This is a genomic window from Pseudomonas sp. 382, assembly GCF_002759075.1.
GTDB lineage: Bacteria > Pseudomonadota > Gammaproteobacteria > Pseudomonadales > Pseudomonadaceae > Aquipseudomonas > Aquipseudomonas vlassakiae.
Map to the genome: position 1 here is coordinate 1 of NZ_PEMX01000013.1, position 54,741 is coordinate 54,741.

Sequence of the window (54,741 nt, forward strand, 5' to 3'; positions counted from 1 at the left end):
CTTCGGTGGAAGACGGCATGTTGCTGCACTCCTACTGGTTCTCTGGCTGCCAAAGTTGCGCCATGCATAAGCAGTGTACGACGGGTAAGGAACGCCGGTTGAAGCGCTGGGAGCATGAAACGGTAGTTGAAGCCGTTCAGATCCGATTGGAGCATGACCCAGGAAAGATGAAGGTACGCCGGCAAACGGTGGAGCACCCCTTCGGAACGCTCAAATACGGGATGGGAAGCACTCACTTCCTGACCAAAACCCTACCGAGGGTAAGCACCGAGATGAGCCTTCACGTGCTTGCTTACAATCTCAAACGAATGATGAGCATCTTCGGCATCGCTGGGCTGATTGAAGCGATCAGGACATGAGTCCACGCGTTCTATGCGTCCGTATACGGCTATCTGGGCCGCTGCCGCGGCCTAGATAGCACAGGTCGCGCCTGGTGCCCGACTGAGGTAGATCTGCATTTAGATCTGCTGAATTTACAGGAGGCCCCAGCTTCTTTCGCTACTCGACGTACTTACTGGCGTTTTCACACAGCCTGGACCCATAGCGGCCATTCGCAACCGTCCGCATACCACTTTCAGCAACGTTGCGAGCTATCAAATAGGTTGTTGGTAACACCGTAGCGCAGGCAAGTCAGACGCTACAGTAACTTCCATCGCCCAGTAAACGGAAGTATGAGCGTGCTTGATTTACTAAAATGAACTTATTTTCTCGCTATTTTCCTCCCTGTCGATGGCCCCATAGTAGGGCTATTCACACTAGGTAGACAACCCAAAAGGGGCTTCTGGTTTGCTTATTCACGGGGAAACTGCATAAGTATCGCGGCTTGATCACTGTAATCTTCCTGCAGACAGTATTTTTTCACGAGCGTAGCAGCACAACTACTTCCAATGTTGTTTTGGTTACGCTGTGCCCGCAGGCTTTCAAACGTTGCCTGAACAGCTACAAAGTAGGCCGTGTGTCCGTCTACTATGATGCGAGTGCCAAGGTCTGCTAGGCCAGGTGCATCTCGGATCTCGCTGTTACCATAGGTTATGAGCATGATCGGAGTGCTTAGGCCGTCTGCAATAGCTGCAAGACTTTCAAAGTCCGTTACTCCTACGAGGCAAATCGCATCGGCGCCGGAGCATTTCAAATGCCCTGGTTCGTTTAATAACATCTGATAAAGGCTGGGCACCTGCATGTGTGCGGGCGATTATCGCTAGCGACGCATCCACTCTTGATTCTTTAGCTGCGCGTATTTTACCTATCGCTTCATCAATACCTATGAGCTCAACCGGTCGCCCCCCGAAGCGCGCAGGCAGTAATGTATCTTCAATCGTAAGCGCTGCAACGCCAGACCGCTCAAGCTCCGTAACTGTGCGCATCACGTTCAGGGCATTACCATAACCGTGGTCAGCATCGGCAATAATCGGTAATCGGGCTACTCTCCCGATGCGTGCAGCCTGTTCTGCAAATTCGCTCAGCGTAATCAAGGTGACGTCTGGGGCACCTAATACCTGCAGAGATGCCACGGATCCACCTAAGATTCCGGCTTCAAAACCAAGGTCCGCAGCTATGCGCGCCGACAATGGATCAAACACTGAAGCCGTGCTAATACATGCTTGACCTTGAAGTATTCTGCGGAAGTCATTGCGTAATTCATGGTGGGAACGGTTTCGCATGGCGATCTCTTGAAATTATCTAGTGAGGCGTAAATTGAGGCCGTGCTAGGATTGGTGTTGGGTGTTCTGACTTATAGATAAGTGCCTTAACAAGGTTAAAAGATGGGCAGTTTAAGTGTATTCGCTAAACTGCCCCTGCTCGTCACTTGATGAAACGGACTTGGCTATTGATCTTCTCGATGACCGCACCTTTGCGTTCGTTGAAGCGGGCCTTGTTCTGCTCGAACAGGTTGTTGCCCTTGGTGTCGATGGAGATGATCAGAGGCCCGAACTCACGCACCCGGTTGACCCACAGCGTCTCCGGCATGCCCAAATCCTGCCATTCGGCACGCTCGATTTCCTCGACCTGGGTGGCGGCCAGTACTGCGCAGCCCCCGGGGAACACTGCATGTACGGCTTTGTTCTGCAGGCACCCGGTGGTGGTCTCCGGCCCCATCCCGCCCTTGCCCACGATCAGCTTGACACCGGTCTGCTCGATGAACTGCTTCTCGAATTTTTCCATGCGCATGCTGGTGGTCGGGCCGATGGACACCATCTCGAAGCTGCCGTCTTCTTTCTTCTTGACGATTGGGCCAGCGTGGAAAATAGCGCCGCCACGCAGGTCAACAGGCAGCTCGCGGCCCAGCTCGATGAGGCGGCGGTGGGCGACGTCACGGCAGGTCACCAGTTGGCCGGTAAGGTAAACCACATCGCCGACGTTGAGGTTGGCCAGATCTTCGTCGCTGATCGGGGTATTGATGATCTTCTTCACAGTACTACCCCTTCGTGGGAGAGGATGTCATAGGTCAGGTCGGCGTTGATGCGAATTTTGCCGCGGCGGTGTGCCCAGCAACCGGTGGACACTGCCACGCCAATGGTCGAGGGGTGACGCGCCGAAGACTCGATATTCACGCCCATCACGCTGCTGTTGCCGGTCAGGCCCTGCGGGCCGATGCCGATTTCGTTGAGGCCTTCTTCCAGCAGCTTTTCCATCATCGCTGCGCTTTCGTTCGGGTGGCTGGAGTCCACTTTGCGCAGAATGGCCTTCTTCGACAGGCGTGCTGCGGTCTCCACTGAGGTGGAGACACCCACACCTACCAGCAAGGGTGGACAGGCGTTTACCCCACGGGAGGTGATTACATCGAAGACAAACTCAGTCACCCCCTCATAACCTTGGCCTGGCATCAGTACCTTGGCCGAACCCGGCAACGTGCAACCGCCACCGGCCATGTACACGTCGACAATGGCGTAGTCGGCATCGGGGATGATTTCCCAGTCCAGCCAGGGGATCTTCGAGCCGGTGTTGGTGCCCGTGTTCTTCTCGATGAAGGTTTCCACCGCGTTATGGCGCAGTGGCCCATGGATAGTGGCTTCCTTGGTCGCATTTTCGAGGATGCCTTCCATTTCACCGAGCAGCGGGAAGCGCGCGCCGGCCGAGATGAAGTACTGGATCACGCCGGTGTCTTGGCAACTGGGGCGGTTGAGCTTGTCGGCGTATTCCTGGTTGTCGGCCATCGAGTCGTACACCGCAATGGCCAGTGGGTTGGTTTCGGCTGCACGCAGCTTGGCCGTTTTTTCCTTCACGTCTTTGGGCAGCCGTTTGCCAATATAGGCAGTGAACTTGGCCAGCGTGTCGGTCAGCGATGAGACGGCTGCTTCTTTATCTAGGGTATCCACGGTTACTTCCTCAGTGCATCACAAGGTGTTTTTTTTCAGGGCTGACGGCAGTGAGTGGAGCCGTCCCCTGTAACGCTTCTTTCTCTGGTTCAGCGCAGGCCTTGCCATCAAGAACCTGGTTCATCCGGTCGCTATCAAGTGCACCCACCCACTTCGCGATGGCCATCGTTCCGACCGCGTTGCCGATGGTGTTGGTGATAGCGCGAGCCTCGGACATGAAACGATCGACGCCGAGCAGCAGCACCATGCCGGCTACCGGAATGTTGTCCATGGTTGCCAAGGTCGCAGCGAGCGTGATGAAGCCTGAGCCAGTTACCCCTGCCGAACCCTTGGAGGTGAGCAGCAGCACGCCGAGTACGATCAGTTGATCCATCAGCGACAAGGGGGTGTTGGTGGCTTGGGCAATGAAGATCGCGGCCATGGTGTAGTAGATGCATTGGCCGTCAGGGTTGAAGGTGAGGCCGGAGGGGATAACCAGGCCGACGACAGGCTTGGACACCCCGACCTTCTCCAGCTTGTTCATCATTTGCGGCACCACCGACTCAGATGAGCTGGTGCCGAGCACGGTGAACAGTTCTTCGCGCAGGTACTTGAGGAACTTCCACAAGCTGAAGCCCGACGTCCGCGCGATGCTGCCCAGGATAATCACCACGAACAGGAAGCAAGTCAGGTACATGGTGGCCATCAATTTGCCTAGCGACGCGATTGAGCCCAAACCGTACTTGCCTACGGTGAACGCCATTGCTCCACAGGCTGCCAACGGCGCGACGCGCATGATCAAGCCAACGATGTGGAACATGCCGTGGGAGAACGCCTCCAGCACGTCAACTACCGGCTTGCCGCGTTCGCCGAGATTGGCCAGGGCGATGCCCAGCAAAGCAGAGAAAAGCAGGATCTGCAGGATTTCATTCTTGGCAAAGGCGTCGACTACGCTGCCCGGAATCAGATGCAGCAGGAAGTCGGTGACACCGCCCGTGCCAGTGGCTGCGGCTGAGGTGTAAGTGGAAATTGCCTGGGTGTCGAGGGTGGCCGGGTCGACGTTCATCCCTTGTCCCGGTTGCACCAGATTGACAACAATCAGGCCCAGGACGAGAGCGAAAGTTGACAGTATCTCGAAGTAGATCAGAGCGCGCACACCGACCCGACCCAACTCTTTCATGTTTTCCATCTTGGCGATGCCCAGCACCACCGTCGCGAAGATGATGGGCGCGAACACCATCTTGATCAGCTTGATAAACGCATCACCCAGCGGCTTCATGTCCACGCCGACCTGCGGCCAGAACACGCCTAACAGGATGCCGATCGAGACCCCGATCAGCACCTGCACGTACAACTTACCTACCCATCGCTTGACCATTGCCGTCTCCGAATTATTGTTGTGAGTCGGATTTATGTGGCGACTGGACTACGCAGCGAGAGGAAAATCTCCTCACAGGCTGGCAGCTAATAGCCCAGATTTTTTGTGGTTAATCACGCAGGGCCTAAGGTAATGGTTTTTTCAAAACGGTGTAATATAATGAAATTAAACTCATTGTTTACCTAGAGTTAATTATGAACCCAGTGTCTGAGCTTGCTTTCTTTAGTCAGCTGGTCGGGGCGGGCAGTCTGGCGGCCACCGCTCGCGAGCTGAACCTCACGCCACCTGCAGTGACGAAGCGTCTTGCGCAATTGGAAAAGCGTCTTGGGGTGCGCTTGCTTAATCGGACGACACGCAGCATCAGCCTCACGGCGGAAGGCGAGACCTACCTGGTCAATGCCAAGCGGATCCTTGAGGAAATTGAGGAGATGGAGCGGCAGGTTTCAAGCAGCCGCGCCGAACCGAAGGGGTTGCTGCGGGTGAATGCGCCTCTTGGCTTTGGGCGTACGCATGTAGGGCCGGCAATTTCATCCTTTGCCAAGCGTTACCCTGAAGTGGAGGTCCAGCTGCACCTAAGCGACCGTCCTATCCATCTTCCTGATGACGCGATCGATGTGGCTATTCGTTTCGGTGAGCTACCGGACTCCAGACTGATTGCTCGAAAGATCGCCACCAACCGCCGACGTCTCTGTGCCACACCGGGCTATCTCGACGCCTTCGGCAGACCGGAGTCTGCCCGTGATCTGATGAAACACAAATGCATCGTGTTGCGGCAAAACGATGCGGCATTTGCCACCTGGCGATTGAGTCGAGGTAAGCAAATCGAGTCCATAAAGGTTCATGGTGGCTTGAGTACCAATGACGGCGAGGTCGCTTTGAACTGGGCCTTGGAGGGGCATGGGATACTGATGCGTGCGGAGTGGAACCTGGCTGATCATTTGCGATCCGGACGGCTTGAAGAGGTGCTAGGGGACTATGAAACGCCTCCGGCAGACATCTATGCCGTTTACTTGGAACGCCTGAATTTATCGGCGAAAGTGTCATTTTTCATTGAACACCTCAGAAATTTTTTCAAGAGCAAAGCAGATCAGCAGGCAAATAGTCTTGCTGCCTGGGCGCGTTAATACTGTATCGCACCTGTTGTTGTAGAGCCTCGACTGCTTCAGGCCAGAACTCGCCCTTGGCGAACGTCTGCTTTGGGTCGAAAGCCGTCAGTCGCGACCGGCTGCTCCCGACCCATTGCGGACACTGAGACTCTACGCTGAGGTCTAGACAGCTTGTCATCCTCTAAACGCTCAACCTAGTTATCAGCGTCCACTGTCGAACCTAGGAGTTTGCCGGCAAATCAGCTATCTGTCGTCGCGCTCACTTGCCCCCAAGGTTCGCCCGAGCCCATTGCTCAGCGGTGGTTACTGGAATCGACTGCTGTTCGTTGAAGGTTCCCGATTTAGGCCATGCCACACCTCTGCCCTGTGCGAACACAGCACGGTACTTTTTGATGTGATGGGTAGGGTCTTTCCTCAGCTCATCCATCAGGAACGGAACAGTCCACACGTTAGTTTTGAACGGACGGCCCAGCGCATTTTTGAGGATGTTCGCGACTTGTCCATACGACACCGTGTCGCCTGAGAGATAGACAATCTCGTTGCGGAAGCGAGGTTCGAAGAAGACGATTTCCGCCGTGAGTGCGCCGATGTCGTCTGGTGTGGTGAGCGTCACGCCGTTCTCAAGACTGCCGAGAGCGTTAACGGTGTCATTGTCGAAGTCGACGACCTCAAATACGGGCTCGAAGAGGAAGCTGGTGAACATGCCCGTCGAGATGATTACCCATTCGGTTTCGTCTTGCGCGCGGAGCGCCTCGCGTACATCGAGTTGAGAATCGAAAAGATCTTGGGGGCTGCCCCGACCGATCACTTCGAAATCCACGCCAAACTGCCACGGGAAGTAGCGCTTCACACCCGACCTTAGCGCTGCTGTCGCCAGTTTCATGGGGGTTTCTCGACCCGCGACCATGCCGGCACAGCCTATGACAGTATCGAACCGGGCGAACACTTCAGCTAGCTGTTCAATTGAATCGTTCACCAGATCCGCAGCGACCATTTGAATGCCCAGCCCACGAAGCTCATCGATTTCGGCCTTTTTCTCCGGTATCTGGGTGTTGATGGTCGACTCCCGGAGAAGAACGCTGATTTGGGAACCGGGTGCGCGTTTTGCCACTCGCACGAGATTGCGCAGAACTGGGAGACCAAGTTCCCCGGCGCCGAGAACAAGAATGGATTGAGGGGAAAGCGGGGTTGCTTCGGTCATGATTCCTCCTGAGGCGTGATGCCTATAACATGAGCAAATGCTGGCATGATCAGGCAGTACTCGTAAGAAGGCACACACGTGATACCTAGGAGGAATAGATGACCAATCAGGACGCTCTGAGCCAGGCAGAAGCCATCTGTCAAACGCTCCGAGAAGATGATGATGGCGTCAGGCGGGAAGTCCTCGCTCACGCAGGTAGCCGATGGTCATTGGGCATCCTGCATGCCTTGGGCGTGTATGGCACGATGCGCCACGCCGAGATAAAAAGGCAGATGACTGGAGTGACCCAGCGAATGCTCACCAAGACGCTACGCGCCATGGAGCGGGATGGATTACTGCTTCGACGGGAGTTCGGGGAAATTCCACCGCGCGTTGAATACGAGCTGACGCCGCTCGGTATGGAGCTGTTGGTTCGGATGTCACCCGTTTGGATGTGGGTGGTCGAAAACGCTGAGGAATTCCGCGAGGCGCGTCGCGCTTTCGACAGTCAAGGTGAAAACAAGCCCGCCTGGCAAATCCCCACCCCGGCACTCTTTGATCCAGAGTAATCGATAGCGTTCACCCTCATTTAGATAAGTAGCACTCGATTTGACCTGGCAAAAATCGAACGCATGCCTTTGGTCTACAGCCGCCCTTCGGCGTAGTCGGCAACTGCCGGCCAAAAGCGACCAGTCTATCGGCCGGTATTTTTTGAGCATCCGAGGCGAATGTGGCCGATGCCAGACCGTTATGCCGACGCGACCTCTTTTGGCGTAAATGTATCTCGCGCTACGTTACCGATGGCATTGGTCGTGTAAGCATCGAAACTTCCTCCAATCAAGCCACCGAGCAGGGGCACGGCTTTACCGAGATTGATCACCCCTTTTTCACCAAATTTGGTGAACAGCTTGAAGCCTACCTTTTTGTTTATCTCTATCAGCGTCTTGCCGGAAATCGACTTCACCGCATTCATTGCCAGCTTGTTGCCGACGACAATGCCGATGTCTTTCAGCAGTTCTTTAGCCGAGTTGGCTGTGAGACAGGCGAAAACCAAGGCCTTTACCTTGTCATCCTTGACATCGTAGCCACCCAGGTGAGCGATGGCGGCGATCATGCGAATTTGTACGAAAAGCACACTCGTGATGTTGGCGGGCAACGCGACGGGGAGTGTAATCAAACCGCCCAGGCCGGTAATGAAGCCTGAAGTGGCCGATTTGGTGTTTTGCCAGCGAATCAGGGAGTTAGCTTGATCGTAGGCAGAGCCTTCCTCCTTGGCGTAGCTGGCTGCGAGCTCCTCGGCGGAATCAAGACCGGAGAATCCATTTACGGATCGCTCGTATGCCCAGTCGAGCACTTGCATTATCTTTTCTTGACTTACCAGTTCCATCATCAGTCTCGTCATATGAATGATGGCCACATGATGCCATAGCCATACGGCTATCTGCTTACCTGGCATTGAACAAATTGCCTTTCCTCCGCGATGGCCGGCTTTCGACCCGTTGCTGCCGGTGAGCCGAACAGCAATCTTTGTGGGAGCGGGCGCGCCCGCGAAGAATCAAACGCGGAGACTGGCACCGGCTGCGCCGGTGTTCGCGGGCACGCCCGCTCCCACAGAGTGCGCGTCGCGCTCACGAAACCCGTTATTTAGCGACTGCTATGGGTCGGAAGCGGCCGTAACCGGCAGTCCTCTTTCCGGTCAGTCGCTCTGAGTCTGAATGCCAGCTGGTGCATACCAGGGCGCAGCGGAATCGACATGTAAGTGTTTATGCTTCTTCGGCAGGAACGGCGTATCAAGGGTGCCCAGCGCTATGGAAATCCAATCGGTATATTCACCTTTAGAACGTGACCAGAATAAGGTTGAGCCGCACTCCATACAAAATTCGCGCGCTACCGTCGGCGAAGAAGCATAGGTCTTGATGTAATTGGCGCCGCGGAGCACGCGCAGCTTGCTGCGCTGAATGCTTCCGTAGGATCCGAATGCGGCTCCATGACCTTTGCGGCACTGGCTGCAATGGCAATGACTCACTGCCTGGGGCGGGTCGACTAGCTCGAAACTGACTGCTGAGCACAAGCAGCTTCCTCGGTATGGCTTTGTCATTGTTGCTTCCGTGCAAATGACGCCAGCGTAACTGCTCCCGATGAGCTGGTCGAGCGGTTCTAAGACAACCGTCATAACGACCGCTTCGGGTCGATGGCTGCCGTTGGCGAGTGGCAGCTTTCGACCCAGACGACGTTGCGTCTGACAGCTGACTTTGTGGAAGCGGGTTCACCCGCGAACACCAGCAAAGCCGGTGCCATCCACCGCGTCGCCTGCTTCACCACGACACCATTGAGCACAAGATCGAGGACATCGTCGAGCAGATCGCCGAGCTCGGGCCAAGCGCAAGGTGCTGGTGCAACAGCATCCATCGAATGAGCCAGGAAACGGTGATGGCAAAGTGATGCAGGCCCCTCGGGAGTGAACCAACTTTCCGGCTCCACTATGGACAGTGAGTCGGAACCATGGAACCAACCTTCACCCCGCAATTCCTCCTTGCAGCGGCGCAGGACACTGCGTCGCTACCCACCTTCAGCAGTTCTGCCACGCACACGGCGGCCCAGGACCTGGCCCACTGGCAGTTGATCGCCAGCCTGCTGTTCGATGTCGGTGCCCGCACACCCACGCCTTTTTGCACTTCCCTGACGGTCTACCACTTCAGTCGTTTTCTGCTTAGCAGCGGCCATCTGGACGCTGCCCGTTATCGGCGCGATAGCACGCGCCTGGGGTGGTGCGACCTTGATCACTACCTGTTGCACCTGCCACTGCAGCGTGGCCTGGCCTGCGCCAACGGCCTGAGGGTACGTCCTTCGGATGTGGTGTTGCTCGACCTGGCGCAACCAGCCAGGTTCAGCATGGCGGCCGGCGAAGGAATCAGCCTGCTTATGCCGCGTACGGCACTGTCGTTGCTGTTGTTCGACGCTGGTCAGTTGCATGGCGTGGTGCTGCGTCGGGAGACGGCCGCGGGGATGTTGCTGGCCCGTCTGCTGTCGTCGTTGGCGGCCACCGCACCGCACCTGGGCATGGATGAAGCACTGCGTCTGGCCTTGCCGCTGCTGGGGATGGTCGCGGCTTGCCTGGCCAAGGCCATGGCTGGCCAGGCGCAGGTTCAGGTCGCAGGCCAGGCTGACCTCGGGCGCCGTGTGCGCCTGCACATCGAGCGCAATCTGCACCGTGAAGACCTCACCCCGGCGGTACTGGCCAAGGAGGTCGGCACGTCGCGTAGCCAGCTGTACCGCTCTTTCGAGCGCTTCGGCGGCGTGCGCCACTACCTGTTGCAACGCCGCCTGCGCCGCTGCCTGTTCGCCTTGTGCGACAGCACCAACGCCGATCGGCGCATCGGCGACCTGGCCTACGACCACGGCTTTGTCGACGAAACCCATTTCAGTCGCCTGTTCCGCAAGGCGTTCGGTCTCTCGCCGCGGGCTGTCCGTGCGGCGCTGAACAATGGCGGGGTCTCTGGATTCTGTTGCCTGGTGCCGGCCAAGGGCGAGCGGCCTGTGCTCGATCACTGGGTCAGGGAACTGATCCATAGCTGAGTTCGCGGCCGGATGAACCTGGGACGCCCATCCAGGTTTTCGGGACGCCGATACCGGGACGGCGCGTGTCCCTGGCCATAACCTGAGCTCACCAACCACAACAGGTGTCAGCCGCTGATGGCCCGTTCCCGTGACGGCCCGCGTCCGGCACCGACAATCGACAAGGAGCGTCTGTCGTGGCGAACCATTCCCTTCATCACCTGATCCAGAGCATTGCCGGTGCCGTGGCCGAGGCCCAGGACAAGATCCAGCGCTTCCAGATGGCGACCGTGCGCCAGTACTTCGATGACGACAACCGTCCGGTCAGCGTCGATGTGCGCCTGCCGCTGCAGTCACCCGACGCCAAGGACGGCGAGGAACGCCTGGTACGGGTGCCCCTGCTATCGCTGGTCGGCTCGCGCTTGCTGACCGTCAAGGACATGCAGATCGATTTCGAGGTCGGCCTGCATGCCGATTACCGTGAACCGAGTGCGGCACAGGCCGGTGAAGTCGACCCCGACTCGCCGTGGCCGACCGACACACACACGCCTTTGAACGTCGATATGGGCGTTCGCCGAAATGGTGAAAGCGGGCCAGTGGCGCGCGTCACCCTCAGAGTCGAAACCCAGCCCTCGTCCGAGGGCATGGCGCGACTGATCCACAACCTCGATAAATTGATCTAGGAGAGACATCATGTCTGACTTTGTAATGGGTAACCAATTCCGCGGCCTGCCGATGGCAGACCTGATCGGTGCCCCCCTCAGCGCCGCCTGCGACGCTCAGGTCCGCCTGGCCAATGCCACCGCGAACTTCATCAAGGTGATTGGCTTCCTGCCCCCGGCCGACCCGGCCAACGCCGGCCCCAACGATGTCGGCGACATCCGCAACGTGTCGTTCCGCTACGACCGTTCGGCACCGACCGAAGACGATCCGGCCGCCATCGAGAAAGTCGAGCTGCAGCTGCCGCTGCTCGCGGTGGTGAAGGTGCCCAATCTTGCAATCAATAAGGTGGACATCACCTTCGACATGGAGGTACGCAACTCCGAGCAGTCACGCGACACCGAAGACCGCTCCGGCAGCTTCTCCGCCGAAGCCAAGCTGGGCTGGGGACCTTTCAGCGCTAAGGTCAACGTGTCCGGTTCGGTGGCCTCGCACAAGGAGAACACCCGTTCCACCGACCAGTCGGCGAAGTACCACGTCGAGGTTCATGCCGTCGACGATGGCATGCCTGAAGGCCTGGCACGGGTGATGGACATCATCGCCCAGTCGGTCACGCCCAAGATCGCCGCGTGACGCGCGGATGTCCTGAGCGACAAGCTGGCGAGGGAGAGGCCTGATCCGCAGGCCGACGCTGAGAATCCGTTTTTCCGGAGAGGGAATGCCGTGATGTTTGATTTGACGGATGTTGGATATGTAAAGCGCATCGTGGTCGGCAGCCTCGATCCGGAAAAACTGACCCCGGAGGAGGCCGTCGAGGCCCAGGCCACATTGCTCAACCGCTGCCTTAGCGGCACGCCGCGCGGACGGGTGCTGGGCATCGAGAAGAGTTTCAAGCTGCTCAACATCGGCGAGCACCAGGTCGTGCTGCAGGCGTTGACCTACCACGTCGGTTTCGCCCGCAGGCCGTATTGGCTGACGGACGAAGCGGAGCAATCGTGATGGACAGCCTGGAACAGTTCGTGATGGCGCTGGGGGCCGAGATGCAGCGTGCGCAGCAAGCCTGCGACCGTCTATGGCCAGGCACCCAGGTGGCTTCGTTGAACGTGGTGCTGGACGCCACGGTGGAGCCGGTCGGGGAAGGTCTGGCATTGCGTGTCGGCGGTACGCCTGCACGCGGACAGGGCAGGCATGCGTTGAGCATCGAGGTGCCGGGCTATGGGAACGAGGCCATCGTCGTGCGCGTGGATGGCGAGCTGCTGGGGATCTACAGGAGGCCAGGCGATGAGCAGGCGCAATGACCGTTCGATGCTGTTGGTTCTATCCCAGGAGGAGGGCAGTGCCTTGAAATCGATCATTGATCTGCAGTCGGTTCGCAACCGCAGGATGTCCGGCCCCAGGCGACTGGTGATCGGTATCGGTGCCGGCTTGCTGGTTGCGCTAATGGCGCTGGGCCTGGTGCGTCCGGAGCTGGCGATCGCCATCGCCGAATGGGTGGGCTTGCTGTTGGCGTTCTGAACATGTGCATTCATTCAACAAGGAGAGTCGAGATGAAATCCACCCTTGCAACACTGGCCGGTGCACTGGCACTGGCGACACTTCTGCCGGCGTTCGCTGAGCAGAAATATGTAGGGCAGTTCGAAACCGAGGACGAGTTCCTCGACCTGATCCTGGTCATTCCCGACGAGGGACGCGAAGGGGCAGGCCGACTGCGCATCGATACCTGGTCGTGCAACCTGACGCTGGGCTCGCCATCCCCAGCAGCGGTCGCCGATGCCACTCGCTATCCCATCGTCAAGGCCGATGCCGGCAATTGCGCCGACCTGGATAAGGGCTACGTACTCGGCTGGCAAGTCGGCAAGAACCTTCAGATCCAGGTGTTCAGTCGTTACAAGAAGGACAGGTTCGGCACTCGCCTGACTCTCGTTCGCAAGTAGCGGCCAGACCCGCTCGACCCACCGCAATCCCTATCGAAACCAGCGCAAGGCAGGCATTGGCCGTCGCCGACGGGAAAGTCGTGCCTGCTGCAAGGAGGCAAGCATGTGCATCAAACAATCGGTTGGTGAAGGTGGCAACAACGACAAGGGCGATGTCCGCACCGTGCAGTTGTTGCTCAACATGAACAGCGGGCGCGGCGAATTCGTCTGTGCCCTGGTCACCGACGGACTCTGGGGGCCGGGCTCGCGCACGGCACTGAAGCGCTACCAGGAACTCCAGGGCATTGCCCAGAGCAAGACGGTCAGCGCCAACGACGACACCATCAAGGCCCTGCGGGCAGGCCTGCCATCGACGATCGGCACGGCGACCTTGTGGGCGGTGCTGATCCATGCCACCGGCGCGAAGGTCGAGGCGTTTCGACAGCCCATCCTCGATGTGTTCGCCCGTTACAAGATCGACACGCCACTGCGCCAGGCGCACTTCCTGGCGCAGATCGCCCATGAAAGCGGGTGCCTGCTGTACACCGAGGAAATCGCCAGCGGCAGCGCATATGAAGGGCGCAAGGACCTGGGCAACACCCAGTCGGGCGACGGCAAGCGCTTCAAGGGGCGTGGTCTGATCCAGCTGACCGGGCGGGCCAATTATCGCCAGTACGGCCAGGCCTGCGGGCGCGACTTCGAACTCAAGGATGCGCCCACCCTTGTCAGTACCGACCCGTTCCTGGCGGTGGATGTCGCCGGCTGGTTCTGGGACAGCCGCAAGCTCAACACCTACGCCGACAAGGACGACGTGAAGGAGGTCACCCGCCGCATCAACGGCGGCCTCAACGGCCTCGACGACCGCATCACCTACCTGACCCGCGCCAAGTGGCTGCTGGGGCTGTGACCGCTTTGCCGGGCACTCGCCCGAGCAACGCATGAATGATTCAACCCAACGAAAAGGAGCTTCACGATGAACAAGCGTATTGTCAGAAACTGCACACGCCTGGCCCTGGTCAGCCTGGTGACCCTGACCGGCATCGGTGCCGCCCAGGCCGACCCGACCTGCAGCAAGGGAATCCTGGCAGGCACCCCGCGGATCAATGCCCAGCACATCTTCTGCGGTGAGGTCAGCGCACCTGACGTTGCCAAGGGTTTCCACAGCCGTCCGGGCGGGATCAACCCCGACAGCGTCAGCAATGCACCGGCGGGGACGCATGGCGCGGGTGATGTCTACACCTTGAAGAACTTCACCATCGCCGAAGGTGCGAGAAGCGGGACGAAGAGCATCTCCACGATGTTCCCCGATCGCTGCACCGAGACCCAGGTGATCGCTGCGGTGCGCAATGCCTACGCGACCAAGGTTCAGGATGCCTCGAACAAGAGCAAGTATGTCGGCTCCTCGGGAACCGAGTGCCAGAAGGGCACACCTGCCGCTGCGTTCGATATCGTGTTCTATCTGAACGGCGATCTGATCAATACCGCCTATCCTAAACCCTGATTGCATCCACTCGTCGCCACGGGGCAGGTACCCGTGGCGACTGTTTTTCACTTTGCGACAGGAGTACGCCCCATGACCTTTTCCGATGGCTTGCAGGCATTCATCGCCGAAGAGGTGACTCGCGAAAGTATCGATACCCTGCTGGAAAAGGCAGAAGCCGTTCGCTACGGATCGGCCGACGTTACCTACAGTGGCAACGCCTTCCTGGTGACCTTCGTGGCGGACACCGCCGTGCTGCGCCACCACCACGTGGCGGACTGGCCGGAAGTACGGGTGCCGCTGGCCGAGTTCATCCAGCGCTTGCGCGCCTGGGCCGAGTGAGGTGATGCAAAAGCGTTTTATGCGATGATGGCCAGCCGCCTTTAGCCAGGACGCGCCAGGCGCCTACTTATGTGGCGGGAAAGAGGGTCTACAGCCGAGAAGGGGTACCCGGACATTCGCCTATCCGAGATAGAAGCCTGTTATAGACGCAGACAGACCTAGTGCGGACATGTCATCGTCCACACTGGGTCTTCTCTTCATAGGGGTACTGAGACGAAATCATTAAACTCGCTTTCACGAGTTTCGGCCGCCAGCAGATGTGCGTAAATGTCCCCTTTGGGTCGTAAGCGGACAGTTAACGAAGGCTACTGGGTGATACCAATTTTGAATGGGTCCGTAGCTGCGACGAAGCCACGTAAGCTCCTGAACGAGCGCTGCATGGAAATACTTGAGTCATAGCTTCGCCTCGCTGCCATTCGGCGAAACGGTTAGCATTGATGGAAACAAGGCAGGCCATGAAGGTCTACCAGGCAGAAGCCTCGGACAGGCTCAAACCTTGCTGTGCATTGTGGGGGGCAGGAACATGCCGGAACGTGAAAGAAGGTACCGCGCATACACGTTGCTTCGCGAACTCGATTCGCTTGTTTCATCAACGATGAACCAGGTGGCATATGGCCGTCTCGGTGGGCCGGACTGGCAAGCCATGTGCGAGGCGCACCGGTCTGCATTTAAACAGTGGATTGAATTTGCCGAGTCGCTACCGAGCGCAAGCGAAGCTGGCGAGGGCCGCGAACTCCCACAAATGCCCTTGATAACTTATACAAAATTATAGTTTTGTATAAGTTATCGAAGCCGCCTGTCGTTCAAGTGTTGTTTCCGGTAAAGGGCACTTGAAAGTTATTTGATGCGCGTTACTTTGATCTCCCTATGGATCTTAAATACAAGATTAATGGAGGATTACATGCGAGTTCGTGGAAATGTGTTCTGGGATTGGGCAGACCCGACGCTGCACCACCGGACCCATGACGAAACGCTCGACGACGGCACACACATTGATGTTCAGGTAAGGCTTTCAAGGACCGGTCAAACGCAGATGTTCATAGGCGTTTACGCACCTCAAGGCATGGCGGTTCACGAGGAGTCGTTCGCTGCCCGTCCAGGCGAATCGATGACGCGTGCGATGGCATGGGGTGTAGGAAGGGCACGAAAAATCGCAGTCGAGGGCGTGCATGCAGTGATACCGACGGTGGCTGCGGGCTAAATAGCCTCAAGGGTTGGTCCGGGCCACGGACCAATCCACCTCGTCCTCCAGCGCTTTCAATATAAGTACCGCCGCTGCGCTTCCTTCGGGTAGCTCATCCATGTGGGCGGGAAAGGGAACGCTTCTGAAAAGGCACCTGTCGTATCTCCATCAGAGGCGCATTCGAGGCGCCCAGTTGGAGAACGTGATGAGCCTTCAGTCCACCAGTCATGACCTTTACGTCCATTCCTACCTGGGTTACCAGGCATCCATATACGTACTGTGGGAGTCCAGTATTGAATTCCCCACCGGAATGTTGGTTGAAGTAGGGAAACCAGGTGCAACGGCACGAACGCTACGGGTGAGTCGGCCTTTTTCCTCTTCGACTGAAGCCATTCTGGAGGGGAAGGTCATGGCTGAACAGTACGTTCAAAGCCAAAACGGCTGAACTCCCTCTGGCGCGCCTTCTTGGCTGAAGCAGGTCCAAGCATTGCAGCTGCGTGCCGGTGGTGATATCTGCGGTAGCCGCCGGCGAGATCAGGGGTTTATATTTCGAGTCTCGCCGCGCCAAGGCTGGCAAATGAGTGAGTGCTCAATGACTAATAATTCAACAAACATGAGACCCTCCCTTCCGCCTGTAGAGGACATCCTCGGCGCCCCCGGGAAATGGGTGGAGCCCCCCAATATCCGCAGAGGCGGGGAGAGTGGTGTACTTCGCGTCGAGCTGGAGGGCCTGACTTTCTACAAGAAACAGCAAGTCGGGCATGTCTATCGAAGTTTGTTGCACCCGTTGGGGTACCCGACAGTTGCGCGTGAAGCTAAAGCCCTGCGTGCGGCTGCATCCTTAGGTGTTTCAACCCCATCGCTTGTCTACGCCCATGTCCGTAAACAGGACGGAGAGTGGCATGCAGTGATGGTGACGGCAGCGCTGGACGGTTACCTGTCGCTGGAGGACTTCTACGCCAACCAGCTCGACCAATCACTCGGGTCCAGGCGCCACCACGAAATCCTGGAGGCATATGGCCGAGTACTCGCCAGGTTGAACGTTGGCCGTTGGCAGCACGGTTGCCTGTATCTGAAGCATGTCTTTGTCGATTTCAGCGAGCCGAGCATCAAGGTGGCCTTGCTGGATCTCGAGAAGGCCAGGCAACGTCTTACCGCGAAGCGGGCCGCCCGGCACGACTTGAGGCAGGTCAAGCGCAGGTCCGGTTGGTCGGGCGATGAATGGGATGCGTTCTGTAGAGGCTATCGGTATTCGTTCGGCCATAACGTTGAGCGGCTTCTTTGACGGTTGAAAGTCAGCCGTCTCCCGTCCGAGCGTTAGCCGTGGGCATGATGTAACTGTCACCCTTCAGGCGGGTTTATACCGCAGACGAATTCATCCGAACCGAGCCGGTGCGAGCCAAATTCGACGACATAGCCATCGCCGCGGCGCTGCGCCTCGGCCCTGGCGGTTTTCTGGTCGGCATAGACGTCGACGAAGTGCCAGGGGTGCAAGGCTCGCAGCACGCCCCAGCCAAGCACCCAGCCTTCTTTATCAGGGTCTGCAGGAAGATGTTTGGCAAGGCTGCGAATGCTCATGTTTATCTCCTCGACACGGGTCAGCAGGATATAGTCGCGACTGAAACAAGATAGCCTGCATGCCAGTCACGCTTCGTCCAACAACCGTCCCGGGTTGAAGAAGAACGACGCAATGATAACGGCACTGATCACGCCCATCGCGTCCGCCACCAGCAACAGGAAATCGCTGCCATCCCCCAGCAGCGTTTGCTGGTTTACAGCGAAGCTCGCACCATGCGGAAAGGCTGCAATGCTCAGCAATGCCACCGCCAGCAGGGCTGACATCAGTTTGCTGTAAGTTCGGCCAGACAGCAGCGTACAGGCCCAGAAAACAAAAATGCTGAATACGGCAAGGCCTGCGGAAGCCATGAACTGAGCGAGTATCTCCAGCCACCACAGCATGGGTTTCTCCTGAACGATGCGCCGGGTCGATACGTATGAGAATCAGGGCTTTTTGAATCGTTCCGTTGGCCTAAAGAAATAACTCGAAAGTCGAAAATCCTAAGGGTAATTGGCCATTACCTCTATAGCCAACAAGCATATCGTGCTGGCTGTGTTGCGCAGTACCATTGGGCAATGAAAACCAAAAAAGGGCGGTGTGCTTGGCCACTTTTCAAGTTCTAGAAGGGGCAGCAGGAGCGTGTCGCGTGAAGAGTTCCAGATCGGTTGCAGGCGCAGTACTGTTATCCACATCCGCTACGCTGTTCATGGCCGGGTGCGCACAGAACCCGGATGTGCGAAGTGGCCATGATTATACGTCTGGCACCACCGAGAGAAGCACGCCAGCCTATCTGGGGTGCGTCAAAGGCGAACTTCCGGTAAATGTCAAAACGTACGAAGTCGACACCGACAACTCGGTCAAGCTGTACGTTGAAAGTACCGACCCCAACAAGGCCGATGGCCTGGTGGAGCTGCACGGTACGGGAACCGACCGCCAGTTCACTGCTTACCAGCGCGACGCCTGGTACGACCATGGCAGGCTGCTCGATGCGGCGTTGATGTGCAAAAAAGCTTGAAGTGATGATTTGCAGCAGAACAAAGCCCGCACACAAGCGGGCTTTTTGCATTGGGTCGATCCCGGATAGAATGGCGCACGTTTCCGCCTGGTTAATTGCAAATGCCAACCCTTCGTATTCTGTTCAGTTTCGCAGTCATTGTCAGCCTTGCCGCTTGCGCAAACCCGGGGAAGCCTACCGCCAGTAAGCTGACCTCGAAATCCCCGGAAGATTATGCCGCCTGCGTCCTGCCAAAGTGGCAGGCGCTGTCCCCTCATACCACGCAAAAGTCGATCAATCACGGTTATCGGCTGACCGCGCCCAGCGCCGTGACGTCAGACGAAGTGCTGGAAGTCGTTGAGTACCGGGAAGGTAGCCGTGCAACGTTCTACAAAGGCAGTTTCCTGTCGAGTGACAAGTTGCGCCTGGCCGCACGAGAATGTCTGGATTGACCGGCTGCCATTGGCCTCAATAGTCTGAATGGCCCACCCGGCCATTATCGAACAGCATCAATCCAGCCGGTTGGCCATCATACGCTTGTATTGCTTCACCCGGCGCAGGGTGCACCATTGTTCCAGCAGCAGGGCTCCCAGGGGAGAAGCCTTGGCCTTGGGTCTGCTGCCCTTGGCCAGCCGGCGCATCTGCAGCTTGACCAGCGCCATGTAGGCCAGGGCGGCGAATGCCTTGCGCTTCCAGCGGATCGGCGGCAGTTCGGCCGAGGCCTTGGTCTCGCCGGCTTGCCAGCGTCGGGGCAGGTTGGGGTCGACCGCCAGTGCGGTGGCGATACCGGCCATGGCCACGCCACTGGCGAGCACCTGTTCGACCACGGGCAGGCGGCGGATGCCACCGGTAACCATCACCGGCATCCGGGCGATCGCGGCGATTTCGCGGGCGAACTCGAGGAAGTAGGCCTCCCGTGCCAGGGTACGCCCGTCGCGGGCGTCGCCTTGCATGGCCGGTGCTTCGTAGCTGCCACCGGACAGCTCTACCAGGTCCACCGGCAGCTCGTTCAGCCACAGCACGACTTGGCGCGCATCGGCAGGCTCGAAGCCGCCGCGCTGGAAATCGGCGGAGTTGAGTTTGACCGCCACGCTGAAGCCGGGAGACACCACCTCGCGCACCGCCTTGACCACCTCCAGCAGCAGCCGCGCGCGGTTTTCCAGGCTGCCGCCCCAGCGGTCCTGGCGGCGGTTGGTCAGTGGCGAAAGAAACTGGCTGAGCAGGTAGCCGTGGGCGGCGTGGATCTGCACCCCGCTGAAGCCGGCTTGTTCGGCCAGTGCCGCAGTGCGGGCGAAGCGCTGAATCAACGCGGCAATTTCGCCTTCGTCCAGGGCCTTGGGCTGCGGGAACAGCTTTGACAAACCGCCCATGTCCAGCGCCACCGCCGAGGGTGCCACGGTGGGTTGGCCGAGGTTGGCCTGCATCTGCCGCCCGGGGTGGTTGATCTGCATCCAGAACTGCGCGCCCTTGGCGCGACCGGCCTCGGCCCATTGGCGAAAACGTTGCAACGGTTGGCTGTCATCGAGCATCACGCCGCCCGGGCCGGTCATGGCGCTGGGGTCAACCATGACGTTACCGGTCAGCAGCAAGCCCGCGCCGCCTTCAGCCCAGGCCTGATACAGGCGCAGCAAGCGATCGGAAGGGGTCTGGTCGTGATTGGCGAGGTTTTCTTCCATGGCCGCCTTGGCCAAGCGGTTGGGGATGACACTGCCATTGGGCAGTTGCAGGGGCTGGAAGGGGGACATGCGGTGTTCTCCAAGGTAGCGCCGGGCGTCGGGCGGGTTGGGTTTTGGAGAAGGCTAAGGTTAAAGTAAACCTTAAGGTCAACAGAGAATTTCACACCCTCATGAAAATTGGCGAACTGGCCCGACGCACGGGCCTCAGCGCATCACGCATCCGGTTCTATGAGGCCAGCGGCCTGATCGAGGCTCGACGCCTGGGCAACGGTTATCGGGACTACCCGGAGCAGGCGGTGAGGTCGCTGGAGATCATCACCTGCGGGCAGCAGGCAGGCTTCAGCCTGGAAGAAATGCGCAAACTGACCAGCGCAGCGGGTGACGGCACAGCCCGGCATGATCTGCTGCTGGCAAGCCTCAAGCGCAAGGTGGCTGAAATCGAAGCCATGCAGTTACGCCTGGCGCAGAATCGCGCGCAATTGCTGGCGGTGATTGCCGGCATGCAGAGCAAGCCACAGGGCATGGATTGCGATGCCAATGCCCAGCGCCTGATTGCCGGGTGGCAGGACGGCAAGGCTGATGATGGTGCAGTTCGCTGAGAGCCGGCTTGCCGGCTCTCACCTATGACGGTCAGGGTAACTGACTACCTGGTTTGTTTGGCCATGTTCAGGTTCCGGCACTGTACCTCGGCATCAGTCCTGCTCGGGTAACTGGGTTTGAGCCGCTCCTTTTCCTGATTGTCATAGATATCGAAACCGCCGCATTCGGTCGCCGCGTAGTAACGGGTGCCGATGCGGAACGACTGCTTTTCGATGGGCACCGCCGGAACGATAACGAATCTTGATTGCATGTTTCGTGCCTCCCCAGGCAGAGATTTAAGTATTAGTCGGGCCTTTGCTAGCCATCAAGGTGGCTCATGAAGAAAAGATCGCAGCCCCAGTCCCGGCGCTGGTGAGCAGGACCTGACCGAGAACATCATTCATCTGGTGCTGGCCTGCCTGCCTGATGCACCGCAGGTGCGAAAGGTATTTCCCTGTTCCTGGTGCCGAAAATGCGGGTCGGGGACAATGGCACGCCGGGTGAGGCCAACGCGGTCAGCTGTGCTTCGATCGAGCACAAGATGGGCATCAGAGCTTCGGCCACCTGCGTGATGAACTTCGACGGCGCCATCGGTTACCTGGTTGGCGAGCCGAACAAGGGCCTCAGTGCCATGTTCACCATGATGAACTACGAGCGTCTGGGCGTGGCAATTCAGGGCCTGGCCCTGGGCGAGCGCTCCTACCAGAACGCCATGGCCTATGCCCGCGACCGCCAGCAGGGCCGTGCACCGACCTGCGCCGAGGCGCCCGGGCAGGCCACCGACCCGATCATCGTGCACCCGGATGTGCGGCGCATGCTGCTGACCATGAAAGCACTGAACGAAGACGGGCCCGCGTTTTCCACCTATGTGGCGCTGCAGCTGGAGCTGGCCAGGTACAGCGAGGATGCCGGCGTGCGTCGCCTGGCCGAGGCCAAGGTGGCCTTGCTGACGCCGGTGGCCAAGGCTTTCCTCACCGACATGGGCCTGGAAACTACCGTGCATGGCCAGCAGGTGTTCGGTGGCCACGGGTATGTCCGTGAATGGGGCCAGGAACAGCTGGTCCGCGATTGCCGCATTACCCAGATCTACGAGGGCGCCAATGGTATCCAGGCCCTCGACTTAGGCGCTGCGCTGTGGCGCGGTGGCTGGCTGCACACCGGTGACCTGGCCTGCGTCGATGCAGGTGGCGTGTTGCGCATCCGTGATCGCATCAAGGATGTGATCAAGACCGGTGGTGAGTGGGTAGCTCGGTCGAACTGGAAAGCCTGATCAGCCAGCACCCGGCCGTTGAGGCGGTGGCGGTGGTCGGCGTGCCGGACCCGCAGTGGGGCGAGCAGCCGCTGGCCTTGCTGGTGTGCATTGAAGGCCGGCAACTGGATGCGGCGGCACTGGCTGAACACCTGCAACCCTTTGTCGCCAGCGGCCAGCTGAACAAGTGGGCGATTCCACGGCAGATACGCTGTGTCGGGCAAATTCCGAAAACCAGCGTAGGCAAGGTCCGACAAGAAGCTGATCCGGCAGTCGCTGCTTACCGAATAACCCGCGCAAGAAAGCGAGTGCGGGAGGCGGCGCGCGACGTTAAAGTGCGCTGAAACTGGTTTGCCGTAGGGAACTCAGATGTCCAGCGCCTTTACTTTATTGCCGTCTCCGGTTGGCACCCTGACCTTGGTGGCACGCGGCGAGCGACTCGCCGCCGTGCTGTGGGAGGAAGAGCGCGAGAACCGCGTGCGGCTTGGCGAGCTGCACCGCGATGATCGCCACCCGACGCTGCGCGAAACGGCCCGTCAGTTGGGCGAGTACTTCGCCGGCACGCGCCAGCGCTTCGAACTGGCGCTGGACTTTGCCGGTACCGAGTTCCAGCGCCAGGTGTGGGCGGCCTTGCTGACCATTCCCTTTGGCCAAACCCGCAGCTACCGCGACATCGCCTGCCAGATCGGCAACCCCGGTGCCGTGCGGGCAGTGGGGGCCGCCAACGGGCGCAATCCGATCTCGATCATTGCCCCGTGTCACCGGGTGATCGGCGCGTCCGGGAGCCTCACCGGGTTTGCCGGGGGCTTGCCCGCCAAGCAGTATCTGCTGGCACTGGAAGGGAGACAGAGCCTGGCCCTGGATCTGTGAGATACCTGTACCGGCCCATTCGCGGGAGAGGCTGCTCAGCTGACCAGGAGGCACACGACCAGCGCTAGCACAGACCCGGCTATCAGTGTGTACTGGCGCCGTGCACGCTGTGCATGCGGCCGTACCTCGCGCAGGCACTCGCCCGGCGTCGGTGCATCGGGCCGGTTTCGCAAACCCTCGGCAATTTCAGCCAGCTGGCCCTGGATCAGCAGGCCGACCACGTAGTAGGTGAGGGCAAAACTGAACAGCGTCGACAGCAGAAACTTTATGCTTCAGGCACATCCAGCAACAGGCCGAGCGCGATGTTGCTGGCAGTATCCAGCAGGATCAGCCCTTCGGCCTTGTCATCCAGTGCTGCCAGCAGGTTACCCTGGCTGTCCCACGTTGCAGAGCCGCCGGCACCAATGAAGTTGTCGGCCGGCCCGACGCAGTTGGCCAGCAGCACCGGAATGCCCAAGGTGCGCGCCACCTCCGGGTAATGCTCGTTGCCTTCGCGTATGCCTTTGGCGGTCTTGGCCACGCTGACCAGGTACAGCTCGGCACCGAGCCCATGGGCCTGTGCGGCATGTTCGATGAACATCGATTCATAGCAGATGGCAGGGGCGATCTGCAGCGTCCCCGCTTCGAACACCAGGGGTTGGTCTCCACGCGTGAAGAACGGCAGCTCATCGTCATGCAGGCGCTGCTTGGCATACGCCAGCGGCGGCAGGCCTGGGCGCAGGATGGGCATGCCAATGCGAATGCCCTCGGCGGTCGGGAGTGGCAGCCCTACGGCCACACTGATTGCCAGCCGGTCACAAAGCGTCTGCAAGGGCTCGAGGCGGGCAGAGGTCACCGGCAGGGCAACCTGGCGCGCCACGGTCGGCTCATAACCGGTCAACGACAGTTCCGGGAACACCACCAGCTCGGCGCCCAGTGCTGCGGCTTGCTCGATGCAGCGCAGATGGCGGGCGAGGTTGCCCGCCAGGTCACCTTTGCGCGACGCCAGTTGTACGGCACAGAGTTTCATGGTGTGTTCCTTCCCTGGTACAGGTCGAATGGCCGAGCATACCCTCGACACACTCGCCTGTACCAGCAAAGGGTTGCTTCAGGACGTCGAATGCGGCCCGAAGCGCTGGCGGAACCAGTCGTCAAGCATGGCTTTTTCCGCGTACAGGCGGTCACTGCTGTGGGAGGCGCGGCCTGGGCGGCTCAGGTACATCTTGTCACTGACCCGCTCCTGGGCCTGCTGGTCAGGCTTGCCGGGCTGGTGCAGGGTGTAGCTCAGGTCGATGGTCGGCCAGCTGATGTCACGCATGAAGCGCACATCGTAGGCCTGGCTGTGCCACGGTTCGTAACGGCCGGCAAGGTCGATGTCGCGAATGTCGATGACCAGCTGCTGGTCGGGCTGCAGGTAGCGCTGGCCGAGTTTCTGCAGGTACTCGGTCAGGGTCTTCATCACGTAGGGATCGGCGCCGCGTTCATAGCCAGGGCCATCGAGGCTGGCGTCGCGGAATTTCTCCGGGTGGTCGAAACGCACCTCGACCTGCGCAGGCGGGGTACCTTGTGCCATGCTGTTGAATGACAGCGCCATGAGCACGGCACAGACAAGAGCGTTACGCATGATGCACCTCCGGGGCGGGCTGCGTGTCGCACCATTTTACGCCGGGTCCAGCGCGCCAGCAGAGGAACATTGTAATGAGCCGGTTTCGGCGGGTAGCCGTCAACAGCAAGGGGCGCGACCTGGCCGTGGGCGATATCCACGGGCATTTTCGACGGCTTGAGCAGTGCCTGGACGCAGCAGGCTTCGACCCTGAGGTGGACCGGCTGTTCAGCGTCGGCGATCTGGTCGACCGCGGGCCGCACAGTGAAGCATGCCTGTGGTGGCTGGAGCAGCCCTGGTTCCACGCCGTGCAGGGCAATCACGAGTCGCTGGCGATCACCTGCCTGAATGGCGGGCGCCTGGACCTGGATATGTACCGTGCCGCAGGGGGTGGCTGGTTCATCGACATGCCCAGGGACAGGCAGGCGGTCTTTGTCGAACGGTTCCTGCAGCTGCCGATTGCAATGGAAGTGCAAACAGATGCCGGCCCGATAGGCTTGCTGCATGCCGACAGCCCTTTCAACGACTGGAATGCCTTGCGCGATAGCCTGCTGTTCGATGACGACGCCGGCGTCCGCGAGGTGTGCCAGTGGTCGCGCCAGCGCCTGAAAGAAGGCAACACCGAGCGCGTGGCAGGCTTGCGCGCCTTGCTGGTAGGGCATACGCCGGTATTGCGGGCCAGGCAGCTGGGCAACGTCTGGCATCTGGACACCGGTGGCTGGGCCAGCGGCCATTTCAGCCTGATGGACCTCGCCAGCCTGCGCCTGGTCAGCCCGGCAGCAGATGAATCAGCAGCGCCACGGCCAGCCCCATCAGCATGACCCCGCAGGCCCGTTCCAGCCACGGCAGGGCTCGAGCGAAGCGCCGCAGCAGGCGTTGATTGCCGATGGCCGCAGCCACCAACAGGTCCCACAGCAGCACGATGCTGAACATCCAGGCGCTGTAGAGCCATTTCCAGCCCGCGCTGCTGCTGGCCACCATGCCGGCGAGGCTGGCGTAGAACAGCGCGTTCTTCGGGTTCAGCGTCCCAGACAGAAAACCCACGCCCAGGCCATGCCACCAACCGACTACCGCACCCTTTCCGGCAACGGCGGTCAGTTCACTGTTACCGGCATGGCGCAGGAACAGCAGGCCGATGTACAGCAGGTAGCCGGCACCAGCCAATTGCAAGGCAATGAACTGTCCGCTGCCTTCGCGCAGGATGGCCAGGCCGGCAAAGGCCATGGCGATGAACACGCCATTGGCCAAGGCGATGCCCAGGCAGGCGCCGCTGGCCATGCGCCAGCCGGCCGCTACCGAGGTGCGGGCGACCAGGAAAAAGTCCGGGCCGGGTGAAAGCAGGGCGAGGAAGTGGGCGAAGGCGACGATCAGGAACTGCTCCATGGTGGGCTGTCTCGGTAGAAAAACCGCAGTCTGGAGGCTGCCCTGGCCCGGGTATTGAAGATTATTGCACGCGCCGATATTGCCCCGGCGTTACCCCGACATGGGCTTTGAATACCCGCTGGAAATGGCTCTGGTCGGCAAACCCCAGCTGGTAGGCAACCTCGGCCAAGGCCAACCCGCCACGTAGCAGCCGTCGGCCCCGGTTGATCCGTGCGTTGAGCAGGTAGGCATGGGGTGTCAGCCCGGTCGCGGCGCGAAACGCGCGGATCAGCTGATAGCGGCCAAGGCCTGCTTGCCTGGCCAGGCGTTCGAGGCTCAGTTGCGCCAGGTCTTGCGCTTCGATGTGTTCGATCAACCCCCGCAAGGTCGGCATCCCGAGCACGGGGGCCGGGGCCGCGAGCGCTGCCGGTTGCGCCGAAAAGTCGTGATCGCCGAGGAACGTCAGCAGCGCCGCTTCCTTCTCGCCGATGCCCGCCGCCGAGAAGAGCAGGTCGTTCAGCGCGCAGAATTCACGGTACAGCGCCGGTTCCCGGCTGATCCGCGCCGGGGCACCGGGCCTGGCGGCGGCAAGCCCTGACTCCAGCCGCCACTGTGCCAGCCAGGCGGCGTCGACATGCAGCATCTGGTAGCTCCAGGCCTGGCCGGGTGCAGGGTTGCAGGCATGCACCCGTTGCGCCGGCACCAGCACCAGGGTGCCCGGTTCCAGGCGCTCCTGGCCGTCGCCAGCGCCGGTGAAGCAGCTGCTGCCGGCATCCACCGCGCCGATGGAGAAGGTCGGGTGACTGTGCGCCTTGTAGCAGGCGCGGCTATGGCAGGCGCGGCGGCTTTCCACCCAGGGCAGTGCCGGGTCGTGCCAAAGCTGGTAGCGGGCAGTGGGCATGACAGGGTCCTCGATCAGCTGGGCAGCTTAGCAGCGGCGGGCGCCTGGCCATACAATTTTTGCCGCTGACTGTACCTTGACCCGGCGATGCCCGGCATCGACATTAACGGCTGATTGCCTGGAGAACAAAATGGATCTGTCGAGCCTGCTGCTATTCATCCCTGCCTGCTTTGCCCTGAACATGGCGCCGGGGCCGAACAACCTGTTGTCGCTGCACAATGCCAGCCGCTACGGCCTGCGTACCGCCTGCGTCGCCGGCGCCGGGCGGATTCTGGCCTTCAGCGGCATGATCGCCCTGGCCGCCATGGGCCTGGCGGTGGTGCTGCACACCAGCGAGTACCTGTTCCTGGCCATCAAGGTGCTGGGCGCGGCGTACCTGTTCTATATCGCCTGGCAGCTGTGGCGCGCCCCGGTCGGCGAGGCCGTGGTGGCCAGCGATCACCCGCGTGGCACGTGGCGCTTGGCGCTTCAGGAGTTCTGGGTGGCGGCGGGCAATCCGAAGGCCATCCTGATTTTCACCGCCTTTCTGCCGCAGTTCGTAACGGTGGGCAGCGCCACCCCGGTGAGCGAGCAGTTCCTCTGGCTGGGCGTGCTGTTCCTGCTCCTGGAGTGGGCGGCAATTGCCATCTACTCGGGCCTGGGTGCCTACATGCAACGCTGGTTCAGCCAGCCCGGTCCCCGCCGGCTGTTCAACCGGGTCAGCGCTTCGCTGCTCGGTTGCGCGGGTATCGGCCTGCTGGCGGCGCGCCGCTAGAACTGCCAGCGCACGCCCAGGTTGACGCCGCTGGCTTCCTGCTGGCGGCTGTCGAGGTTGCTTGAGTACTGCACGCCGCCGTGCAGGCTCAGCGCCTCGCTGACCTGGGCGACCAGGCCGGTTTCCAGCTGCAGCGAGGTGTAGCGGTAGTCGGTCTTGATCTTGTCCACATCATCGAAGGTCAAGGTATCGCGGCCGCCGTCGCCGTGCCACAGGTTCAGTTGCGCGTAGGGCTGCAGCAATCGCACGTTGCTTGTGTTGTAGGCGCCTTCGAGGCGCACGCCAAGCCGGCCGGTCAGCTCGACCTGGGCATCGTAGTTGACATGGGAGACGCTGTCGTTGGCGCTGTCCAGCGAGACCTTCTGGGCAATCAGTTGGGCTTGTGGCTCCAGGGTCCAGCGTTCAGAAACACTGATCGGGTAGCCGGACTCCAGCGAGGCGGTCCAGGCGTGGCCATCGATGTTCAGCTTGTCGCCGCGGTCGGAGCGGGCGCGGCCATCGAGCCTGGTGTATTGCAGCACGCTGTCGAGGTACCAGCCTTGCGGGCCTACCAGCGTCCAGTAGCCACCGACACTGTCGCCGTCGAGCTTGAGGTCACCCACACTGCGGTCCTCCACAGCCAGGGCAAAGCCTTTGACGTCGGCGTCCAGGCGGCTGTGGCTGACGTACAGGCCCAGGTGCTGGCGGTAGCCGTCATCGCTGACCTTGGCATACAGGTCCTGGCCCACCTTGAAGCCATACAGGTCACCGTCCAGGCTCGGGCTGACGGTGCCACTCCATTGCTGGCGCAACGCGCCGCCGTAGGCCTGGCCCCAGCTGGCCGACAGGCCGCCCTGGTTGGTCAGCAGTTGCTGATCGCCCTGGCGTTGATGGAAGGTGCCCAGCGCCTGGCGGGCAATGATTGCCGCACCTCGGGGTGCAGCGGCATACACCGGCACTTCAGGGCGATACAGGGGCACGCTGACACCGGCCACGGGGTCGGGCAGTTCAGCCTGGCCGGGGGCAGGTGCCGCCACGGGCGGGGTTGCTGCGGGCTCGAGCGGAGGCTGGCTGGGTTCGCCTGGTTGTTCTGGCTCTTGTGGGGTGGGGGCAGGTGTTGCCACCAGCGTCGAGCGCAGATACCAGCTGTCTTCACTGCCTTTGTTCACGCCGCCTTTGAACAGCCGGTAGTCGTAGGCACCGACCTTCAGCGTCTGGGTCTGCACAAAGGCATTGGCGCTGCTGGTGGCGCCATCACGGGCTTCGACGACCTGAATGCCGTTCTGTTTGGTGGCGGCACCCGCGCCTCCGAGATTGTTCACTACCAGGCCCGTGCTGCCACTGATGGTGCCCTGGCTGACCACCAGCCGGTCGGAGGCCGCGTCGTCGCTGGCGAGCACGCTGTTAACCCGCAGCAGGCCATTGTGACCCTCGTAGTTGCCATTGATGGTCAGGCGGCCCTGGGCGTCGTTGCCGGTGCTCAGGTCGATCGTGCCCGCATTGCGCACGCTGGCAAGCTGCCCTGAAGTAAAGGGCGCAACCGTGCCCTGGCGAGCAATGAGCGAGCTGCTGGCATCAATGCCCAAGGTGCCGGTGCCGGTACCTGCATCGCCGAGGGTAAGCGTATCGTTCAGCGTCAGGCGACTGCCCTGGTTCAGGTCGACAGTCTCGAAATTCAGGTAGTGGGCGCCGCCGTCAATCTCGCTGTCGATGAACTGCAGCTGGTCGTTGCCGGCACCGCCATCGATGTCGATGGTCAGGGTTTGCGGGTTGAGGTTGCTGATGGTGACCTTATCGTCGTCGACGCCCATGTCGACCCGGCCACCGATGGTGCCCCCCGACCAGTTCAGGACATCATTGCCGGCGCTGGCCAGCACGTCGCCTTTCAAGGTGCCGCCGTTGAGGGTGATGATATCCACGCCGCCACTGGTGCTGATGTTTGCGCCAATGGTGCCGCCATTGAGGGTGATGGTGTCATTGCCGAAGCCGCTGACCAGGTTGCCATCGATGAGGGTTTCGACACCGAGGTCCTGGGACATGACGAACACGTTGTCGGCGAGCTTGAGGTCTACCCGGCCAATCCGGCCACCTTTGAACACGGCGCTATCACCATCCTCGAAGGCGCCGACGATCTGCCCTCCCGTCATCTCGAAGGTGTCATAGCCTTGCCCCTGGTTCAGCGACTGGATGGTCCCCCCGGTCATCTTGAAATCGTCGATGTCCTGGGTCTGAACGACGGCACCCATGTTGTCGCCGGGCGAAACCACCAGGTCTTGTGCGTCAACGATCAGTGGCAGGGTAAGGAGGGGAAAGGCGGCTGGCAGCAGCAGGTAAGTGCAACGCATTGGCAGGTCTCCGTGTCCATTAGAGGGACCACTACCTGAAGCGGCATCTTAGGCGTCGCTTCGGCCCTGCCTGCGTTGTATGTAAAGCGCGAACACGGGACAACTGGCAAAAATGCTAGGTGGCCCGTGGCTATCAGTCGCGGTAGAAGGTCTGCACCAGGTGGTAGCCGAACTTGCTCTTGATCGGCCCGTGCACCACGCGCAAGGGTTTCTTGAAGATCACCTGGTCGATCGCGCCGACCAGCTGACCAGGGCGTACTTCGCCCAGGTCACCACCGCGCTTGCCCGAAGGGCAGGTGGAGAACTTCTTCGCCAGCACGTCGAAGGCCTCGCCGTTGGCGATGCGCTGCTTGAGCTTTTCAACTTCGTCAGCGGTCTTGACCAGGATGTGGCGGGCTTGAGCTTTCATGGGTACACCTGTGCTTCGGGGCAAAAAAGGGCGCCATTATGCCTGATCGCGCAGCTCCGTGCGGTCACGAAACTGCTCAAGCGCCTGCGGGTTGGCCAGAGCATCGGTATTTTTCACCGGCAACCCGTGCACCACGTTGCGAATGGCCAGTTCTACCAGCTTGCCACTGATGGTACGCGGGATGTCGCTGACCTGGGCGATCACCGCCGGCACATGGCGCGGCGTGGTGTACTGGCGGATCACTTGGCGAATGCGCTGGCGCAGGGCGTCGTCCAGTTGCAGGCCATCGCGCAGGCGCACGAACAGCACCACGCGCACATCGCCGTGCCAGTCCTGGCCGATGGCCACGCTTTCCAGCACCTCTTCAACCTTTTCCACCTGGCGGTAGATCTCTGCCGTGCCGATGCGCACACCGCCCGGGTTGAGCACGGCGTCGGAGCGGCCATGGATCAGCCAGCCGCCGCTGCTGCGCTGCTCGGCGTAGTCGCCCTGCGCCCAGACCCCGGGGAACTGGCTGAAATAGGCGTCGTGGTAACGGCTACCGTCGTCGTTCCAGAAACCCAGGGGCATTGACGGGAAATGGCGGGTACAGACCAGCTCGCCTTTTTCATCAAGCACCGGCTGGCCCTGCTCATTCCATACCTCCACGGCCATGCCCAGGCCCTTGCACGCCATCTCGCCACGGCGCACCGGCAGGGTCGGGTTACCGAGCACGAAGCACGAGACGATATCGGTGCCACCGGACATCGAAGCCAGGCATAGGTCGGCCTTGATCTTGCCGTATACGTAGTCGTAACTGTGTGGTGACAAGGGCGAACCGGTGGACAGGATCAGCCGCAGGCTGTCCAGCCGATGGCTGCAGGCCGGTTCCAGGCCTTCCTGTTCGAGCGCAGCCAGGTACTTGGCACTGGTACCGAAGGCGTGGATGCGTTCGGCGTCGATCAGGTCGAGCAGACGCTCCGGGCCGGGGTGGAACGGTGAACCATCGTACAGCACCAGGGTGGCACCGACGGCCAGGCCGCTGGCCAGCCAGTTCCACATCATCCAGCCACAGGTGGTGTAGTAGAACAACACGTCGTCGGCCTTCAGGTCGTTGTGCAGGCCGTGTTCCTTGAGGTGTTGCAGCAGCAGGCCACCGGCACGGTGAACGATGCACTTGGGCACGCCCGTGGTGCCGCTGGAATAGAGAATGTACAGCGGGTGGTCGAACGGCAGCGAGGCAAACTCAGGTTCGCCGCCGGGCTGGTAGACGTCATCCCACAGGCTGACCTTGGCGGCGGTGAATTCACACGCCTGTGTGTGGGGACGGGTATAGGGCACCACGATCAACTGCTGCAGCCCTGGCAACTGGGCGCAGACCTCATTGATCTTGTCGACCTGGTCGATCGACTTGCCGGCGTATTGATAACCGGCGCAGACCAGCAGCAGCTTCGGTTCGACCTGGCCGAACCGGTCGATGATGCCGTGCAGGCCGAACTCCGGCGAAGACATCGACCAAACCGCACCCAGGCTGGTGCAGGCAAGCATTGCCACCAAGGTTTGCCAGGTATTGGGCATGACCGCCGCGATGCGGTCACCGGGTTCGATGCCGGCTGCCTTGAACGCTTTCTGCAGGCCCGCGACTTCGGCGGCCAGTTGGGCATGGGTGAAGACCGTGCGCTGGCCATCTTCGCGCAGGGAAACCACCGCAGGCCGGTCGTCACGACGGCGCAACAGGTGTTCGGCGAAATTCAGGGTAGCCCCGTTGAACCAGCGGGCGTCAGGCATCTGTGCGCCTTCGAGCAGGACCTGGTTGGCAGGGGTATGCCAGGCCACATGAAAATAGTCGGCAAGGGTTTGCCAGAAGGCCGGGCGCTGCTCGATGCTCCAGCGGTGCAATGCCGCGTAGTCATTGAGCTGCAGGTTGTAACGCAGGTTCACCCGACGGCGGAAGGCATCCATCCGGCTGGCTTCGATCTGCGCCGTGGAGGGGCGCCAGAGCACATCGTTCATGCCGATCCTCCAGAGGCTGCTTGGGATTGAGGGCCCGTGAAGGGCCCTCGGGGTGACTTACTCCACTTTAGCCTTTTGCACCTCTTCCGATGCCGACCACACGCGATAACGCACTTCGACACCTTTGGGCACGTACACCACCACTGGCAGCTTGCTGTTGTAACGCAGCATGAAGCCTTCACCGACCACCGGCACGAAGGCCTGGGTCTTCTTGCCATCCGGGCAGGCCATCAGGGTGCTGGCTGGCCCACCGACCTTGTCCAGGCGGTAGTAGCTGTAGCCCCAGCCTTCGAGGGTGTGTTCTTCCAGGCTGCCGGCCAGGCGCTGGCGGTTGCAGTCCACTTCCAGCGTCTTGCCGGCCAGGATTTCCAGCTTGTGGGCCGATTCATCGGTTTGCGCCGGCAGGTGGATGACCTGCCGGGTGAAGCCTTTTTCCGCCTCGGGATAGGGCGCGACGTCCTTGAGGCTGGCTGCCATCGCCGGAGCGGCGGCGGCCAGGGTAAGGGCAAAGATCGCGGTCATTGGGGTTGGGCGCATAGGGCCTCCTTGCAGATAAACGAGTGCAAGACCGTTGCCAGGCCCAGGCCGCCCTTCACTGGGCCAACCAGCCACCATCGACGTTCCAGGCGGCACCGCGAACCTGGCTACCGGCCTCGCTGCACAGGAAGAGTACCAGTTCACCCAGGTGTTGGGGGGTGACGAAAGCCAGTGAAGGTTGCTTCTCGGCCAGTAGCTCGTGTTGTGCTTGCTGCGGATCTACGCCGTTGGCAGCACGATCGTCGATCTGCTTCTGCACCAGCGGGGTCAGCACCCAGCCGGGGCAGATGGCGTTGCAGGTAATGTTGCTGGTGGCGGTCTCCAGCCCCACCACCTTGGTCAGCCCGACCACGCCATGCTTGGCCGCCACATAGGCCGCCTTGCCGGTGGAGCCGACCAGCCCGTGCACCGAGGCAATATTGATGATCCGGCCCCAGTTGCGCGCGCGCATGCCAGGCAGGGCCAGGCGGGTGCCATGGAACACCGCCGAGAGGTTGAGGGCGATGATCTTGTCCCAGCTTTCCAGCGGGAACTGCTCCACCGGCGCTACGTGCTGGATGCCGGCGTTGCTGACCAGAATGTCAACGCCGCCGAACTCGCGTTCGGTCATCGCGAACAGCGCCTCGATTTGCGCCACATCGCAGAGGTCCGCCGGGTGGTGGGCAACCTTCACGCCATGGCGGGCGATCTCTGCCAAGGCCGGCGACGGGTCGCCGAAACCGTTGAGCACAATGTTCGCTCCGGCGCGGGCCAGCACCTGGGCGATACCCAGGCCGATGCCGCTGGTGGAACCGGTGACGAGTGCCGTCTTGCCTTTCAAAGTCATGCAAAAGCTCCTTAGACGATGCCGGTGGCGTAGAAGGTGGCAATGACCACGAATACCGCCAGGGTCTTGATCAGGGTAATACCGAAAATGTCTTTGTAGGCTTCGCGGTGGGTCAGCCCGGTTACCGCCAGCAAGGTGATCACCGCGCCGTTGTGCGGCAGGGTGTCCATGCCGCCACTGGCCATCGCGGCCACCCGGTGCAGCACCTCGAGGGGGATGTTGGCGGCATGGGCCGCCGCGATGAAGCTGTCGCTCATGGCCGCCAGGGCGATGCTCATGCCGCCCGAGGCGGAGCCGGTAATGCCTGCCAGCAGGGTCACGGTGATCGCTTCATTGACCAGCGGGTTGGGAATCCCGCGCAAGGCATCAGCCAGCACCAGAAAGCCCGGCAGCGAAGCGATGACTGCGCCAAAGCCATACTCGGATGCGGTGTTCATGGCGGCCAGCAGGGCGCCACCGACGGCACTCTTGGTGCCTTCGGCCAGGCGTTCGCGGATCACCCCGAAGGCACAGGCCAGCACCATCAGGATGCCCACCAGCAGCGCCGCCTGCACCGCCCAGATCGCCGTGAGCTTGGCCACGTCGCTGTTGACCGGCGCGCTCATGCCTGGCAACTGCAGGGTGTGACTGGCGCCGTACCACTGCGGGATCCAGTGGGTGAAGAGCAGGTTCATCACGCCTACCAGCACCAGCGGGGACAGCGCCAGCCAGGGGTTGGGCAGGGCCAGGTCGGCTGCCGTCTCCGGTTCGTTGCGCAGGTTGTTGCCATAGCCTTCCCCCGCACGCTGGGCCTTGTTGCGCTGGCGCTGCAGGTACAGCATGCCGCTGCAGAACACGAACAGCGTACCGATCAGCCCCAGCCATGGCGCGGCCCAGGCAGTGGTGTTGAAGAAGGTGCTGGGGATGATGTTCTGGATCTGCGGCGTGCCGGGCAAGGCGTCCATGGTGAACGAGAACGCGCCCAAGGCAATGGTTGCCGGAATCAGGCGCTTGGGAATATCGCTCTGGCGGAACATTTCTGCGGCGAACGGATACACCGCGAACACCACCACGAACAGCGACACGCCGCCGTAGGTGAGCAGGGCACAGACCAGCACGATCACCAGCATCGCCTGGCGAGTGCCGAGCAAGCGAATGGCGGCGGCGACGATCGAGCGCGAGAAGCCGGACAGTTCGATGAGCTTGCCGAACACGGCGCCGAGCAGGAACACCGGGAAGTACAGCTTGATGAAGCCGACCATCTTTTCCATGAATACCCCAGTGAACGCCGGGGCCACGGCGGCAGGGTCGGTGAGCAGGACGGCGCCGAGGGCGGCAATGGGGGCGAAGAGGATCACGCTGTAGCCGCGGTAGGCGGCCAGCATCAGCAGCGCCAGAGCGGCGAGGGCGATGAGCACGGTCATCGGAATGGATCTCCTGGGTGAGTCTTGTTGTTATGGGTGACCGGGAGATAGCGGGAATCGTGCCAAAATCATAAGTGACTGATTTTAAATATAATTTTGCATTTGTCTTGCGGTCCTGTCTCGACTTTGAGATTGCAGGGGCCGCTTTGCGGCCCATCGCGACACAAGGCCGCTCCTACAGGGAACCGCGAGCCCTTGTAGGAGCGGCCTTGTGTCGCGAACGAGGGCGAAGCCCTCGCGGCATTCTCAAAATAGAAACACAAGTCTCCAATCAGAGACCGAGTGCCGCCATCTTCTTGTACAAGGTCGATCGCCCCAACCCCAGCGCCTTTGCAGCCTCGGGCACATTCCCCGCATGTTCGGCCAACGCCCCGGCAATCAGCCTGCGCTCGAACTGTTCGCACGCCTCACGATAGCTCATCCGCTGTTCCTGACCCGCGACCGGGCTCAGCGGCCCTAGCGCCGCCGCCAGGTCGGCGACACCAAGCCGCGGTTGGTCGGCCAGCAACGTCGCCCGCTCCAGCACGTTGCGCAGCTCACGAATATTCCCCGGCCACCCGTGCCGAGCCAGCAATGCCTGCGCATCCTGCTCCAGCTCGTACTGGCTGCCCAGCTCGGCCAGGATCGCTTCGCACAGTGCCGGCAAGTCCTCGACCCGCTCGCGCAGCGGCGGCACTTCGATTGGCAGCACGTTCAGCCGGTAGTAGAGATCGGCACGAAACGCCCCGCGGGCCATGGCCGCCTGCAGGTCGATGGAAGTAGCGGCGATAATGCGCACGTCGCTGCGCAGCATCTGGTTGGAGCCGACCGGTTCGTATTCCTTTTCCTGCAGTACGCGCAGCAGCTTGCTCTGAAGTGCCAGGGGCATGTCGCCAATTTCGTCGAGGAACAGCGTGCCGCCTTCGGCCAGTTGCAGCTTGCCGCTGCGGCCCTTGCGATCGGCGCCGGTAAAGGCGCCGGGTGCGGTGCCGAAGAACTCGGCCTCCAGCAGGGTTTCGGGGATTGCCGCGCTGTTGATACTGACAAAGGCCTTGTGCGCCCGTGCCGAAGCCGCATGGATGGCATGGGCCAGCAACTCTTTGCCGGTGCCGGTCTCGCCCAGCAACAGCACGGGCGAATCGCTGCCAGCACCGCGCCGTGCCCGGCGCTTGGCTTCGAGGCTGGCCTGGCTGCTACCGACGAACTGGGCGAAGCTGTACTTGGCCTGGCGTGCACGCAATTGCGAGCGGGTGCTGGCCAGCTCCTGCTGCATGCTCGCATAGCGCTTGAGCAGGGGCGACAGGCTGCGCAGCTCTTCGAACAGGGCAAAGCCGATGGCGCCGATCAGGGCGCCCTGGGCATCGTGGATCGGCAGGCGCATCACCACCAACGGCTCGTTGGGCGTATCGAGCATGTCCAGCAGGATCGGCCGGCCATCACTCACCACCTGGCGCATCAGGCTGCCCGGTATGACCGCCTCGCACGGCTGGCCGATCGCGCTGGCTGCGTCGGCCAGACCGAAGCGCCGGGCGTAGCGCTCGTTCATCCAGACGATGCGGGCGTCGCGGTCGACGATCACCGTGCCTTCGCTGGACTGCTCGATGATCTCGAACAGCGAGCGAATCGCCATTTGCCGCACCTGGGGGTAGTCCTTGAGGCTGTCGCTATCGTGCATCTTGCTGAGTCCTGTACTTGCTTTGCCGGCCTCTTCGCGGGCACGCCCGCTCCCACAGGATCTACACAAACCTGGGGCCATGCAGTCCCTGTGGGAGCGGGCGTGCCCGCGAAGAGGCCGGGCCTGAAACCTATCCTCTCGGATCGAACGCCTCGCGCAAGGCATCCCCGATAAATACCAGAAGCGACAAGATCAGCGCCAAAGCAAAGAACGCGGTAAAACCCAACCATGGCGCTTCCAGGTGCTGCTTGCCCTGGGTCACCAGTTCGCCCAGCGAAGCGCTGCCGGCGGGCATGCCGAAGCCAAGGAAGTCCAGCGCTGTCAGCGTGGTGATCGCCCCGGTAAGCATGAAGGGTACATAGGTGAACGTCGCGTTCATCGCATTGGGCAGTACATGGCGCAGCATCACCAGGGTATCTGGCAGGCCCAGGGCACGCGCCGCTTTCACGTATTCAAGGTTGCGCCCGCGCAAAAACTCGGCGCGCACCACATCGACCAGGGCCAGCCACGAAAATAGCGCCATGATCCCCAGCAACCACCAGAAATCCGGCTCGACGAAACCACTGAGAATGATCAGCAGGTAGAGCACCGGCAGCCCCGACCACACCTCCAGCAAGCGCTGCCCGAACAGGTCCACCCAGCCACCGTAATAACCTTGCAGCGCGCCGGCAGCGACCCCGATGAGCACGCTGATCGCGGTCAAGGCAAAGGCGAACAGCAGCGAGGTACGCGTGCCATACAGCACCCGCGCCAGCACGTCGCGGCCCTGGTCGTCGGTGCCCAGCCAGTTGCTTGCGCTCGGCGGGCTGGGGGTGGGTACCAGCAGGTCGTAGTTGGGGGTGTCGGCGCTGAACGGGACGGGCGCGAAAAGCATCCAGCCGCCTTGTGCCTCGATCAGCTGGCGCACGTAGGCACTGCGGTAGTCTGGCTGGAACGGCAACTGGCCGCCAAACTGCTGCTCGCTGTAGCGCTTGAGCGCCGGCACGTAAAGATCGCCTTTGTAGCTGAGCAGCAGCGGCTTGTCGTTGGCCACAAGCTCCGCGCACAGGCTCAGCACCAGCAGGCCGGCAAACAGCCACAGCGACACCCAGCCCAGGTGGTTGCGGCGAAAACGCTGCAGGCGACGACGCGAAACCGGCGACAGCATCAATGCGCCCTCGTGTCGAAGTCGATGCGCGGGTCGAGCACGGTGAAGGCCAGGTCACCGATCAGGCGGAACAGCAGGCCGGCCAGGGTGAAGATGAACAGCGTGCCGAACACCACCGGGTAGTCGCGTGACACGGCCGCTTCGTAACTCATGCGGCCGAGGCCATCGAGGGAGAAGATCACCTCGATCAGCAGCGAACCGGCAAAGAACACGGTGATCAGCGCCTGCGGCAGCCCGGCCAGCACCAGCAGCATGGCGTTGCGCAATACGTGCCCGTACAGCACGCGGCGTTCGCTGAGGCCCTTGGCGCGGGCGGTGACCACGTACTGGCGGGAGATTTCATCGAGGAAGGCATTCTTGGTCAGCAGGGTGAGGGTGGCAAAACCACCGATCACCAGAGCGCCGACCGGCAGGACCAGGTGCCAGAAGTAATCGGCGACCTTGCCCAGCAGGCTGAGCTGGTCGAAATCATCCGAGACCAGGCCACGGACCGGGAACCAGTTCAGCGAAGTGCCGCCGGCGAACAGCACGATCAGCAGCAGCGCGAACAGGAACGAGGGCAGGGCATAGCCGACTACGATCAGTGCGCTACTCCAGGCATCGAAGCGGCTGCCGTGGCGCACCGCCTTGCGGATGCCCAGCGGGATCGACACCAGGTAGGTGATCAGGGTGGCCCAGAAGCCCAGTGACAGGGTCACAGGTAGCTTGTCGAGGATAAGGTCGGTGACCTGGGCGCCGCGGAAGAAGCTTTGGCCGAAGTCCAGCCGGGCGTACTGGCCGAGCATCAGCCACAGGCGCTGCGAAGCAGTCTTGTCGAAGCCGTACTGGCGCTTGATCGCTTCGATCAGCTTCGGGTCCAGGCCGCGAGTGGCCCTGGACTCGCCGTGTACCACTTCTGCCCGGGCACCGGGCGCACCGCCGCCCAGCCCCTGCAGCCGCGCCACCGCCTGCTCGACCGGGCCGCCGGGCGCGGCCTGGACGATGGCGAAGTTGACCAGCAGGATCGCCAGCAAGGTCGGGATGATCAGCAGCAGGCGCCGCAGGATGTAGCTGGTCATGGCTGGGCCTTCTGCCGTTCGGCCATCTGCGCGTTGGTCAGCGCCGTCGGGCTGATTTCCCACCAGCTGTCCAGGCCTTCGTCATAGGCGGGCTGGACGTTCGGCAGGCCGAAGCGGTTCCACCACACCGTCGAGCTGCCAGGCGGGTAATAGTTGGGGATCCAGTAGTAGTTCCATTGCAGCACCCGGTCCAGGGCATGGGCGTGGTGCAGCATGTCGGCCTGGGTGTCGGCGCGTACCAGGCCGTCGATCAGCCGGTCGACCGCCGGGTCCTTGAGCACCATCAGGTTGTTCGAGCCTGGGTCGTTGGCGGCGGCCGAGCCAAAATAGTTGTACAGCTCGGCGCCAGGCGACAGGGTCACCGCATAGCCGGTGACGATCATGTCGTAGTCGCGGGCCATCAACCGGTTCACGTACTGCGCCGAATCGACGTTGCGGATGTTCAGGGTGATGCCGATCTGCGCCAGGTTGCGCTTCCACGGCAGCAGCAGGCGCTCCATGCCGGACTGGCCGTTGAGGAAGGTGAACTCCAGCGGCTCGCCCTGGGCGTTGACCAGCCGATCGCCATCGGGGCGCCAGCCGGCCTGTTGCAGCAAGGCCAGCGCCTGCAGTTGTTGCGGGCGAATGATCCCCGAGCCGTCGGTGACCGGCGCCGTGAACACCTGGTTGAAGACTTCGTCCGGCACCCGGCCACGTAGCGGTTCGAGCAGTTTGAGCTCCCCTGCATCCGGCAGTTCGCGGGCCGCCAGCGGGGTATTGGAGAACACGCTCTGCTGGCGGATGTACATGTTGCGCATCATCTGCCGGTTGCTCCACTCGAAGTCCCAGAGCATGGCCAGTGCCTGGCGCACGCGGCGGTCCTTGAACTGTGGCTTGTCGAGGTTGAACACGAAGCCCTGGGCCGCCTGCGGCTTGGCCGGGCCCAGGTGTGCCCGTTGCAGGCGGCCATCGTCCAGCTGCGCGCCGTTGTAGCCCAGGGTGTAGGCGGTGGCGGAGAATTCGCGGTTGTAGTCATAGCCACCGCCCTTGAGTACCTGGCGTGCCACTTCGGTGTCGCCGAAGTACTCGATGCGGATGTGTTCGAAGTTATAGCGCCCACGATTGACCGGCAGGTCCTTGGCCCACCAGTTCGGGTCGCGTTCGAAAGTGATGCTGCGGCCGTTGTCGATGCGCCCGATACGGTATGGGCCACTGCCGACCGGCTTGTCGAAACCGGCGCCGTTGGCGAAGTCGCGCTTGGCCCAGTCGTGCTCGGGCAGTACCGGCAGGCTGGCCAGATCCAGGGCCAAGGTGCGGCCGTGGGGCTGCTTGAAGTCGAAGCGCACCTGCAGCGGGCCTTCGACCGTGACCCCGGCGACTTCGTTGAACTGGGTGCGGTACTTGAGGCTGCCTTCGTCCATGAGTTTATTGAAGCTGAAACGCACATCCTCGGCGCGCACCGGCTTGCCATCGGCGAAGGTTGCCTTGGGGTCGATCTCGAAGCGCAGCCAGGCGTCGTCCGGGCCACGTTCCATGCGCCGGGCGATCAGGCCGTACACGGTGTAGGGCTCGTCGAACGAGCGTTGCGCCAGGGGCGCATACAGCCAGCCATCGACCTCGCTGACGCCGATGCCTTTGTCAATGTAGGGCAGGATATGGTCGAACTGGCCGATCTCGATGGCCGAGCGGCGCATCAGGCCACCCTTGGGGGCGTCGGGATTGGCGTAGTCGAAGTGACGGAATGTTTCGCTGTAGCGGGGGGCTTCGCCGTAGACGGTCAGCGCGTGGGTGGGCGCGGCTTGGGCCATCCAGCCCGTACACAACAATGCGACCCCCAGAATAACCTGTGGGAGCGGGCGTGCCCGCGAATGCGCCAGTTCAGGCAACCTCGTTGTCCGCTCAGGCCTCTTCGCGGGCACGCCCGCTCCCACAGGGATAATCATCGTCTGCGATGACTTAGTCCTGGCGGCTGGTCACTTCCAGCAGGTGGTAGCCGAACTGGGTCTTCACCGGGCCTTGGACAGTGTTGACCGGGGCGCTGAACACCACGGTGTCGAATTCCTTGACCATCTGGCCTGGGCCGAACGAACCCAGGTCACCGCCCTGGCGGCTGGACGGGCAGGTGGAGTTGGCCTTGGCGATTTCAGCGAAGTCGGCACCGGCTTCGATCTGGGCTTTCAGTTCGTTGCACTTGTCTTCGGTGGCAACGAGGATGTGACGGGCGGTGGCGCGTGCCATGGTTACTGCTCCTTGGAGGGGTGAAAACGGCAAGCCTAGCGCACTTGCTCGGGTCATGTCTCGCCAGGCTTGCTGCAGCCGCTTCACAGACGGGCTGCGGCCTCGCGCAGCAGGGTTTCGGTCGCGCTCCAGCCCAGGCAGCCATCGGTGATCGACACGCCGTATTTCAGCGCACCCTTGCCCAGGGCCTGGCAGCCATCGAACAGGTGGCCTTCGAGCATCATGCCGACAATCGAGCGGTCACCGGCCAGGCGCTGGGCCAGCACGTCCTCGAACACGGCGGGCTGGCGGGCAGGGTCCTTGCCGCTGTTGGCATGGCTGCAATCGACCACGATGCGCGCCTGCAAACCGGCCTTGGCCAGCCCTTGGCGGGCCTGGGCGATGCTGGCGGCATCGTAGTTCGGGCCCTTGTGGCCGCCGCGCAGTACCAGGTGGGTGTCCGGGTTGCCCAGGGTTTCGATGATCGCCGGGTAGCCCTGTGCATCCATGCCGAAGTGGCGGTGCGGGGCCGCCGCGCTGCGCATGGCGTCACAGGCGATACCGACGCCGCCGTCGGTGCCGTTCTTGAACCCGACCGGCAGCTCCAGGCCGCTGACCATTTCCCGGTGAATCTGCGATTCGGTGGTGCGTGCGCCAATCGCCGCCCAGCCCAGCAGGTCATCGAAGTAGCCGGCGGCCATCGGTTGCAGCAGCTCGGTGGCAATCGGCAGGCCGCGTTCGGTCATGCTCAGCATCAAGCCGCGGGACAGGGCGATGCCGGCGTGCATGTCGTCACTGCCATCCAGGTGCGGGTCGTAGGCCAGGCCTTTCCAGCCCACCGTGGTACGGGGTTTTTCCACGTAGGCGCGCATCACCAGCAGCAGCTTGTCATCGACTTCACGGCCAAGCGCCGCCAGGCGGTCGGCGTATTCCAGGGCCGAACGGGGGTCGTGGATCGAGCAAGGGCCGACGATCACCAGCAGGCGCTCATCGCGGCCTTCGAGGATGGCACGGATGGCTTGGCGCTGGCGGTGGACTTGCTGGGCGAGTTCGGTAGACAGCGGCATCTGCTGCTTGAGCAGGTGCGGGCTGGGCAGGCGCTGGCTGACGGTGGTGTTGGCAGCGTGCGGCTGGGTCAGGGGCAGAGCGAGGTTCGAGGCTTGCATGGCGTATGTTCCCTGGGCGGACGGCGGGTTCTGGCCCGCGCGGTCGGCCCTATCGAGGTGTTCGACTATTCGTTGATTGATTGTCTGCAGCATTGCCACCGGTGATGGACCGATCGGAGGCGGCAGGCTGGCCCGAACGGGATTGGCTAAATCGCCAGGCATAGGTGCTTGCGAAGTAATAAGTGGCGTAGTTCATGAATCTGTCCTCGGTTCGAATCGGTAAAAGTGCAATGGCCTGAAAAGCAAAACCCCCGGTCGGGGAGCCGACCGGGGGTTTGAGTATTCTCATGTTCGGCGGCCCCTCGAAGGTGGGCGCCGGGTGGGTATCGGCGCCTAGTGGCTAAACCAATACCCAAAGTAATAGCTGGCAGCAGCCTGGCAGCCGGCAACGGCCAGCACAGGGCGCAGGCTGCGACCGGTGTGGTTGGCGTGGTTGCGGGTGTGTTTCGGCATGTTGCTCTCCAGTGAATGAGCCCGAGCTTACTTCAGGCGATGCGCACTGTTCAATGGATAAATGCTATCGCGCCGATAACTGCACAAAACGGATAGCACTCTGCACACGATGGATATTGCCGACCCAGGGCAAACCCTAACCTGACCCGGTCTGAACAATAACAATGGAGACCCTGGCCATGTCCCTGGGATTCGACTACCTCAATGCCATGCTTGAGGACGACCGTGAAACCGGCGTCTATCGCTGCAAACGCGAGATGTTCACCGACCCGCGCCTGTTCGACCTGGAGATGAAGCACATCTTCGAGGGCAACTGGATCTACCTGGCCCATGAAAGCCAGATCCCCGAGAAAAACGACTTCCTCACCCTGACCATGGGGCGCCAGCCGATCTTCATCGCGCGCAACAAGGACGGGGAGCTGAATGCCTTCCTCAACGCCTGCAGCCATCGTGGCGCCATGCTCTGCCGGCACAAGCGCGGCAACCGCTCCAGCTACACCTGCCCGTTCCATGGCTGGACCTTCAACAACAGCGGCAAGCTGCTCAAGGTCAAAGACCCGAGCAATGCCGGCTACCCCGACAGCTTCAACTGCGACGGCTCGCATGACCTGACCAAGGTCGCCCGCTTCGAGTCGTACCGTGGCTTCCTGTTCGGCAGCCTGAAGGCCGACGTCAAGCCGCTGGTCGAGCACCTGGGCGAGTCCGCCAAGATCATCGACATGATCGTCGACCAGTCCCCGGAAGGCCTGGAAGTGCTGCGCGGTGCCAGCTCGTACATCTACGAGGGCAACTGGAAGCTCACTGCCGAGAACGGCGCCGACGGCTACCACGTCAGCTCCGTGCACTGGAACTACGCCGCCACCCAGAACCAGCGCAAGCAGCGCGAAGCGGGCGACGAGATCAAGACCATGAGTGCCGGCGCCTGGGCCAAGCAGGGCGGCGGCTTCTATTCCTTCGACCACGGCCACCTGCTGCTGTGGACCCGCTGGGCCAACCCCGAAGACCGCCCGGCCTTCGAGCGTCGCGATCAGCTGGCCGCCGATTTCGGCCAGGCCCGCGCCGACTGGATGATCGAGAATTCGCGCAACCTGTGCCTCTACCCGAACGTGTACCTGATGGACCAGTTCAGCTCGCAGATCCGCATTGCCCGGCCGATTTCGGTGAACAAGACCGAAATCACCATCTATTGCATCGCGCCGAAAGGCGAGAGCGCCGATGCCCGCGCCAAGCGCATCCGCCAGTACGAAGACTTCTTCAACGTCAGCGGCATGGCCACCCCGGACGACCTGGAGGAGTTCCGCTCCTGCCAGACCGGCTACGGCGGCGGTACCGGCTGGAACGACATGTCCCGTGGTGCACAGCACTGGGTCGAAGGTGCCGATGAGGCGGCGAAGGAAATCGAACTCAAGCCGCTGCTGTCGGGCGTGCGCACCGAGGACGAAGGCCTGTTCGTGCTGCAGCACAAGTACTGGCAGGACACCATGATCAAAGCGCTGAAACAGGAGCTTCGACAGGAAACCCAGCTGATCCCCGTGGAGGCCGTGCAATGAGCCTGCATGACACCGTGCGCGACTTCCTCTACCGCGAAGCGCGCTACCTGGATGATGCCCAGTGGGACCAGTGGCTGGAGTTGTATGCCAGCGATGCGACCTTCTGGATGCCGTCCTGGGACGATGACGACAGCCTCACCGAAGACCCGCAGAGCGAAATCTCGCTGATCTGGTACGGCAACCGTGGCGGCCTGGAAGACCGGGTGTTCCGCATCAAGACTGAGCGCTCCAGCGCGACCGTGCCGGACACCCGTACTTCGCACAACATCAGCAACATCGAGATCGTCTCGCTGTGCGAAGGCAGCTGCCAGGTGCGTTTCAACTGGCACACCCTGAGCTTTCGCTACAAGACCACCGACAGCTATTTCGGCACCAGCTTCTACACCCTCGACCTGCGCGGCGAGCAGCCGCAGATCAAGGCCAAGAAAGTGGTGCTGAAAAACGACTACGTGCGTCAGGTCATCGACATCTACCACATCTGATCCGAGGTAACGCGAGCCGCTCGGTGTGCCATCTGGCGCGCCGCGGCCAGGCTCGCCCGCGAGGTGCAACATGAGCTTCCAGATCGCGCTTAATTTCGAAGACGGGGTGACCCGCTTCATCGAGGCCAGCGGCCATGAGACCGTGGCCGATGCCGCCTACCGCCAAGGCATCAACATCCCGCTGGACTGCCGCGACGGCGCCTGCGGTACCTGCAAGTGCAAGGCCGAGTCCGGGCGTTACGACCTGGGCGACAATTTCATCGAAGACGCCTTGAGCGAGGACGAAATTGCCGAAGGCTACGTGCTGACCTGTCAGATGCGCGCCGAAAGCGACTGCGTGGTACGTATTCCGGCGTCGTCGCAACTGTGCAAGACCGAGCAGGCCAGCTTCGAGGCGGCCATCAGCGACGTGCGCCAACTGTCGGCCAGCACCATCGCCTTGTCGATCAAGGGCGAGGCGCTGAGCCGCCTGGCGTTCCTGCCGGGGCAGTACGTCAACCTCAAGGTGCCGGGCAGCGACCAGAGCCGCGCCTATTCCTTCAGCTCGCTGCAGAAGGACGGCGAGGTCAGCTTCCTGATCCGCAATGTGCCGGGCGGCCTGATGAGCCGTTTCCTCACCGGCCTGGCCAAGGCCGGTGACAGCATGAGCCTGGCTGGCCCACTGGGCAGCTTTTACCTGCGGCCGATCCAGCGCCCGCTGTTGCTGCTGGCCGGCGGTACGGGCCTGGCGCCGTTCACGGCGATGCTGGAGAAAATCGCCGAGCAGGGCAGCGAGCACCCCGTGCACCTGATCTATGGGGTGACCAACGACGTCGACCTGGTCGAACTGGACCGTCTGCAGGGCCTGGCGGCGTGCATCCCCAACTTCACTTTCAGTGCCTGCGTCGCCAACCCCGACAGCCAGTACCCGCAGAAGGGCTACGTGACCCAGCACATTGCGCCGCAGCACCTCAACGACGGCGACGTCGATGTGTACCTGTGCGGGCCGCCGCCGATGGTCGAGGCGGTGAGCCAGTACCTGCGCGAACAGGCCATCACCCCGGCGAACTTCTACTACGAGAAGTTCGCGGCGGCGGCTGCCTGAGTTTCCTTGGGGCTACGGGCGTCGTGCGGGTGCCGGTGGCCTCCTTTTATTACCTGCGGGATTGCTGGGGCCGCGTTGCGGCCCTTTCGCGACACAAGGCCGCTCCTACAGGAGATCGCGGTGCTTGTAGGAGCGGCCTTGTGTCGCGATGGAGGGCGCAGCCCTCCCGGCAATTTCGGATTGAAAGGAGATCGACATGAATAACCGATTCCACAACAAAGTCGCGTTGGTCACTGGCGCCGCCCAGGGGATCGGCCGCGGCGTTTGCTGGCGGCTCAAGGCCGAAGGCGCGCAGGTGGTGGCGGTGGACCGTTCCGAGCTGGTCCACGAGCTGGCCGGGGAGGGCATGCTGACCCTCACCGCCGACCTCGAGCTGCATGCCGATTGTGCCCGGGTCATGGCCATCGCGGTGGAAACCTTCGGCCGCCTCGACATCCTGGTCAACAACGTCGGCGGGACGATCTGGGCCAAGCCTTTCGAATACTACGAAGTGGAGCAGATCGAGGCCGAAGTGCGTCGCTCGCTGTTCCCGACCTTGTGGTGCTGCCATGCGGCGCTGCCGTACATGCTCGAACGTGGCAGCGGCGCCATCGTCAACGTGTCGTCGATCGCCACCCGCGGGATCAACCGCGTGCCGTACGGTGCGGCCAAAGGCGGCGTCAATGCACTCACTGCCTGCCTGGCATTCGAAACCGCTGGCCGCGGCATCCGGGTCAACGCCACTGCGCCTGGCGGCACCGAGGCACCCCCGCGCCGTGTCCCGCGCAACAGCAGCGAGCAGAGCGAGCAGGAAAAGGCCTGGTACCAGCAGATCGTCGCCCAGACCCTCGACAGCAGCCTGATGCACCGCTACGGCAGCATCGACGAGCAAGTCGGCGCGATCCTGTTCCTGGCCTCCGACGAGGCTTCCTACATCACCGGCGTGACCCTGCCGGTGGGGGGCGGTGACCTCGGCTGATCCCCCGGCAACGCGTTGCTCCAAAACAACAACAAGAGAGACAGATGCCATGCGAACCCTTGACGTACACCCGATCATCGATAACGCCCGCTTCACACCGTTCCACTGGAGGGTCATGGCCCTGTGCGGCCTGCTGTTGATCTTCGACGGCTACGACCTGTTCATCTACGGCGTGGTACTGCCGGTGATCATGAAAGCGTGGGGCCTGACGCCATTGCAGGCCGGTGCACTGGGCAGCTACGCGCTGTTCGGCATGATGTTCGGCGCCCTGGCGTTCGGCAGCCTGGCCGACCGCATCGGGCGCAAGAAAGGGATCGCCATCTGTTTTGCCTTGTTTTCCGGGGCGACCATCCTCAACGGCTTTGCCAGCAGCCCCAGCGAGTTCGGTATCTATCGCTTCATCGCCGGCCTTGGCTGCGGCGGCCTGATGCCCAATGCCGTGGCGCTGATGAACGAATACGCGCCCAAGCGCGTGCGCAGCACCCTGGTGGCGATCATGTTCAGCGGCTACTCGCTGGGCGGCATGCTCTCGGCAGGTGTCGGCATCTTCATGCTGCCGCGCTTTGGCTGGGAGTCGATGTTCTTCGCCGCTGCCGTACCGCTGCTGCTGTTGCCGGTGATTCTCTATTACTTGCCTGAGTCCATCGGCTTCCTGGTGCGCCAGGGGCGTACCGAGGAAGCGCGCAAGTTGCTCAAACGCCTGGACCCGGATTGCGATGTGCAGGCGGATGACGCGCTGCAGGCGGCGGATCGCAAAGGGGGTGGCCGCTCGGTGCTGGAACTGTTCCGCAACGGCCTGGCCATCCGCACCCTGGCCCTGTGGCTGGCATTCTTCTGCTGCCTGCTGATGGTCTACGCGCTCAGCTCGTGGCTGCCGAAACTGATGGCCAACGCTGGCTACAGCCTGGGGTCGAGCCTGTCGTTCCTGCTGGCCCTGAACTTCGGCGGCATGGCCGGGGCGATTCTCGGCGGCTGGCTGGGTGACCGCTACAACCTGGTCAAGGTCAAGGTGGCCTTCTTCATCGCGGCGGCGCTGTCGATCAGCCTGCTTGGCGTCAACAGCCCGATGCCGGTGCTGTACCTGCTGATCTTCATCGCCGGCGCCACCACCATCGGCACGCAGATCCTGCTGTATGCCGGTGCTGCCCAGCTCTACGGCCTGTCGGTGCGCTCCACCGGCCTTGGCTGGGCATCGGGCATCGGCCGCAACGGTGCCATCGTCGGCCCGCTGCTCGGCGGTGCGCTGATGGGCATCAACCTGCCGCTGCAACTCAATTTCATCGCCTTCGCCATTCCTGGCGCAATCGCTGCGCTGGCCATGGCCGTGCACCTGGCCAGCGGCCGGCGCCAGGCCCCTCTGGCGACGGCCTGATCATTCACTGACTGAACTGGAGCTTTTGCATGACAAGCCCGACCATAGAACGCATCGACGCGATCATCGTCGACCTGCCGACCATCCGCCCGCACAAGCTGGCGATGCACACGATGCAGCAGCAGACCCTGGTAATACTGCGCCTGCGCTGCAGCGACGGCGTCGAAGGCATCGGCGAGGCCACCACCATTGGCGGCCTGGCCTACGGCTACGAGAGCCCCGAGGGCATCAAGGCCAATATCGACGCCCACCTGGCACCCGCTTTGATCGGCCTGCCAGCGGACAACATCAACGCCGCCATGCTCAAGCTCGACAAGCTGGCCAAGGGCAACACCTTCGCCAAGTCCGGCCTCGAAAGCGCCTTGCTCGACGCCCAGGGCAAGCGCCTTGGGCTGCCAGTCAGCGAGCTGCTGGGCGGGCGCGTGCGCGACAGCCTGGAGGTGGCCTGGACCCTGGCCAGCGGCGACACCGCCCGCGACATCGCCGAGGCCGAGCACATGCTGGAGATCCGCCGGCACCGCGTGTTCAAGCTGAAGATCGGCGCCAACCCGCTGGAGCAGGACTTGAAGCATGTGGTGGCGATCAAGCGCGAGTTGGGCGAACGCGCCAGCGTGCGCGTCGACGTCAATCAGTACTGGGACGAGTCGCAAGCCATCCGTGCCTGCCAGGTGCTCGGCGACAACGGCATCGACCTGATCGAACAGCCGATTTCGCGCATCAACCGCGGCGGCCAGGTGCGCCTGAACCAGCGCAGCCCGGCGCCGATCATGGCCGACGAATCCATCGAGAGCGTCGAGGACGCCTTCAGCCTGGCCGCCGATGGCGCCGCCAGCATCTTCGCCCTGAAGATCGCCAAGAACGGCGGCCCACGCGCCGTGCTGCGCACCGCGCAGATCGCCGAAGCGGCCGGCATCGCCCTGTACGGCGGGACCATGCTCGAAGGCTCGATCGGCACATTGGCCTCGGCCCATGCCTTCCTCACCCTGCGCCAGCTGACCTGGGGCACCGAGCTGTTCGGGCCGCTGCTGCTGACTGAAGAGATCGTCAACGAGCCACCGCAGTACCACGACTTCCAGCTGCATGTGCCACGAACGCCAGGCCTGGGCCTGAGTTTGGACGAAACCCGCCTGGCGCGCTTCGCCCGCCGCTGAGACCACGGACTGAATGAAGACACAGAACCCCTGTGGGAGCGGCTTTAGCCGCGAAGCAGGCAACGCGGAGGATGGCACCGGCTGTGCCGGTGTTCGCGGGTAAACCCGCTCCCACAGGGATGGCACGGGCTTCGCCCGTGTTCGCGGGCATGCCCGCTCCCACAGGGACCGCACCCGCTTTTAGAGATCAGGCAAGACAGGAGAAGACAACATGCTGTTCCACGTGAAGATGACCGTGAAGCTGCCGGTCGACATGGACCCGGCCAAGGCCGCGCAACTGAAGGCCGACGAGAAGGAACTGGCCCAGCGCCTGCAGCGCGAAGGCACCTGGCGCCACTTGTGGCGCATCGCCGGGCACTACGCCAACTACAGCGTGTTCGACGTGCCCAGCGTCGAGGCGCTGCACGACACGCTGATGCAGCTGCCGCTGTTCCCGTACATGGACATCGAGGTCGACGGCCTGTGCCGCCATCCGTCGTCGATCCACAGTGACGACCGCTGATTCAACCCTTTGCACAAGAACAAAATGAGGTATCCATCATGACCGTGAAGATTTCCCACACTGCCGATATCCAGGCGTTCTTCGAAGAGGCCGCCGGCTTTGGCAATGACCAAGGCAGCCCGCGCCTGAAGCGCATCATCCAGCGTGTGCTGCAGGACACCGCACGCCTGATCGAAGACCTGGAGATCACCGACGACGAGTTCTGGCACGCCGTCGACTACCTCAACCGCCTGGGTGGGCGCGGTGAGGCCGGGCTGCTGGTGGCGGGCCTTGGCATCGAGCACTTCCTCGACCTGCTGCAGGACGCCAAGGACGCCGCAGTCGGCTTGAGCGGAGGCACCCCGCGCACCATCGAAGGCCCGTTGTACGTGGCCGGCGCGCCGCTGGCCGAAGGCGAAGTACGCATGGACGACGGCAGCGAAGAGGGCGTGGCAACCGTCATGTTGCTCGAGGGCCAGGTGCTCGACCCGCAAGGCCAGCCACTGGCCGGCGCCATCGTTGACCTGTGGCATGCCAATACCCGTGGTACCTATTCGTTCTTCGACCAGAGCCAGTCCGAGTACAACCTGCGCCGGCGCATCGTCACCGATGCCGAGGGCCGTTATCGCGCGCGCTCCATCGTGCCGTCGGGCTATGGCTGCGACCCACAGGGCCCGACCCAGGAATGCCTGGACCTGCTCGGCCGCCACGGCCAGCGTCCGGCGCATGTGCACTTCTTCATCTCGGCACCGGGGCACCGCCACCTGACCACCCAGATCAACCTGGCCGGGGACAAGTACCTCTGGGATGACTTTGCCTACGCCACCCGTGACGGGCTGGTGGGTGAGGTGGTGTTCCATGAAGGGGCAGAGGGGCGCCATGCCGAGTTGAAATTTGATTTCCAGTTGCAGAAGGCGCACGGGACCGAGGACGAACAGCGCAGCGGGCGGCCGCGTGCGTTGCAGGAGGCCTGATACACCGCGCTGGCTTCTTCGCGGGCAAGTCGGATCGCCGCACCGCCGCTCCCACACAAACCTTGAGACCAGTGGTGAATCTGTGGGAGCGGCGGTGCGGCGATCCGACTTGCCCGCGAAGAGGCCAACACAAAACAAGAGCCAGCCACCAAGGCCGGCCGTAGCCTTGCGAGACGTCTCATGAAAACCCTGATCAAGGACTGCTCCCTGTCAGCCCTGGTCGCCGGCTGCATCGCGACCCTGATTTCCTACGCAGGCCCGCTGGTGATCATCTTCCATGCCGCAGAAGCCGCCGGCCTGTCCCACGCCATGCTGTCGTCCTGGGTCTGGGCCGTGTCCTTGGGCAGCGCCGTGCTCGGCGCGGTGCTCAGCCTGCATTACCGGGTACCGCTGGTGATCGCCTGGTCGATCCCGGGTTCGGCGCTGCTGGTCACCGCCTTGCCCCAACTCGGCCTGGAGCAGGCCGTAGGTGCGTACCTGATCGCCAACCTGGTCCTGCTGCTGATCGGCATCAGCGGGGCCTTCGACCGCATCATCGCGCACCTGCCTGGCTCCATTGCGGCGGGCATGCAGGCCGGCATCCTGTTCAGCTTCGGCACCGAAGTGTTTCGAGCATTGCCGGTGCAGCCGCTGCTGGTGCTGGCGATGTTCGCGACCTACGTGCTGATGCGCAGGCTGCAACCGCGATATGCCGTGGCGGCAGTGCTGGGTGTCGGCGCCATGGTGACCGTGGCCAGCGGTGGCTTTCGCAGCGAGGTGCTGGTGCTGGAACTGGCCTCGCCACAGTGGATTGCCCCGCAGTTCAGCCTGGCGGCAACCTTCAGCCTGGCACTGCCCCTGGTGCTGGTCGCACTGACCGGGCAGTTCATGCCGGGCATGGCGGTGTTGCGCAATGCGGGCTACGCCACGCCGGCCAGCCCTCTGATCAGTGCCAGCGCACTGGCCGGCGCGCTGCTCGCACCGTACGGTTGCCATGGCCTGAACCTCGCAGCCGTCACCGCCAGCCTGTGCACCGGGCATGAAGCCCACGAGAACCCACGTCGGCGTTACATCGCGGCGGTCGCCGGCAGCGCGCTGTATCTGCTGCTGGGGATTGCCGGGGCGACGCTGATGTCGCTGTTCGCCGCGTTCCCGGCCGCGTTGATCGCCGCGCTGGCCGGGCTTGCCCTGTACGGCGCCATCAGCGAGGCCCTGGCGCGTAGCCTGGCCGAACCCAGCGAACGCGATGCCGGGCTGTTCACCTTCCTGGTCACCGCCTCGGGGGTGTCCTTCCTGGGCCTGTCGGCCGCGTTCTGGGGGCTGCTGTTCGGCCTGCTGGCCCACGGGCTGCTGCGCCTGCGCCGCACGCAACCTCGGGAGGTGCTGCGCCGCACTCCCTGAATTCCTGTGTTCCCCGCGCTTTATCCATAAGAACAAGATCAAGAGAGCTTCGGAATGAACCACACCCCTTGCGTCGCCATCGGGCTGACCTTGCTCAGCCCTTCCTTGCTCGCTGCCGAAGGCGGCTTCTTCGAGGATGCCAAAGCCAGCCTCAGTGCTCGCAATTACTACTTCAGCCGTGATTTCTCCGACATCGTTGGGGCCAACCAGCAATCCAAAGCCGAGGAATGGGCCCAGGGCTTCATCCTCGATTTCAAATCCGGCTACACGCCAGGCCCGGTCGGCTTTGGCGTCGACGCGCTGGGCCTGCTCGGCATCAAGCTCGACAGCAGCCCGGACCGGGTCAACACCGGCCTGCTGCCGGTGCATGGCGATGGTCGCGCCGCCGACGAGTACAGCCGCATTGCGCCCACCTTCAAGGCCCGGCTGTCGAAGACCGAGCTGCGCGTGGGCGAATTGCAGCCCAACCTGCCGGTGCTGACGTTCAGTGATATCCGCCTGTTGCCGCCGACCTACCAGGGCACCAGCATCAGCTCGGCAGAAATCGACGGGCTGACCGTACAGGCCGGGCACCTGACCAGCACCCACCTGCGCAACGAGGGGGGTGACGGCAAGATGAACGCCATGCTTGGCCATGTGCCCCAGCGCCAGGCCGAGAGTGATGCGTTCAACTATGTGGGCGGTGACTATGCGTTCAACGCCAACCAGAGCAGTGTCAGCCTCTGGTACGGGCAGCTTGAAGATATCTACCACCAGGGTTTCCTTGGCCTGAAGCACAGCAAGCCGGTGGGGGACTGGGTGCTGAGCGCCAACCTTGGCTATTTCACCGCCCACGAAGACGGTGACGCGCTGCTGGGCAAGATCGACAACCAGGCGTTCTTCTCGATGTTCACTGCCCGGCATGGCGGCCACAGCTTCGGCGCCGGCTACCAGGGCATCTATGGCGACAGTCCGTTCCCGCGGGTATTCGCCAACATCTCGCCGTTGGGTAACGAAGTGCCGACCTATGAGTTCGCCTATACCGAGGAGCGTTCGTATCAGCTGCGTTATGACTACAACTTTGCGGCCATGGGCGTGCCAGGGTTGACCGCGACGGTTCGCTATATCACCGGCAACAATGTCGACACGGGCAAGGGATACGAGGGCAAGGACCGCGAGCGTGACCTGGACATTGGCTATGCGGTGCAGAGCGGGGTGTTCAAAGGGCTGGGAATTCGAGTGAGGAATGCCATGGCGCGGTCCAACTACCGGAGTGACATCGATGAGAACCGGCTGACCCTGGTGTACACCTGGCAGCTGTTCTAAGGCATCACCGGCCATTTGTTGTCACACAGCAGCGATTGCGCCACCCGGGTGCCGGGGGTTAGGTTTCCTCAATTGCCATTGAGGAAGCCTGACTTTGGACTCCATCACCCAAGCCGTGCTCGGTGCTGCGCTGCAAGGTACGGTCCTGGGCCGCATCCAGGGCCGGCGCTCGCTCATCTACGGCGCTGCGCTGGCCACCGTGCCGGACCTCGACGTGATCATCCGCTATGCCGACCCGGTGTCGCAGATGACCTATCACCGCGGTTTTTCCCATTCGCTCTTCGTCCTCACCGGGCTCGCCTTGCTGCTGGCCTGGCTGGTCAACTGGCTCGCCCGAACGCGCTGGCCCGACAAGGGCTACACCTTTTCCCGGCTGTTCCTGGCGTTCTGGCTGGTGCTGGTGACCCACCCGATCCTCGATGCGTTCACGGTCTACGGCACCCAGCTGTTCTGGCCACTGGCATTCACCCCGCTGAGCTGGGCGGCGGTGTTCATCATTGATCCGGCCTATACCGTGCCGCTGTTGGCGGCCGTGATCCATGCGGCATTCAAGGGCCTGCGGGGCAGGGCGATACGGTGGTTGGGCATGGCACTGCTGTTCAGCACGGCCTACCTGGGCTTCGGCCTGGCCGGGCGCATGGCCGCCGAACAGCGCTTGCAGACCGCGCTCGATGCACAGGGCATTGTCGTGAGCGAGGTGCGCGCAGTGCCGATGGCCTTCAACAGCCTGGTCTGGCGGGTGCTGGCGAAGACCCCGGACGGTCATTACTACGAAGGCATCAGCAGTGCATTCGACCGCGATCCACCGGAGATGCAGCGCCTGCCGCTGAACCTTGACGCGGCGAAGGCGCTCAGCGGGTCTGCATTGCTCCAGCGCTTGCGCTGGTTCACAGGCGACTGGCTGCGCTATGACGAGGTCGGTGACGCGTTGGTGGTCACCGACCTGCGCATGGGCATCCCGGGCAACTACACCTTCCGTTTCAACATGGCCCACCGCGACAGCCAGGGCCACTGGATCGTCGACCGACCAAGCCTGTGGCAGGGCAGCGGCGCGATGTTCGACCGAGACGACCTGGCGCTGATCTGGCGGCGCATCCTCGACCAGCAACCGCCGTTGCCACTGGCAGCCTGGACCAGCAGGTACCTGGGGCAGGCCGGCGAGCCAGGGCACTGAGGCGTGCGGTCGGCGGGGCTGGACCTGGTCAAGTGGGTGGCGATCGT

At 62.2% G+C, this 54,741-nt stretch carries 63 protein-coding genes and 2 pseudogenes (1 of these 65 only partly in view); 37 read left to right on the plus strand and 28 right to left on the minus strand.

The genetic code is table 11. From position 1 onward, the window contains the following. On the plus strand, positions 1–359 hold a 359-nt coding region (locus CQW31_RS16150), incomplete at its 5' end, for a transposase (protein ID WP_143524223.1). A 431-nt stretch (positions 360–790) separates the two neighbouring features. On the opposite strand, the pseudogene CQW31_RS16155 reads toward CQW31_RS16150, so the two are convergent. From CQW31_RS16155 to CQW31_RS16170, 4 genes and pseudogenes are all read right to left on the minus strand, one after another. Next, positions 791–1,661 (minus strand): annotated as a pseudogene (locus CQW31_RS16155) (oxaloacetate decarboxylase). 142 nt (positions 1,662–1,803) lie between these two features. Further along, a complete protein-coding gene (gene ttdB, locus CQW31_RS16160; RefSeq protein ID WP_054886482.1) occupies positions 1,804–2,412 on the minus strand; it encodes a L(+)-tartrate dehydratase subunit beta in 609 nt (202 codons plus the stop codon). Beyond that, positions 2,409–3,317, minus strand: coding sequence for a L(+)-tartrate dehydratase subunit alpha (gene ttdA, locus CQW31_RS16165; protein WP_099814889.1), 909 nt, complete (start codon positions 3,315–3,317; stop codon positions 2,409–2,411). Before ttdA ends, ttdB begins: the two co-directional genes overlap by 4 nt. Positions 3,318–3,327: 10 nt before the next feature. Next, positions 3,328–4,674: a dicarboxylate/amino acid:cation symporter gene (locus tag CQW31_RS16170; protein WP_099814890.1), complete on the minus strand. Its 1,347-nt coding sequence runs from the start codon at positions 4,672–4,674 to the stop codon at positions 3,328–3,330. A gap of 194 nt (positions 4,675–4,868) precedes the next feature. Here CQW31_RS16170 and CQW31_RS16175 point away from each other — a divergent pair, with 194 nt between their 5' ends. Further along, the gene (locus tag CQW31_RS16175; protein WP_054886480.1) at positions 4,869–5,798 is read left to right on the plus strand and encodes a LysR substrate-binding domain-containing protein; all 930 of its coding nucleotides are present in this window, start codon (positions 4,869–4,871) and stop codon (positions 5,796–5,798) included. A gap of 241 nt (positions 5,799–6,039) precedes the next feature. Here CQW31_RS16175 and CQW31_RS16180 read toward each other — a convergent pair whose 3' ends face one another. After that, a complete protein-coding gene (locus tag CQW31_RS16180) occupies positions 6,040–6,981 on the minus strand; it encodes an aromatic alcohol reductase (RefSeq protein WP_054886479.1) in 942 nt (313 codons plus the stop codon). Between the two features lie 98 nt (positions 6,982–7,079). Between CQW31_RS16180 and CQW31_RS16185 the strand changes: the two genes are divergently transcribed. Continuing rightward, positions 7,080–7,529, plus strand: coding sequence for a helix-turn-helix domain-containing protein (locus CQW31_RS16185; protein ID WP_054886478.1), 450 nt, complete (start codon positions 7,080–7,082; stop codon positions 7,527–7,529). Between the two features lie 179 nt (positions 7,530–7,708). Here the strand turns inward: CQW31_RS16185 and CQW31_RS16190 are convergent, their stop codons facing one another. Beyond that, on the minus strand, positions 7,709–8,350 hold the full coding sequence (locus CQW31_RS16190; RefSeq protein WP_054884590.1) for an EcsC family protein: 642 nt from the start codon (positions 8,348–8,350) through the stop codon (positions 7,709–7,711). A gap of 306 nt (positions 8,351–8,656) precedes the next feature. Beyond that, the gene (locus CQW31_RS16200; RefSeq protein ID WP_082433491.1) at positions 8,657–9,058 is read right to left on the minus strand and encodes a GFA family protein; all 402 of its coding nucleotides are present in this window, start codon (positions 9,056–9,058) and stop codon (positions 8,657–8,659) included. Between the two features lie 242 nt (positions 9,059–9,300). Between CQW31_RS16200 and CQW31_RS32165 the strand changes: the two genes are divergently transcribed. The 15 genes from CQW31_RS32165 (at position 9,301) to CQW31_RS16265 (ending at position 17,378) form a co-directional block, all read left to right on the plus strand. Further along, the gene (locus CQW31_RS32165) at positions 9,301–9,402 is read left to right on the plus strand and encodes a hypothetical protein (protein ID WP_371858386.1); all 102 of its coding nucleotides are present in this window, start codon (positions 9,301–9,303) and stop codon (positions 9,400–9,402) included. A 60-nt stretch (positions 9,403–9,462) separates the two neighbouring features. Beyond that, positions 9,463–10,536: a helix-turn-helix domain-containing protein gene (locus CQW31_RS16205; RefSeq protein ID WP_099814893.1), complete on the plus strand. Its 1,074-nt coding sequence runs from the start codon at positions 9,463–9,465 to the stop codon at positions 10,534–10,536. Between the two features lie 176 nt (positions 10,537–10,712). Continuing rightward, positions 10,713–11,198, plus strand: coding sequence for a DUF2589 domain-containing protein (locus tag CQW31_RS16210; RefSeq protein WP_099814894.1), 486 nt, complete (start codon positions 10,713–10,715; stop codon positions 11,196–11,198). A gap of 10 nt (positions 11,199–11,208) precedes the next feature. Further along, entirely contained in the window at positions 11,209–11,808 is a 600-nt protein-coding gene (locus tag CQW31_RS16215) for a DUF2589 domain-containing protein (protein ID WP_027609357.1), read from the plus strand. A 93-nt stretch (positions 11,809–11,901) separates the two neighbouring features. Beyond that, positions 11,902–12,174 (plus strand): hypothetical protein, encoded by a 273-nt coding sequence (locus CQW31_RS16220; protein ID WP_027609358.1) that lies wholly within the window; start codon positions 11,902–11,904, stop codon positions 12,172–12,174. After that, positions 12,174–12,473: a hypothetical protein gene (locus CQW31_RS16225; protein WP_054884582.1), complete on the plus strand. Its 300-nt coding sequence runs from the start codon at positions 12,174–12,176 to the stop codon at positions 12,471–12,473. Before CQW31_RS16220 ends, CQW31_RS16225 begins: the two co-directional genes overlap by 1 nt. Continuing rightward, positions 12,457–12,690, plus strand: a complete 234-nt coding sequence (locus CQW31_RS16230; protein ID WP_054884581.1) for a hypothetical protein — start codon at positions 12,457–12,459, stop codon at positions 12,688–12,690. Before CQW31_RS16225 ends, CQW31_RS16230 begins: the two co-directional genes overlap by 17 nt. Before the next feature lie 32 nt (positions 12,691–12,722). Beyond that, positions 12,723–13,109, plus strand: a complete 387-nt coding sequence (locus CQW31_RS16235; RefSeq protein ID WP_054884580.1) for a hypothetical protein — start codon at positions 12,723–12,725, stop codon at positions 13,107–13,109. 103 nt (positions 13,110–13,212) lie between these two features. Next, entirely contained in the window at positions 13,213–13,995 is a 783-nt protein-coding gene (locus CQW31_RS16240) for a glycoside hydrolase family 19 protein (RefSeq protein WP_082433485.1), read from the plus strand. Positions 13,996–14,061: 66 nt separating this feature from the next. Continuing rightward, a complete protein-coding gene (locus CQW31_RS16245) occupies positions 14,062–14,589 on the plus strand; it encodes an EndoU domain-containing protein (RefSeq protein ID WP_054884579.1) in 528 nt (175 codons plus the stop codon). Positions 14,590–14,661: 72 nt separating this feature from the next. Continuing rightward, on the plus strand, positions 14,662–14,910 hold the full coding sequence (locus CQW31_RS16250; protein ID WP_027609364.1) for a hypothetical protein: 249 nt from the start codon (positions 14,662–14,664) through the stop codon (positions 14,908–14,910). A 388-nt stretch (positions 14,911–15,298) separates the two neighbouring features. Next, positions 15,299–15,682: a hypothetical protein gene (locus CQW31_RS30915; RefSeq protein ID WP_143524224.1), complete on the plus strand. Its 384-nt coding sequence runs from the start codon at positions 15,299–15,301 to the stop codon at positions 15,680–15,682. A 129-nt stretch (positions 15,683–15,811) separates the two neighbouring features. After that, a complete protein-coding gene (locus CQW31_RS16255; RefSeq protein ID WP_054884578.1) occupies positions 15,812–16,111 on the plus strand; it encodes a hypothetical protein in 300 nt (99 codons plus the stop codon). 187 nt (positions 16,112–16,298) lie between these two features. Then, entirely contained in the window at positions 16,299–16,538 is a 240-nt protein-coding gene (locus CQW31_RS16260) for a hypothetical protein (protein WP_054884587.1), read from the plus strand. Between the two features lie 147 nt (positions 16,539–16,685). Continuing rightward, positions 16,686–17,378, plus strand: coding sequence for a lipopolysaccharide kinase InaA family protein (locus CQW31_RS16265; RefSeq protein WP_249341986.1), 693 nt, complete (start codon positions 16,686–16,688; stop codon positions 17,376–17,378). 56 nt (positions 17,379–17,434) lie between these two features. Here CQW31_RS16265 and CQW31_RS16270 read toward each other — a convergent pair whose 3' ends face one another. Together CQW31_RS16270 and CQW31_RS16275 are read right to left on the minus strand one after the other, a co-directional pair. Then, positions 17,435–17,671 (minus strand): hypothetical protein, encoded by a 237-nt coding sequence (locus CQW31_RS16270; protein ID WP_054884576.1) that lies wholly within the window; start codon positions 17,669–17,671, stop codon positions 17,435–17,437. A gap of 66 nt (positions 17,672–17,737) precedes the next feature. Then, positions 17,738–18,052 carry a hypothetical protein gene (locus tag CQW31_RS16275; RefSeq protein ID WP_054884575.1) on the minus strand — a complete coding sequence of 105 codons (315 nt, stop codon included), beginning with the start codon at positions 18,050–18,052 and terminating at the stop codon, positions 17,738–17,740. Positions 18,053–18,297: 245 nt separating this feature from the next. Between CQW31_RS16275 and CQW31_RS16280 the strand changes: the two genes are divergently transcribed. After that, positions 18,298–18,666, plus strand: coding sequence for a hypothetical protein (locus CQW31_RS16280; protein ID WP_054884574.1), 369 nt, complete (start codon positions 18,298–18,300; stop codon positions 18,664–18,666). Between the two features lie 101 nt (positions 18,667–18,767). Further along, positions 18,768–19,097, plus strand: a complete 330-nt coding sequence (locus tag CQW31_RS16285) for a hypothetical protein (protein WP_054884573.1) — start codon at positions 18,768–18,770, stop codon at positions 19,095–19,097. Between the two features lie 57 nt (positions 19,098–19,154). Here the strand turns inward: CQW31_RS16285 and CQW31_RS16290 are convergent, their stop codons facing one another. Beyond that, complete coding sequence (locus CQW31_RS16290) at positions 19,155–20,390, minus strand: NADH:flavin oxidoreductase/NADH oxidase family protein (protein ID WP_099814896.1); 1,236 nt, start codon at positions 20,388–20,390, stop codon at positions 19,155–19,157. Between the two features lie 101 nt (positions 20,391–20,491). Here CQW31_RS16290 and CQW31_RS16295 point away from each other — a divergent pair, with 101 nt between their 5' ends. Next, positions 20,492–20,920, plus strand: coding sequence for a MerR family transcriptional regulator (locus CQW31_RS16295; RefSeq protein ID WP_099814897.1), 429 nt, complete (start codon positions 20,492–20,494; stop codon positions 20,918–20,920). A gap of 44 nt (positions 20,921–20,964) precedes the next feature. Here the strand turns inward: CQW31_RS16295 and CQW31_RS16300 are convergent, their stop codons facing one another. Next, positions 20,965–21,171, minus strand: coding sequence for a hypothetical protein (locus tag CQW31_RS16300; protein WP_099814898.1), 207 nt, complete (start codon positions 21,169–21,171; stop codon positions 20,965–20,967). A 100-nt stretch (positions 21,172–21,271) separates the two neighbouring features. Here CQW31_RS16300 and CQW31_RS32170 point away from each other — a divergent pair. Both CQW31_RS32170 and CQW31_RS16315 read left to right on the plus strand, forming a co-directional pair. Next, a pseudogene (locus CQW31_RS32170) lies at positions 21,272–22,493 on the plus strand (acyl-CoA dehydrogenase family protein); the annotation flags it as partial. Positions 22,494–22,518: 25 nt separating this feature from the next. Further along, on the plus strand, positions 22,519–23,019 hold the full coding sequence (locus CQW31_RS16315; RefSeq protein ID WP_099814899.1) for a methylated-DNA--[protein]-cysteine S-methyltransferase: 501 nt from the start codon (positions 22,519–22,521) through the stop codon (positions 23,017–23,019). A gap of 35 nt (positions 23,020–23,054) precedes the next feature. On the opposite strand, the gene CQW31_RS31670 is transcribed toward CQW31_RS16315, so the two are convergent. From CQW31_RS31670 to CQW31_RS16330, 3 genes are all read right to left on the minus strand, one after another. Continuing rightward, on the minus strand, positions 23,055–23,288 hold the full coding sequence (locus CQW31_RS31670) for a hypothetical protein (RefSeq protein ID WP_099814900.1): 234 nt from the start codon (positions 23,286–23,288) through the stop codon (positions 23,055–23,057). Further along, positions 23,285–24,028 carry a carbon-nitrogen hydrolase family protein gene (locus CQW31_RS16325; protein ID WP_099814901.1) on the minus strand — a complete coding sequence of 248 codons (744 nt, stop codon included), beginning with the start codon at positions 24,026–24,028 and terminating at the stop codon, positions 23,285–23,287. Before CQW31_RS16325 ends, CQW31_RS31670 begins: the two co-directional genes overlap by 4 nt. Positions 24,029–24,106: 78 nt before the next feature. After that, positions 24,107–24,622 carry a DUF3016 domain-containing protein gene (locus tag CQW31_RS16330; RefSeq protein ID WP_099814902.1) on the minus strand — a complete coding sequence of 172 codons (516 nt, stop codon included), beginning with the start codon at positions 24,620–24,622 and terminating at the stop codon, positions 24,107–24,109. 74 nt (positions 24,623–24,696) lie between these two features. On the opposite strand from CQW31_RS16330, the gene CQW31_RS16335 reads away from it, so the two are divergent. Further along, complete coding sequence (locus CQW31_RS16335; RefSeq protein ID WP_099814903.1) at positions 24,697–25,422, plus strand: metallophosphoesterase; 726 nt, start codon at positions 24,697–24,699, stop codon at positions 25,420–25,422. Here CQW31_RS16335 and CQW31_RS16340 read toward each other — a convergent pair. Together CQW31_RS16340 and CQW31_RS16345 are read right to left on the minus strand one after the other, a co-directional pair. Continuing rightward, positions 25,370–25,984: a LysE family translocator gene (locus CQW31_RS16340; protein ID WP_099814904.1), complete on the minus strand. Its 615-nt coding sequence runs from the start codon at positions 25,982–25,984 to the stop codon at positions 25,370–25,372. The genes CQW31_RS16335 and CQW31_RS16340 overlap by 53 nt on opposite strands. Positions 25,985–26,045: 61 nt before the next feature. Further along, on the minus strand, positions 26,046–26,864 hold the full coding sequence (locus CQW31_RS16345; RefSeq protein WP_054884563.1) for an AraC family transcriptional regulator: 819 nt from the start codon (positions 26,862–26,864) through the stop codon (positions 26,046–26,048). A gap of 130 nt (positions 26,865–26,994) precedes the next feature. Here CQW31_RS16345 and CQW31_RS16350 point away from each other — a divergent pair, with 130 nt between their 5' ends. Then, entirely contained in the window at positions 26,995–27,618 is a 624-nt protein-coding gene (locus CQW31_RS16350) for a LysE family translocator (protein WP_099814905.1), read from the plus strand. Here the strand turns inward: CQW31_RS16350 and CQW31_RS16355 are convergent. From CQW31_RS16355 to CQW31_RS16415, 12 genes are all read right to left on the minus strand, one after another. Next, positions 27,615–29,942, minus strand: coding sequence for an autotransporter outer membrane beta-barrel domain-containing protein (locus tag CQW31_RS16355; protein WP_099814906.1), 2,328 nt, complete (start codon positions 29,940–29,942; stop codon positions 27,615–27,617). The genes CQW31_RS16350 and CQW31_RS16355 overlap by 4 nt on opposite strands. A 133-nt stretch (positions 29,943–30,075) precedes the next feature. After that, positions 30,076–30,351: a peptidylprolyl isomerase gene (locus tag CQW31_RS16360; protein WP_099814907.1), complete on the minus strand. Its 276-nt coding sequence runs from the start codon at positions 30,349–30,351 to the stop codon at positions 30,076–30,078. Positions 30,352–30,387: 36 nt separating this feature from the next. Then, positions 30,388–32,343, minus strand: coding sequence for an acetoacetate--CoA ligase (locus CQW31_RS16365; protein ID WP_099814908.1), 1,956 nt, complete (start codon positions 32,341–32,343; stop codon positions 30,388–30,390). A 57-nt stretch (positions 32,344–32,400) separates the two neighbouring features. After that, positions 32,401–32,880, minus strand: coding sequence for a serine protease inhibitor ecotin (eco, locus tag CQW31_RS16370; protein ID WP_054884559.1), 480 nt, complete (start codon positions 32,878–32,880; stop codon positions 32,401–32,403). Between the two features lie 55 nt (positions 32,881–32,935). Then, complete coding sequence (gene hbdH / locus CQW31_RS16375) at positions 32,936–33,706, minus strand: 3-hydroxybutyrate dehydrogenase (protein WP_099814909.1); 771 nt, start codon at positions 33,704–33,706, stop codon at positions 32,936–32,938. 11 nt (positions 33,707–33,717) lie between these two features. Further along, complete coding sequence (locus tag CQW31_RS16380; protein WP_099814910.1) at positions 33,718–35,109, minus strand: GntP family permease; 1,392 nt, start codon at positions 35,107–35,109, stop codon at positions 33,718–33,720. A 271-nt stretch (positions 35,110–35,380) separates the two neighbouring features. Then, positions 35,381–36,763 carry a sigma-54-dependent Fis family transcriptional regulator gene (locus CQW31_RS16385; RefSeq protein ID WP_054884556.1) on the minus strand — a complete coding sequence of 461 codons (1,383 nt, stop codon included), beginning with the start codon at positions 36,761–36,763 and terminating at the stop codon, positions 35,381–35,383. Between the two features lie 130 nt (positions 36,764–36,893). Then, positions 36,894–37,910 (minus strand): ABC transporter permease, encoded by a 1,017-nt coding sequence (locus tag CQW31_RS16395; protein WP_099814912.1) that lies wholly within the window; start codon positions 37,908–37,910, stop codon positions 36,894–36,896. Beyond that, on the minus strand, positions 37,910–38,968 hold the full coding sequence (locus CQW31_RS16400) for a microcin C ABC transporter permease YejB (protein WP_099814913.1): 1,059 nt from the start codon (positions 38,966–38,968) through the stop codon (positions 37,910–37,912). Before CQW31_RS16400 ends, CQW31_RS16395 begins: the two co-directional genes overlap by 1 nt. Continuing rightward, positions 38,965–40,890, minus strand: coding sequence for an extracellular solute-binding protein (locus CQW31_RS16405; RefSeq protein ID WP_099814914.1), 1,926 nt, complete (start codon positions 40,888–40,890; stop codon positions 38,965–38,967). Before CQW31_RS16405 ends, CQW31_RS16400 begins: the two co-directional genes overlap by 4 nt. A gap of 13 nt (positions 40,891–40,903) precedes the next feature. Next, positions 40,904–41,185 (minus strand): peptidylprolyl isomerase, encoded by a 282-nt coding sequence (locus tag CQW31_RS16410; RefSeq protein ID WP_054884552.1) that lies wholly within the window; start codon positions 41,183–41,185, stop codon positions 40,904–40,906. An 83-nt stretch (positions 41,186–41,268) separates the two neighbouring features. Beyond that, positions 41,269–42,330, minus strand: a complete 1,062-nt coding sequence (locus tag CQW31_RS16415; protein WP_099814915.1) for a 3-deoxy-7-phosphoheptulonate synthase — start codon at positions 42,328–42,330, stop codon at positions 41,269–41,271. 632 nt (positions 42,331–42,962) lie between these two features. Here CQW31_RS16415 and benA point away from each other — a divergent pair. The 12 genes from benA to CQW31_RS16475 form a co-directional block, all read left to right on the plus strand. Further along, entirely contained in the window at positions 42,963–44,333 is a 1,371-nt protein-coding gene (gene benA, locus CQW31_RS16420; RefSeq protein ID WP_099814916.1) for a benzoate 1,2-dioxygenase large subunit, read from the plus strand. Further along, positions 44,330–44,815, plus strand: a complete 486-nt coding sequence (gene benB, locus CQW31_RS16425; protein ID WP_099814917.1) for a benzoate 1,2-dioxygenase small subunit — start codon at positions 44,330–44,332, stop codon at positions 44,813–44,815. The genes benA and benB overlap by 4 nt, the downstream gene beginning before the upstream one ends. Before the next feature lie 70 nt (positions 44,816–44,885). Beyond that, positions 44,886–45,899 (plus strand): benzoate 1,2-dioxygenase electron transfer component BenC, encoded by a 1,014-nt coding sequence (gene benC / locus CQW31_RS16430; RefSeq protein ID WP_099814918.1) that lies wholly within the window; start codon positions 44,886–44,888, stop codon positions 45,897–45,899. A gap of 196 nt (positions 45,900–46,095) precedes the next feature. Beyond that, positions 46,096–46,857, plus strand: a complete 762-nt coding sequence (locus CQW31_RS16435; RefSeq protein ID WP_054884547.1) for a 1,6-dihydroxycyclohexa-2,4-diene-1-carboxylate dehydrogenase — start codon at positions 46,096–46,098, stop codon at positions 46,855–46,857. 49 nt (positions 46,858–46,906) lie between these two features. Next, positions 46,907–48,229 carry an aromatic acid/H+ symport family MFS transporter gene (locus CQW31_RS16440; RefSeq protein ID WP_099814919.1) on the plus strand — a complete coding sequence of 441 codons (1,323 nt, stop codon included), beginning with the start codon at positions 46,907–46,909 and terminating at the stop codon, positions 48,227–48,229. Positions 48,230–48,258: 29 nt separating this feature from the next. Further along, positions 48,259–49,380 (plus strand): muconate cycloisomerase family protein, encoded by a 1,122-nt coding sequence (locus CQW31_RS16445; RefSeq protein ID WP_054884545.1) that lies wholly within the window; start codon positions 48,259–48,261, stop codon positions 49,378–49,380. Between the two features lie 211 nt (positions 49,381–49,591). Next, on the plus strand, positions 49,592–49,882 hold the full coding sequence (catC, locus tag CQW31_RS16450) for a muconolactone Delta-isomerase (RefSeq protein ID WP_003256111.1): 291 nt from the start codon (positions 49,592–49,594) through the stop codon (positions 49,880–49,882). 38 nt (positions 49,883–49,920) lie between these two features. Next, positions 49,921–50,835, plus strand: coding sequence for a catechol 1,2-dioxygenase (catA, locus tag CQW31_RS16455; protein ID WP_099814920.1), 915 nt, complete (start codon positions 49,921–49,923; stop codon positions 50,833–50,835). 180 nt (positions 50,836–51,015) lie between these two features. Next, positions 51,016–52,215: a benzoate/H(+) symporter BenE family transporter gene (locus CQW31_RS16460; protein WP_099814921.1), complete on the plus strand. Its 1,200-nt coding sequence runs from the start codon at positions 51,016–51,018 to the stop codon at positions 52,213–52,215. Between the two features lie 54 nt (positions 52,216–52,269). After that, the gene (locus tag CQW31_RS16465; protein WP_054884542.1) at positions 52,270–53,520 is read left to right on the plus strand and encodes an OprD family porin; all 1,251 of its coding nucleotides are present in this window, start codon (positions 52,270–52,272) and stop codon (positions 53,518–53,520) included. Between the two features lie 94 nt (positions 53,521–53,614). Beyond that, positions 53,615–54,694, plus strand: coding sequence for a metal-dependent hydrolase (locus CQW31_RS16470; RefSeq protein ID WP_099814922.1), 1,080 nt, complete (start codon positions 53,615–53,617; stop codon positions 54,692–54,694). 3 nt (positions 54,695–54,697) lie between these two features. After that, positions 54,698–54,741, plus strand: partial view of a TraX family protein gene (locus CQW31_RS16475; protein WP_099814923.1) — the start only. Its footprint extends 664 nt past the window's final position; 44 of the gene's 708 nt are visible here — the first part of the coding sequence; it begins with the start codon at positions 54,698–54,700; its stop codon lies beyond the right edge, outside the window.

Coding starts and splice junctions, on each gene's coding strand:
- CQW31_RS16180 (WP_054886479.1), bottom strand. CDS start 6,981: ATGACCGAAGCAACCCCGCTTTCCCCTCAATCCATTCTTGTTCTCGGC.
- catA (WP_099814920.1), top strand. CDS start 49,921: ATGACCGTGAAGATTTCCCACACTGCCGATATCCAGGCGTTCTTCGAA.
- CQW31_RS16255 (WP_054884578.1), top strand. CDS start 15,812: ATGCGAGTTCGTGGAAATGTGTTCTGGGATTGGGCAGACCCGACGCTG.
- CQW31_RS16395 (WP_099814912.1), bottom strand. CDS start 37,910: ATGCTGTCGCCGGTTTCGCGTCGTCGCCTGCAGCGTTTTCGCCGCAAC.
- CQW31_RS16185 (WP_054886478.1), top strand. CDS start 7,080: ATGACCAATCAGGACGCTCTGAGCCAGGCAGAAGCCATCTGTCAAACG.
- CQW31_RS16460 (WP_099814921.1), top strand. CDS start 51,016: ATGAAAACCCTGATCAAGGACTGCTCCCTGTCAGCCCTGGTCGCCGGC.
- CQW31_RS16330 (WP_099814902.1), bottom strand. CDS start 24,622: ATGCGTAACGCTCTTGTCTGTGCCGTGCTCATGGCGCTGTCATTCAAC.
- CQW31_RS16405 (WP_099814914.1), bottom strand. CDS start 40,890: ATGATTATCCCTGTGGGAGCGGGCGTGCCCGCGAAGAGGCCTGAGCGG.
- catC (WP_003256111.1), top strand. CDS start 49,592: ATGCTGTTCCACGTGAAGATGACCGTGAAGCTGCCGGTCGACATGGAC.
- CQW31_RS16235 (WP_054884580.1), top strand. CDS start 12,723: ATGAAATCCACCCTTGCAACACTGGCCGGTGCACTGGCACTGGCGACA.
- CQW31_RS16300 (WP_099814898.1), bottom strand. CDS start 21,171: ATGCAATCAAGATTCGTTATCGTTCCGGCGGTGCCCATCGAAAAGCAG.
- CQW31_RS16350 (WP_099814905.1), top strand. CDS start 26,995: ATGGATCTGTCGAGCCTGCTGCTATTCATCCCTGCCTGCTTTGCCCTG.
- CQW31_RS16200 (WP_082433491.1), bottom strand. CDS start 9,058: ATGACAAAGCCATACCGAGGAAGCTGCTTGTGCTCAGCAGTCAGTTTC.
- CQW31_RS16360 (WP_099814907.1), bottom strand. CDS start 30,351: ATGAAAGCTCAAGCCCGCCACATCCTGGTCAAGACCGCTGACGAAGTT.
- CQW31_RS16250 (WP_027609364.1), top strand. CDS start 14,662: ATGACCTTTTCCGATGGCTTGCAGGCATTCATCGCCGAAGAGGTGACT.
- CQW31_RS16385 (WP_054884556.1), bottom strand. CDS start 36,763: ATGCACGATAGCGACAGCCTCAAGGACTACCCCCAGGTGCGGCAAATG.
- CQW31_RS16365 (WP_099814908.1), bottom strand. CDS start 32,343: ATGAACGATGTGCTCTGGCGCCCCTCCACGGCGCAGATCGAAGCCAGC.
- CQW31_RS16225 (WP_054884582.1), top strand. CDS start 12,174: ATGGACAGCCTGGAACAGTTCGTGATGGCGCTGGGGGCCGAGATGCAG.
- CQW31_RS16325 (WP_099814901.1), bottom strand. CDS start 24,028: ATGAAACTCTGTGCCGTACAACTGGCGTCGCGCAAAGGTGACCTGGCG.
- CQW31_RS16215 (WP_027609357.1), top strand. CDS start 11,209: ATGTCTGACTTTGTAATGGGTAACCAATTCCGCGGCCTGCCGATGGCA.
- CQW31_RS16315 (WP_099814899.1), top strand. CDS start 22,519: ATGTCCAGCGCCTTTACTTTATTGCCGTCTCCGGTTGGCACCCTGACC.
- hbdH (WP_099814909.1), bottom strand. CDS start 33,706: ATGACTTTGAAAGGCAAGACGGCACTCGTCACCGGTTCCACCAGCGGC.
- CQW31_RS16270 (WP_054884576.1), bottom strand. CDS start 17,671: ATGAGCATTCGCAGCCTTGCCAAACATCTTCCTGCAGACCCTGATAAA.
- CQW31_RS16190 (WP_054884590.1), bottom strand. CDS start 8,350: ATGATGGAACTGGTAAGTCAAGAAAAGATAATGCAAGTGCTCGACTGG.
- CQW31_RS16290 (WP_099814896.1), bottom strand. CDS start 20,390: ATGTCCCCCTTCCAGCCCCTGCAACTGCCCAATGGCAGTGTCATCCCC.
- CQW31_RS16275 (WP_054884575.1), bottom strand. CDS start 18,052: ATGCTGTGGTGGCTGGAGATACTCGCTCAGTTCATGGCTTCCGCAGGC.
- CQW31_RS16440 (WP_099814919.1), top strand. CDS start 46,907: ATGCGAACCCTTGACGTACACCCGATCATCGATAACGCCCGCTTCACA.
- CQW31_RS16170 (WP_099814890.1), bottom strand. CDS start 4,674: ATGGTCAAGCGATGGGTAGGTAAGTTGTACGTGCAGGTGCTGATCGGG.
- eco (WP_054884559.1), bottom strand. CDS start 32,880: ATGCGCCCAACCCCAATGACCGCGATCTTTGCCCTTACCCTGGCCGCC.
- CQW31_RS16355 (WP_099814906.1), bottom strand. CDS start 29,942: ATGCGTTGCACTTACCTGCTGCTGCCAGCCGCCTTTCCCCTCCTTACC.
- benA (WP_099814916.1), top strand. CDS start 42,963: ATGTCCCTGGGATTCGACTACCTCAATGCCATGCTTGAGGACGACCGT.
- CQW31_RS16240 (WP_082433485.1), top strand. CDS start 13,213: ATGTGCATCAAACAATCGGTTGGTGAAGGTGGCAACAACGACAAGGGC.
- CQW31_RS16295 (WP_099814897.1), top strand. CDS start 20,492: ATGAAAATTGGCGAACTGGCCCGACGCACGGGCCTCAGCGCATCACGC.
- CQW31_RS16415 (WP_099814915.1), bottom strand. CDS start 42,330: ATGCAAGCCTCGAACCTCGCTCTGCCCCTGACCCAGCCGCACGCTGCC.
- CQW31_RS16335 (WP_099814903.1), top strand. CDS start 24,697: ATGAGCCGGTTTCGGCGGGTAGCCGTCAACAGCAAGGGGCGCGACCTG.
- CQW31_RS16445 (WP_054884545.1), top strand. CDS start 48,259: ATGACAAGCCCGACCATAGAACGCATCGACGCGATCATCGTCGACCTG.
- CQW31_RS16265 (WP_249341986.1), top strand. CDS start 16,686: ATGACTAATAATTCAACAAACATGAGACCCTCCCTTCCGCCTGTAGAG.
- CQW31_RS16340 (WP_099814904.1), bottom strand. CDS start 25,984: ATGGAGCAGTTCCTGATCGTCGCCTTCGCCCACTTCCTCGCCCTGCTT.
- CQW31_RS16230 (WP_054884581.1), top strand. CDS start 12,457: ATGAGCAGGCGCAATGACCGTTCGATGCTGTTGGTTCTATCCCAGGAG.
- CQW31_RS16400 (WP_099814913.1), bottom strand. CDS start 38,968: ATGACCAGCTACATCCTGCGGCGCCTGCTGCTGATCATCCCGACCTTG.
- CQW31_RS16380 (WP_099814910.1), bottom strand. CDS start 35,109: ATGACCGTGCTCATCGCCCTCGCCGCTCTGGCGCTGCTGATGCTGGCC.
- CQW31_RS16285 (WP_054884573.1), top strand. CDS start 18,768: ATGCCAACCCTTCGTATTCTGTTCAGTTTCGCAGTCATTGTCAGCCTT.
- CQW31_RS16465 (WP_054884542.1), top strand. CDS start 52,270: ATGAACCACACCCCTTGCGTCGCCATCGGGCTGACCTTGCTCAGCCCT.
- benC (WP_099814918.1), top strand. CDS start 44,886: ATGAGCTTCCAGATCGCGCTTAATTTCGAAGACGGGGTGACCCGCTTC.
- CQW31_RS16260 (WP_054884587.1), top strand. CDS start 16,299: ATGAGCCTTCAGTCCACCAGTCATGACCTTTACGTCCATTCCTACCTG.
- benB (WP_099814917.1), top strand. CDS start 44,330: ATGAGCCTGCATGACACCGTGCGCGACTTCCTCTACCGCGAAGCGCGC.
- CQW31_RS16175 (WP_054886480.1), top strand. CDS start 4,869: ATGAACCCAGTGTCTGAGCTTGCTTTCTTTAGTCAGCTGGTCGGGGCG.
- CQW31_RS16245 (WP_054884579.1), top strand. CDS start 14,062: ATGAACAAGCGTATTGTCAGAAACTGCACACGCCTGGCCCTGGTCAGC.
- CQW31_RS16205 (WP_099814893.1), top strand. CDS start 9,463: ATGGAACCAACCTTCACCCCGCAATTCCTCCTTGCAGCGGCGCAGGAC.
- CQW31_RS16410 (WP_054884552.1), bottom strand. CDS start 41,185: ATGGCACGCGCCACCGCCCGTCACATCCTCGTTGCCACCGAAGACAAG.
- CQW31_RS16345 (WP_054884563.1), bottom strand. CDS start 26,864: ATGCCCACTGCCCGCTACCAGCTTTGGCACGACCCGGCACTGCCCTGG.
- CQW31_RS16220 (WP_027609358.1), top strand. CDS start 11,902: ATGTTTGATTTGACGGATGTTGGATATGTAAAGCGCATCGTGGTCGGC.
- CQW31_RS16435 (WP_054884547.1), top strand. CDS start 46,096: ATGAATAACCGATTCCACAACAAAGTCGCGTTGGTCACTGGCGCCGCC.